Origin of the sequence: Altererythrobacter sp. B11 (assembly GCF_003569745.1) — a bacterium.
Classification (GTDB): Bacteria; Pseudomonadota; Alphaproteobacteria; order Sphingomonadales; family Sphingomonadaceae; genus Croceibacterium_C.
On the sequence record NZ_AP018498.1, the window covers coordinates 342,455 to 399,329 of the forward strand.

Consider the following 56,875-nt stretch of genomic DNA (forward strand, 5'->3'; position numbering starts at 1 on the left):
ATCGCGTCGGGCTGACGCCCGAGAGCGCAAAAGAGCTGGTGCGCCACGGCCATGGCGTGTGGATCGAAGCGGGTGCCGGGCTCGGCATAGGAGCGAGCGACGAGGAATATCGCGCGGCGGGCGCGGATATCGTCGAAGGGCCGGACGCGATCTTTGCCGAATGCGAGATGGTGGTGAAGGTGAAGGAGCCGCAGGCCGAGGAACGGGCGCGGCTGCGCGAGGGGCAGATCCTCTACACCTATCTCCACCTGGCCCCCGATCCGCAGCAGACCGCCGATCTGGTCAGTTCCGGGGTGACGGCGATTGCCTATGAAACCGTCACCGGGCCGGGCGGCAGCCTGCCGCTGCTCAAGCCGATGAGCCAGGTTGCCGGGCGCATGAGCATCCAGGCCGGGGCCACTGCGCTGCAGAAGGAGCATGGCGGGCGCGGCGTGCTGCTGGGCGGCGTACCGGGCGTCCTGCCGGGCAGAGTGGTGGTGATCGGCGGCGGCGTGGTGGGCTTCAATGCGGCGCAGATGGCCGCGGGGCTGGGCGCGGATGTCACGATCATGGACCGCAGCCCCGAAGTGCTCGAGCGCGTGGGCACCCATTTCGAAAGCCGGGCGAAGACGCGCTTTTCCAATCAGGCCAATCTCGAAGCCGCGGTGCGCGAGGCCGATCTGGTGATCGGCGCCGTGCTGATCCCCGGCGCGGCGGCGCCCAAGCTGGTCACCCGCGCGATGCTGCCAGCGATGAAGCCGGGCGCGGTGCTGGTGGATGTGGCGATCGATCAGGGCGGCTGCTTCGAAACCAGCCGACCGACCACGCATGACGAGCCGACCTATATCGTCGACGGCATCGTGCATTACTGCGTCGCCAACATGCCGGGCGCCGTGGCGCGGACGAGCACCTATGCGCTCAACAACGTGACCCTGCCGCATGCACTGCGCATCGCCGATCTCGGCTGGCGCGAGGCCATGCGCACCGACCCCCACCTCGCACAGGGCCTCAATGTCCACGCCGGACGCGTCACCTATCCCGCCGTCGCCAAGGAGCTGGGGTACGAGTTGCTCGATCCAGCCGAGGTGATCGGCTGAAACCGGCAGGAATGCGTGGTTTCGCCGTAAGGTATTAACGTCTTGGAAGGGTCGTCGGCCTAGGCCCGGCAGATGATGCCACGGCCAGTCCGACTGTTCCTGCTGGGCCTTTGCGCCCTGCTGCTCGGCGCCGTGCCCGCTGCTGCCGCGACCGCGGCCGTAGCACCGATCTGCCACGCCTATTCCGGGCGTGACATTACCGCCGAAAGCGCCGGCACGCTGGACTGGACCTGCACGGACGACCACTGGCGCGATGGACAGCCGATCACCTGGCTGCGCTTCTCCGGATGGAACGACAGGGCCCCGCCCCGCGCTTTCAGCAGCCGGATCACCGTGTTCGATTCGGTCACCATCACGGCGGTGAGCGAGGACGGCACGCTGCGCAAGCGGCGCTATCTGATGGACGAGGCACGGCCGATCGTCGCGGGCGCCGTGTTCACGCTGCCCCTGCCCACCGCGCGCAGCGACACCGTTGCCTATCTGGTACGCATCGAGGGGCCGCACAGCGTGACCGTGGCCAGCGAGGCACGGATCGCGGCCGATCCGCAGGCCTATGGCACGCAGCTCGGCCCCATCATGCTGCTCTCTCTGGTAGCAGGCATGATGCTGATGCCGCTGCTGTTCGATGCCAGCTTCTACATCGCCAACCGCGAACGCTTCGTGCTGTTGCACGGTTCAGTGATCGTTTGCATGCTGCTCTACCTCCTGTTCTCCGGCGGGCTGGTAAGCGCCTTCGCCACGATTCCCGTGCAGGTGCTGGCCATAGGCGGGCCGCTTTCCTGGTGCGTCGGATCAGGCCTTGCCGGATTTTTCATGGCAGCGTTTCTCGAGCCGATGGCCCTGCCCCGGCGACTGCGCCAGGCCCTGGTCGTCAGCGCCTGGTGGTGCATCGCCGTGCCGGGCTTCTGCTCGCTGCAATTGCCGGCGACCCAGCCCTTCGACAACCAGCTCTATTTTCTCGGCTTCCTGCCTGTGATTGCGATGTACGGGCTGGTGATCGTCGTGGCACTCCTGCGCGGCAGCCTGCCCGCGCGCTTTCTGCTGATGGCATGGGTGCCGGTGATCCTGACCGCAACTGAGCGCCTCCTGCGCGGCATGGGCTTCTATTCCGCGGACAGTTCCGTGGACGACCTGCTGTTCCTGGCGATCGGCGCGGAAGCGGTGATCTTCACACTTGGCGTGGTGCATCGCTTCATCGCCCTGCACCGCGAACGCGATCAGGCGATCGGCGAAGCGCGCACGCTGGAGGAACTGTCCGAACGCGATCCGCTGACCGGGTTGCTCAACCGGCGCGCTCTTTCCGACCGCTTCGCCACCCTGCGGCGCGAGGGCTTCGTCAGTCTGGCCCTGATCGATCTCGACGGGTTCAAGGGTGTGAACGACCACTACGGCCACCAGATGGGCGACCGCGTGCTGCGCGCCGTGGCCCGCACGCTGGTGGGGGATAGCGAGATCCGCGCCTTTCGATTCGGGGGCGAGGAATTCCTGCTCCTCCTGCGCGGCCAGGATGCCGCCAAGCGCGCAGAATGGACGCGGCAGGCGATTCCGCTGCGCGTTGCCAAGGAAGTGCCCGGGCTCGACCGCGTGGTGACCGCAAGCGTGGGAATGCTGGAGATGTCGGCCGACGCCCTGCCGGACGATGCGGATTTCGAAGAGCTATACGTCCGGGCCGACCAATTGCTCTATGAGGCGAAGTTTAGCGGCCGCAATCGCATCATCTCGGAGAAGCTGCGCGCCGAGCGGCGGCGGCGGGGCGTGCGGCGCAAGGAGGCCGCCTGAGTCAGGCGCTCCCCGGCAAGAAGGGGCGGGCGACCTCTGGCGGCACGCGCATGATCCGCCCGCTTTCGCGCTCGATCATGGCCCAGGTGGTTTTCGCGCGGACCAGCTCTTTGCCATCCGCATCGGTGAAGACGAAATAGCGATCGAACCGCGCGCCCTTGGGCGCTTCGCGGATTTCCGTCTGTCCTTCCACGCTGCGGCCGAGCGCGATGTTGCCGCGATAGTCGATCTCGTGCCGGGTCACGACCCAGGCATAGCGCCGCTGGTGCTCCGGCTCGGCCAGAGCTTCCCAATGCGCGGTGGCGAGCCGTTCCATCCACTGGACCCACACCGCATTGTTCACATGGCCGTTCTCGTCGATGTCGCCGGGCCCGGCGGTGAAGGAGAGCGTGAAGCGGTTGCTCACCGCTCCACGCCAAGCTGCCACAGGATGAAGGCGAATTCCTCCGCCGTCTCGTGCAGGCTCTGGAAGCGACCGGACTTGCCGCCATGGCCCGCGCCCATATTGGTCTTGAGCAGCAGCTCGTTCCGATCCGTCTTCAATTCGCGCAGCTTGGCGACCCATTTCGCCGGCTCCCAATAGGTCACGCGCGGATCGTTAAGGCCTGCTGTCACCAGCATCGGCGGATAGTCCTGCGCCCGCACATTGTCATAGGGGCTGTAGGAGCGGATCAGTTCGAACGCCTCCCGGTCCTCGATCGGATTGCCCCATTCGGGCCATTCGCCCGGCGTCAGCGGCAGTGTCGCATCAAGCATGGTGGCGAGCACATCCACGAAGGGCACATGCGCCACCACGGCGCCGAACAGGTGCGGATCGGAATTGACCACCGCACCCATCAACTCGCCCCCCGCCGAGCCCCCGGCGATGGCGATCCGGCCGGGAACGGTCAGGCCCCGATCCACCAGCCCCTTCGCCACATCGACGAAATCGTTGAAGGCATTGGTTCGCTGGGCCAGCTTGCCCGCCTTGTACCAGGCGCGGCCCAGATCATCGCCGCCGCGGATATGCGCGATGGCATAGACGAAACCGCGATCGACCAGGCTCAAACGCGTGGTTGAAAACCCCGGCGGAATGGCAATGCCGTAAGCGCCATAACCATAAAGGTACAGCGGCCCCGGAGAGACACGGTCTTTCCGGTACATGATGCTCACCGGAATCGCCGTACCGTCGCGCGCGGCAATCTCGAGCCTTTCCGTGACATAGAGGCCCTGATCATATCCCGACGGAATTTCCTGCACCTTCAGCAGTTCGAGCGAGCGCGCATCGACATCGTAGTCATAGGTGCTGGCCGGGCTGACCATACTTTCATAGGACAGGCGCAGCGTATGGGTATCCCATTCGGGATTGCTGCCGAGGCCCGCGGTGTAGCTTTCTTCCGGGAACAGGATCGGCTCGATCCGCGTGGGATCGTCGTAATAGCGGATTTCGATGCGATCGAGCCCGCCCAGCCGACCTTCCACCACGTAGAAATCACGGAACAGCTCGAAGCCGGTGAGATAGAAGGCGTCCGTGCCTTCGATCAGCGTAGTCCAGTTTGCCGGATCGGCCAGCGGCGCAGTGGCGAGGCGGAAGTTCTCATGCGTATCGTTGGCGTGGATGAACAGCGTGCCCTCCCGCTCGTCCACGTCATATTCCACGCCCTTCTCCCGGGCGCGCACGAGCAGCGGCTGCGCCAGCGGATCGGCAGCGGGCACCAGCCAGGCTTCGCTAGTCTCGTGGTCCCCTGTGCCGATGACGACCCAGTTCTCGTTCGCGGAAAGGGAGGCGGAGACGCGGAAGCCCTCGTCATCCTCGTGGAACAGCTCCACATCCTTGCGCGCGGGCTGGCCCAGCCAATGGAGCCGCGCATTGTCCGTCCGCCATTGCTCGTTGGCGAGCGAGTAAATGAGCCCTTGATCCTCCGCCACCCAGACGAGCGAGGACAGCGTGCCCTTGATCGTGTCCTTCAGCAGCTTGCCGGTGGTGAGATCCTTGATCTTCACCGTGTAGCGTTCGGACCCGTTGTCATCGACGGAATAGGCCAGCAGCTTGCCATTGCGGCTGATGGAGATCGCACCCAGGCGGAAATACTCCTTGCCCTTCGCCAGCGCCGTCTCGTCGAGGATCAGTTCGTCCGCGCTCCCGTCGGCCGCAGCATCCACGGCGCGGCGCCACCATTTCTTGTATTCGGCGCCTTCCTCGAACTCGATCCAGTAAAGCCAGCCGCCATCCTTGTAGGGCACGGATTTGTCCGCTTCCTTGATCCGGGCCCGCATCTCGGTGAACAGCGCGTCCACCCGGTCCTTGTGCGGCGCCATGCGCGCTTCGAACCACGCATTCTCCGATTCCAGATGCGTCAGGATCGCCTTGTCGCTCACCTTCGGATAGCCGGGATCGCGCAGCCAGGCGTAATCGTCTGACACCGTAATGCCGTGATGGGTGACGCTGGAAGGATGCTTCTTCGCGACGGGCGGGAGCGCGGATTGCGACGCTGTGGTGGTATCGGCCATGCGCTGCATCTATGTAAGCGCTGAAAGGACCGCAACATGCTGATGCAAACCCATGAAGCCCGGCTGGATGCCCTGCGCAAGGAACTGGCGCGCCGCGGGCTGGACGGCTTCGTCGTGCCGATCTCCGACGAGCACGTTTCGGAATATGTCGGCGCCTATGCTCAGCGCATGGCCTGGCTGAGCGGCTTCGGCGGATCGGCCGGCACGGTCGCGGTGCTGAAGGACAGGGCGGCGATCTTCGTGGATGGCCGCTACACCATCCAGGTGCGCGAGCAGGTGGACGGGCGGCTGTTCGAATATAAGTCGGTGCCGCAGGATTCGATCGGCGGCTGGCTGGCGGAGAATGCCGGCGAGGGCGCGCGGATCGGCTATGACCCCTGGCTGCACACTTCGGGCTGGGTGCGCACCGTGAGTGCGGCGCTGGAAGCCGAAGGCGCGACGCTGGTGCCGGTGGACAGCAATCCCGTGGACGCGGTGTGGGACGATCAGCCCGCTCCGTCCGCCGCCGCGGCCTTCGTGCAGGAAGACAGGCTGACCGGGCGCTCCAGTGCGGAAAAGCGCGCCGAGCTGGCCGAGTGGCTGAAGGCTGGGAAGCTCGACGCGGCGGTGGTTTCCGCCCTCGATTCCATCGCCTGGCTGCTCAACATCCGCGGCAGCGACGTCGACCGGACGCCGGTGGCGCTCTCCTTCGTGATAGCCCATGCCGATGGCACGGCCGAGCTGTTCATTGCGCCGGAGAAGGTCACGCCGGAACTGGTCCAGCATCTGGGCAATGCCGTGCGCATCCGCCCGCGCCTGGAGTTTGAGGCGGCGCTGGCGCAGCTGGGCGGGAAGCGCGTCGCCGTGGACCCGAATTTCGGCGTGGCGGCGATTTTCCAGGCGCTGGAAGCAGCCGGTGCGCATCCGGTGGCGCGGCAGGATCCGACCATTCTCGCCAAGGCAGTAAAGAACCCGGTGGAGCAGCAGGGCCAGCGCGATTCGCAGGCGCGCGACGGCGCGGCGGTGGCGCGCTTCCTGCGCTGGCTGGAGGAAACGGCACCGCAGGGTGGCGAGACCGAGCTTTCCGCCGCCGCACGCCTGCGGGCGTTCCGCGAAGAGACGGGGCTGCTCAGGGATCTCTCGTTCGACACGATCTCCGCCGCCGGCCCCCATGCCGCGATTCCCCATTATCGCGTGGACGAGGAGAGCAATCTGCCGATTGCGCCCGGCAGCATCTATCTGGTCGATTCGGGCGGCCAGTATCCTGACGGCACGACCGACATCACCCGCACGGTGTGGGTCGGCCCGGGCCAACCCTCCGCCGAGCAGAAGGACCGCTTCACCCGCGTGCTGAAGGGCCATATCGCGCTGGCCCTGCAGACCTTCCCACAGGGCACCAGCGGCGCCCAGCTGGACACGCTGGCCCGGCAGTTCCTGTGGCAGGCGGGCGTGGATTATGCCCATGGCACCGGGCACGGCGTGGGCAGCTTCCTGGCCGTGCACGAAGGCCCCCAGCGCATCGCCAAGCCGCGCGGCGGGCAGGCGGGCACCGATCAGGAGCTGATGGCGGGCATGATCCTGTCCAACGAGCCCGGCTATTACAAGCAGGGCGAATACGGCATCCGGATCGAGAACCTTGTGCTGGTGGAATCGCGCAAGATCGCCGGGCAGGAGGGCGAATGGCTGGGCTTCGAGACGCTAACCCTCGTCCCGATCGATGCGACGCTCGTGGACCGCAGCCTGCTGAGCGAGGCGGAAATCGCCTGGTGGAACGCCTACCACGCGCGCGTGCTGGAGGTGCTCGGCCCGCAGCTGCAAGGCGACGATTTGGCCTGGGTGGAATCTGCCTGCAAGCCACTGTGATACGCCGCCGGGAGGAAGGGGTAAGGGCATGAGTGACGAGGCGCGGCCGCTGGCCGATTTTCCGATCCACCTGGGTCTTGGCGCCCGGGCCATCCCGCAACCCGCCTTCCCGCGAGACGAGCGGGCCATGCAATGGTACGCGGATTATACGAGCCGCCATGCCGCCGACGGGGCCGAGGGCCGGCTGGTTTCCTACTATCGCTTCACGGAAAGCTGGTCTGCGTGGGAAATGCATCCCGCCGGCGACGAAGTGGTGTTCTGCACCGAAGGGCGCATGGTGCTGGTGCAGCAGGTCGAAGGGACGGAAATCCGCCTTCCGCTCGAGGCGGGGCATTATGCGATCAACCCGTCCGGCGTGTGGCATACGGCCGACATCGACGGCGAGGCGGCAGCCTTGTTCATCACCGCCGGGGTCGGAACCGAACACCGCTCGCGATAGCCGCGCGCGTTGCGGAACGATGAACGGCGCCTCCGCCGGGTGACAAATTGCGACACTTTCCCCGCGAACGGGCAAACCGGTGCGACATAGCGCCGGTAGAAAGGGCTTCATGAGTGACGGAGCGCCGGTTCTCCTCCTACCCCTTCTGCCCGGCGCTCCGTTGCTCTAACAGCCCTTCGGAGAGACAGTATAATGCGCAAGACTATCACCCTTTCACTCGCCGCGGCGGCCCTGCTCGCCAGCGGCGCGACCTATGCAGCCACGGGCGGCCCAGGCCTCCGCGGACCCGGCAAGGACATCACCCGCGACCAGGTACAGCAGATGGCCACCAAGGCCTTCGCCCGCATGGACGCGAATGGCGATGGCAAGCTGGATCAGGCCGATCGCACGGAGCGCCAGCAAGCCCGCTTCGATAAGCTGGATGGCGACGGCAACGGCGCCGTGACCTTCGCGGAATATTCCGCCGCCCAACAGAAAATGCGTGACGCCGTGAGCCAGCGCGGCGGCAAGGATGGCGCTGACCGTCCCGATCGCAAGCGTCGCTTCGGCCACCGCGGCGCCGGCATGATGCGCGGGCAGGCTGACGCCAATGGCGACGGCACGATCACCGCAGCGGAATTCCAGACCGCGGCGCTCACCCGCTTCGACGCGATGGACACGGACCGGAACGGCACCGTGACAAGCCAGGAGCGCCGCGCCGCGTTCCCGCGCAAGGACGGCACGGGCCAGCGGACCTCGACCCGCTGACAATGGTGCGGCACCGGAGAGACAAATGAGCGAAGCGGTGCCGACTAAGCTGCTGCTGGTCGATGACGAGCCCAGCCTGCGCGAGCCCCTGGCGGACTATCTGTCCCGCCAGGGGTTCGCCGTTTCGCAAGCGGAAGATGCGGCCAAGGCCCGCGCCCGACTGATCGAAGACACGCCCGACCTCGTGCTGCTGGACATCATGATGCCGGGGGAAGACGGGCTTTCGCTGTGCCGCCACCTGACCGAGGCGAAGGACATTCCGGTCATCTTCCTCACGGCCCGCGGCGAGGCGACCGACCGCATCGTGGGGCTGGAAATCGGCGCCGACGATTACGTGGTGAAGCCGTTCGAACCGCGCGAGCTGGTGGCGCGCATCCGCTCCGTGCTTCGCCGCTCGCAACGCGCAGCCCCCACGCCCGAGGAAGATGCCCTCTATTTGTTCGAAAGCTGGAAGCTCGATCCGCTCAAGCGCCGGCTGACCGACCCGGAAGGTACGGTGGTGCCGATCTCCTCGGCCGAATTCCGCCTGCTTGTCGCCTTCCTCACCCATCCGCGGCAGGTGCTTGATCGCGACCGGCTGCTCGACATGGTGCAGGGGCGCGAGGCGCATCTGTTCGATCGCGCGGTGGACAATCAGGTGAGCCGCCTGCGCCGCAAGATTGAGGCGGACAGCCGCGACCCGCGCCTGATCCAGACCGTATGGGGCGGCGGCTATCGCTTCGCCGCCGATGTGCGCCGGCTCGCGCAGGACCGGAGCTGATGCGCCGCCTGCTTCCCCGCAGCCTGCTGGGGCAGATGCTGCTGTCCGTGGCGCTGGCGCTGCTCGTGGCGCAGACCCTGTCCGCGGTGCTCCAGTATCGCGCCGCGGAGCAGCGGCGAGAGCTGAGCGCGGCCAACCAGCTGGCCTTCCAGCTCGTATCCGATCCGCGCTTTGACTATCGGCTTTCCGGCAACGGGCTCGACGACAGGAAGCGGCGCTGGCTGCGCCTGCGGGTGGAGCGGACCGAGCAGAACCCGCTGCGACCGGGCGAGCCCCGCAATCCGCAGCGCGAGGAGCTGCTGGGCAATATCCTGGGCGACCAGGGCATCCAGCCGGCGGAACTGATCGTCACCCAGCGCCGCGTTTCGGATGATCCCTATGTCATGCAGCGGGTACGCAGCCACGCCAGTGGCGAGCCCCCCGGCTGGACCCAGAGAATGGAACTCGTGGCCGCACTCCGGCGCCCGGGTGACAGCGAATATCACGTGGCGCGCATCCCGCTGTCAGAGCGTGAGAACCGGCAGATCGGCGCGCTGGTGGCGCAGACCATGGTGCTCTACGTCGTGCTGGTGGGCGGCCTCGCGCTCCTGCTGCGGCGGATCACACGGCCGCTTGCCGCGCTGACCCGCCGGGTGGAAAGCTTCGCCCGGACGCGGGAAACCGACGGCCAGATGGCGCTCTCCGGCCCGGAAGACATGCGGCGGCTGATCGCCGCGCACAATGCCATGGAACGCAGCATTGCCGCCCTGCTCGACGAGAAGGACGTGATGCTCGGCGCGATCGGGCACGACCTGAAGACGCCGCTGGCAGCACTGCGGGTGCGCATCGAATCGGTGGAGGACAAGACGGAGCGCGAGCGCATGGCCGCCACGATCGAAGACATCACTCGATCGCTGGACGATATCCTCTCCCTCGCCCGGGTTGGGCGGCCGAGCGATGCGCTGGAGCGCACCGAGCTGTCCGCCCTCGTCGCCGCCGTGGTTGAGGAATATGAGGATATGGGGCAACCGGTGATCCTGGGCGAGACCACTCGCATCGCTATGCCGCTGCGCGCAACCTGGCTCCGTCGCGCCCTGCGCAACCTCATCGGAAACGCACTGCGATACGGTAGCAAGGCCCACGTAACGGTGGCGCGAGAAGGCGGACAGGCCGTCATCCGCATTGAGGACGAAGGGCCGGGCATCCCGGCGGGCGAGATCGCGGCGATGATGGAGCCCTTCGCGCGCGGCGAAACCTCGCGCAATCGCGAAACGGGGGGCGCGGGCCTGGGCCTCACCCTTGCGCGCGCCATTGCGGACCAGCACGGCGGCTCGCTGACGCTGCGCAATCGCGCCGGGCAGGCGGGTGCCGCAAGCGGCCTGATCGCCGAACTGCGCCTGCCGCTCGATTGACGGCTTCGCATTTGCCGCCCCGCGCTCTAGGGCAGTTGCTTCGGAAACTACCGGAGTCGCAATCTTGCCGCGAATCGCACAGTCCGCCCTGTCTGCCTTCCTCCTCGCCACCGCCGCCACCCCCGCCCTCGCCGCCGAGCCGGCGCCGCTGGCGGAATCGGTGCCGAGCGACCTGCCGCGCACCGCGGCGCCGGTGCATTATGCGATCAGCTTCCGCCCCGATCTGGAGAAGCTGACCTTCACCGGAAGCGAACGGATCACGCTGGAGGTCTTCTCCGCCAGCGACAGCCTGACGCTGAATGCGAACAACCTGCGCATCTCCTCCGCGCAACTCACGCCGGCGAGCGGCGGAGCCGCAGTGGCACTGACGCCGGCTTTCGACGAGAATGCGCAGCGGGTGACGCTGTCCTCCGGCAAATCCATCGCGCCGGGCCGCTATGATCTGGAAATCGCCTATTCCGGCGCGATCAACACGCAGGCCTCCGGCCTCTTCGCCCTCGACTATCCGGACAAGCGCACCGGCAAGGAAGTGCGCGCGCTGTTCACGCAGTTCGAAGCGCCGGATGCGCGGCGCTTCGCGCCCATGTTCGACGAACCGAGCTACAAGGCCACCTTCGATCTCACTGCCACCGTGCCCGACCAGCTCATGCCGGTCAGCAATATGCCGGTGGCGCAGGTGGACAAGCTGGGTGACGGCACCAAGCGCGTCACCTTCGCCACCACCCCCCGGATGTCCAGCTATCTGCTGTTCTTCGGCCTGGGCGATTTCGAGCGGCTGAGCATGACCGCGCCCGACGGCACCGATGTGGGCATCGTCGGCCCGGCCGGCAGCGGCGACCAGTCGCGCTATGCGCTGGAATCGCTAGCGCCGCTGATGACCTATTACGGCGACTATTTCGGCGTCCCCTTCCCGCTGCCCAAGCTCGACAACATTGCCGGGCCCGGACAGTCGCAATTCTTCGGCGCGATGGAGAACTGGGGGGCGATCTTCACCTTCGAGCGCATCCTGCTGGAAGATCCGGCGATCGCCAGCCCCGCAACGCGGCAGAGCATCTTCACCGTGCAGGCGCATGAAACCGCGCACCAGTGGTTCGGCGATATCGTGACCATGGCGTGGTGGGACGATCTGTGGCTGAACGAGGGCTTCGCCAGCTGGATGGAGACCAAAGCCACCGATCATTTCAACCCGAAATGGCATGCGCTGCTGGGCCGTGTCGGCGGGCGGGAACAGGCGATGGGGCTTGATGCCTTCGCCACCACTCATCCCGTGGTGCAGAAGATTTCTACCGCCGCGGAAGCGGAAGAGGGCTTCGATGCCATCGCCTATCAGAAGGGCGAGGCGGTGATTTCGATGCTGGAAGCCTATGCCGGGGAAGACGTGTGGCGCGACGGCATTCGCAAATATATCAAGGCGCACACCTACGGGAACACGGTGAGTGCCGACCTGTGGCGCGCGGTGGAGGATGCCGGGGCCGCCGGCATCACCGATATCGCCCATGATTTTACCTATCAGCCCGGCGTGCCGCTGGTGACCGTGCAAGCCCGCTGCACCGGGGGCAAAACCACGCTGAATCTGGCGCAGAGCGAGTTCAGCCTGGATCGCAAGGCCGATGCAGCGGCCTCTCCGCAAAGCTGGCGCGTCCCGCTGCTGATCGAAAGCGGCGATGCGGCGCCGATCCGCAAGGTGCTGCAGGGCAAGGCGCAGGTGAGCGTGCCCGGCTGCGGCCCGGTGATCGTGAATGGCGGCCAGCTGGGCTATTTCCGCACGCTCTACGAGCCCGAGATGCTCGCCCGATTTGCCAAGGCGATGCCGGGGCTCAAGCCGATTGACCAGCTGGGCCTGACGGCGGACAATCTGGCGCTGGCGCGGGGCGGCTACCAGAAGGAAGGGGCGGCGCTCGATCTGCTCGCGGCGATCCCCACCGATGCCAATCCGGTGGTGGCGGAAGGCACCGTGGAGCGCTGGGGCGACGTTTACGGCACACTGTCCGACGATGCCGCGAAGGCGAAGCTCGCCGGCCTCGTGGAGCAGATGTGGCAGCCGCGCCTGCGCGCGCTGGGCTTCGAGCCGATTGAAGGCGAGCCGGTGGCGGACAGCAACCTGCGTGCCCGGCTGATCTCCACCCTCGGCGCGATGGGCGACAAGGAGGTGCTGGATCAGGCGACGCGCCGCTTCGCCGCGCTGGCGAGCGATCCGCGCGCTCTCGACGGGCCGCTCAAGACAACCTGGCTCGCGATCGCCTCGCGCAATGCCGATGCCGACAGCTGGAACCTGCTCGCCCGCCTTGCCGCGGACTCGACCAGTTCGTCGGAAAAGCAATCCTATTATACCCGCCTTGGCGCCGCGCGTGACGAGGCGCTGGCGCGCAAGGCCCTCGGACTCGCGCTTACCGGCGAGGCAGGCACGACCAGCGCAGCGATCATCACCTCGGTGGCGGAGGAGCATCCCGCCCTCGCCTTCGACTTCGTGCTGGAGAACCGGGCGGCGGTGGAGAAGATGCTCGACAGTTCGGGTCGGGCGCGGTTCTTCTCACGTATCGCCTCCGCCACGGATGATCCCGCCCTGCTGCCCCGGCTCGCGAGCTTGCAGGCCACCCTGCCGGCGGACGAGCAGCGCCCGATCGAACGCGCGCTGGTGGCCCTGAAGGAACGCTTCGCCAGCGAGCCGCGGCTGCGCGGCGAAATCGCCGAGTGGCTCGCCGGGAAATAACGCCTTCGGCCGCCTGCTCTCCATAGCTGCGGAGGCAGGCGGCCGAACGGCGCTCAGCGCATCAGTCCGCCGATCAGATTGCGGACGAAGCGCCCTGCCAGCGGCCCCGCCAGATCGGTGGCGAGCGAGCCGAGCCCGGAAGACAGCGCGGTTTGCGCGGGATTGGCGCGCGACTTGCGCCCGGTGATCGCCGCCGCCGCGATGGAGGCGCCGGAACCCGCCGCCGCGCCCGTCGCCCGCTTCAGCGCCTTGCCCCAGATTCCGGGGCTGCGCCGCTCGCGCTTGCGAACCTCAGCTTCCCCCTGCTCAGCCACTTCTTCCGCAGTGGCGGCCGCATCCTCTGCCTTGCGGGCCAGCACTTCGGACGCGCTTTCGCGGTCTACCGGCGTATCGTATTTGCCTTCCACCGGGCTGGCCGATCGGATGATCGCCCGCTCCTTCTCCGTCACCGGACCCAGCCGCGAGCGCGGCGGCTTGATCAGCGTGCGCTGCACCACACTGGGCGCGCCGTCTTCCAGCAGCGTGGATACGAGCGCCTCCCCCACGCGCAGTTCGGTGATCGCCTGCTCGACATCGAGATCGGGATTGATGCGGAAGGTTTCCGCCGCGGCGCGGATCGCCTTCTTGTCGCGCGGCGTGAAGGCGCGCAGCGCATGCTGTACCCGATTACCCAGCTGGCCGGCCACCTCCTCCGGCACGTCGATCGGATTCTGCGTCACAAAATAGACGCCCACCCCCTTGGAGCGAATCAGCCGAACGACTTGTTCGATCGTGTCCTGCAGCGCCTTGGGCGCATCGTCGAACAGCAGGTGCGCCTCGTCGAAGAAGAACACCAGCTTCGGCTTCTCCGGATCGCCGGCCTCGGGCAGCACTTCGAACAGCTCGGCCAGCAGCCAGAGGAGGAAGGTGGCATAGAGCTTGGGGCTGCGCATCAGCCGGTCGGCGGCCAATATGTTGATATAGCCGCGCCCCTGATCGTCGCAGGCGATGAAGTCCTCGATCTCCAGCGCCGGCTCGCCAAAAAAGCGGCCGCCGCCCTGACTGTCGAGGCTGAGAAGCTGGCGCTGGATCGCCCCCACGCTGGCCCGCGTGACATTGCCATATCTCGCGCTGAGCTGCGCCGCATTTTCCGAAGCATGGGCCAGCATCGCCTGCAGATCGCCGAGATCGAGCAGCAGCAGCCCTTCCTCGTCCGCCAGGCGGAAGACGATATTGAGCACGCCTTCCTGCGTGTCGTTGAGATCAAGCAGGCGGGCGAGCAACAGCGGCCCCATCTCCGAAACGGTGGTGCGGATCGGGTGACCCTGTTCGCCGAAGAGATCCCAGAAGATCGCCGGGTTATCGCCATAGGCGTAATCCGCCATGCCGAGCTCGACGGCGCGCGCTTCAAGCTTCCCGGCATTGGCGGCCGTTGGCGATCCGGCCATGGCAATGCCCGAAAGATCGCCTTTCACATCGGCCAGGAACACCGGCACCCCGGCGGCGGAGAAGCTCTCGGCCATGCCTTGCAGCGTCACCGTCTTGCCCGTTCCGGTGGCGCCCGCGACGATGCCGTGCCGATTGGCCCGCGACAGTTCCAGAACCTGCCGTTCGCCATTGGCGCCCAGCCCCAGGAAGATTTCCGCCATCGCCACCCCTTTGCGCTTCACTGTCCGTCTGGCGCAGCCCTCGCCGCGTGGTCAAGCAATAGACAAGGAAGGATTTGCGGCTAGAGCGGCGAAATGGCCGGATACGAACCCTTTGTCCTGCTCGACGACGCGCGCGAGGATGGCGCCAGCGATGCGCAATTGTTCGAGGCGCCGCGCGAGATCTTCGTGGCGCGGCGGCCGCAGGATGTCGCCCGCGTGCTACAGGAAGCGGATGAGGCGCGCCGGCGCACCGGGGGTACGCTGGCCGGCTATCTCGCCTATGAGGCGGGGCTCGCGCTCGAGCCCCGGCTGGAACCGCTCGCGGCCGAGCGCAGCGGGGCGGACGGACCGCTGATATGGTTTGGCCTGTTCGATACCATGCGCAGCATTCCGGCGGGCGAGGTGCCGCAGTGGCTGGCCGGGCGCGCGGCGCAAGGCCCTGCCTCGATCGGCCCCCTGGATCCGCAGCTGTCCACCGGCGGCTATCTGGAGGGGTTCGACGCGCTGCAGGAAGCGATCCGGGCGGGCGACATCTACCAGGCCAATCTGACCATGCCGCTGGCCGGCCCGGCGCGCGGCGATCCGCTGGCGATCTATGCCGCGATCCGCCCCGCCGCCCGCGCCGGCTATGGCGGGGTGATTTTCGACGGATCGCACTGGCTGCTGAGCTTCAGCCCGGAACTGTTCTTCAGCCTGCGCGGCCGCTCCGCCAAGTGCAAGCCGATGAAGGGCACGCGCCCCCGCGGGCGCACGGCGGAGGCCGACGCGGCGCTGGCCGCGGAACTCGCCGCCTCGGTCAAGGACAAGGCCGAGAACCTGATGATCGTGGACCTGATGCGCAACGATCTGAGCCGCGTGGCAGAACCGGGCACGGTGCGGGTGGAACAGCCGTTCCATGTCGAAAGCTATCCCACCGTGCACACCATGGTCACCACCGTGCGCGCCGAACTGGTGGACGGCATGGGCGCCATGGACATGATGCGCGCCCTGTTCCCCTGCGGATCGATCACCGGCGCGCCGAAGATCCGCGCCATGGAGCTGATCCAGGAAATCGAGCGCGAGGCGCGTGGCCCCTATTGCGGATCGATCGGCCGCATCGCACCGAATGGAGACGCCGCCTTCAACGTCGCCATCCGCACAATTCGCCTGACACCGGGCGAGAACCAGCGCCATCAGGCCGTGCTGGGGGTAGGCGGTGCCATCGTGGCCGACAGCGAAGGCATGGACGAGTGGCGCGAATGCCTGGTGAAGGGCGGCTTCGTGCGCGGGGAAGCCGGCGGGCACGATTTGATCGAGAGCATGCGCGTGGACCCGCTGGAGGGCATCCCCTTGCTCGAACAGCATCTGGAGAGACTGAAGGCGAGCGCGAGCGAACTCGGCTTCGCTTTCGATCGGCACGAGGCGCGCAATCGCATCCAGGCGCTGTGCTTCGAGCTGGAACAGCCGGCCAAGCTGCGCCTGCTGCTGTCACGCAGCGGCGCGCTCGCTCTGGAAACGCAGCCGCTTCCGCCTACGCCGCAGGAGCCGGTGCGCTGCATCGCCCTGCCTCTGCCGGTTCACCCCGGCGACTGGCGCCTGCGCCACAAGAGCACCGATCGCTTCTTCTACAAAGCGGCGCATGACATCGCCCGCCGGGAAGGGGCCGGCGAAGCCCTGTTCGTGCGGGATGATGGGAAGCTGACCGAAGGCAGTTTCACCAGCATCTTCGTAGAGCGCGGCGGCGTGCTGCTCACCCCGCCGGCCAGCCTGGGCCTGCTGCCCGGCGTCCTGCGCCGGCAGTTGCTGGAAGATGGGCGAGCGCAGGAGGCGGAGCTGACGCTGGACGATCTCGACGGCGGCTTCTTCATCGGCAATGCCGTTCGCGGCCTCATGCCTGCTATGTGGCTGCCATGAGCCAGCACCACCTCAGCCCCGCGCTGCGCCGCATCGCCGCATCCCCTACCACCGCGATGACCGACCGCGCGACGGCACTGCGCGAAGCCGGGCGCGACATCATCTCGCTTTCCGTGGGGGAGCCCGATTTCCCCACCCCGCCGCATGTGATCGAAGCGGCCAAGGCCGCGCTGGATGCGGGGCTCACCCGCTACACCCCCGTGACCGGCATGGCCCGGCTGAAGGAAGCGGCGGCGCTGCATTTCGCGCGCGACCTGGGCATCGCCGCTGACCCCGCACGTATCGTTGTGACCGCCGGGGGCAAGCAGGCGATCTTCGAAGCGCTGGCCGCCACCGTTGGGGAGGGGGACGAGGCGATCGTTCCTTCCCCATGGTGGGTCAGCTATCCGCAGATGGTGCGTTTCGCCGGCGGCCGCGTGGTGCCGCTGATCACGCATCCGCGCGAGGGCTTCCGCTTCGACCCCGCCGATCTGGAAGCCCTTATAACGCCGCGCACGCGCTGGCTGCTGCTGAACAGCCCCGGCAACCCCACAGGCGCGGTCTATCCCGCGGAAATGCTGCAGGGTATCGGGGCGGTGCTGCGGCGCCATCCGCAGGTGATGGTGCTGTCCGACGACATCTACGCGCCGCTGAACTACACCGGCGCCCCCCACGCGACCCTCGCCAATCTGTGCCCCGATCTGGCGGACCGCATCTGCACCGTTTCGGGCGTGTCCAAGAGCCATGCGATGACGGGCTTCCGCATCGGCGTGGTGACCGGGCCGGACTGGCTGATCGAGGCGATCGGGCGGCTGCAGAGCAACAGCAGCGGCAACCCCGCGGCCGTCAGCCAGGGCGCAGCCATCGCCGCTTTCGAAGGGCCGCAGGATTTCCTGAGCGACTGGCGCGAGCGGTTTCGGGCTCGGCGCGACATGGTCGTTGGCGCAATCAACAGTGTGCCTGGGCTGTTCACGCCCGTGCCCGATGGCGCCTTCTACTGCCTTGTCGATGCGGCCCCCTTGATGGAGCGCTTCGGCGGGGATGACGGCGAGCTGGCGCTGCATCTGCTGGAACACGGCGTGGCGGTGGTGGCGGCGAGCGCCTTCGGCGGCCGCGACGGCTTCCGCATCAGCTTCGCCGCCGACGAGGCCGTGCTGGAAGAGGCGATGCAGCGGATCGCCACGGCGCTCTCGTGAAGATCCCGATCCTGTTCGAGGATGCGGAGGCGCTCGTGATCGACAAGCCGGGCGGCCTGCCGATCGACCGGCCCCGCGCCGGGGGGCCTTCGCTCGCGGATCACCTCAACGATCTGCGATTGGGCTTCCAGCGCGTGCCGGGCCCCGCGCATCGAATCGACACCGACACCTCCGGCTGCCTGCTGCTGGCGCGCAATCCGCGCGCCCTGCGCCGCTTCGCCGCGGCGTTCGAGGAGCGGCGCGTGCTCAAGCGCTATCTCGGTATTCTGTCCGAAGTGCCCGGCACGCAGGAGGGCACGATCACCCTCTCGCTCACCAAGATCAGCAGCGAGAAGGGCGGCTGGCGAATGATCGCCGCCCGCGCGGGCAAGCCGGCCGTCACCCATTGGCGGCTGGTGGCGGAGATCGGCCCCCATGCGCTGGTCGAGTTCCGGCCGGAGACGGGGCGGACCCATCAGATTCGCGTCCATGCCGCCAGCGGCCTGGGCATCCCGCTGCTGGGCGATCCGGTCTATGGCAAGGCGGGCAGCGCGCCGCGCACCATGCTGCACGCCTCGGGCATCGAAGTGCCGCGCTATGGCCGCGAACCCGTGGCCGCCTACGCCCCGCTGCCGGCGGATTTTCTGGATCAGGGCTTTCACGATGAATGACGTGGTCGCCCGCGCCCATTCGCTGGCGGAGGAGAGCTTCATCGCCGCCTCTGGCCCCGGCGGGCAAAACGTCAACAAGGTGGCCACCGCAGTGCAGCTGCGGGTCAACATCTACCGCCTGGGGCTGGAGCCGGCCGTCTTCCATCGGCTGAAGGCGCTGGCGGGCAAGCGAATCAATGCCCGGGGAGAGATCGTGCTGGATGCGCGCCGCTTCCGCACGCAGGAGGCCAATCGCGAAGATGCCCGGGCCCGGCTGGCCGAACTGATCGAGAAGGCGTTGGTGGAGCCCAGAAAGCGGGCGAACAGCCGCGTAAACCGCGTGGGGAAGGTGCAGCGGCTCAAGGCGAAGAAGGTGCGTGGGGAAGTGAAGGCGAACCGCGGCAAGGTGGACTGGTAGCGCCCGCGGCGCTTGACTTTCCGACCCCTTTCGCGCAGAGGCGCGCCCGATGGGCGGCGCCGGCGCGTCGCCCGTATTGTTTCGGGCACCGGCCAGATCGGCTGCCCCGGTTTAGAGATTTTGGGAATCAGACCATGGCGAAGCCCGCAACCATAAAGATCCGGCTGAACTCCTCTGCTGGCACCGGTTTCTTCTATGTAACGAAGAAGAATCCGCGCAATCAGACGGAGAAGCTCTCCTTCCGCAAGTACGACCCGGTTGCGAAGAAGCACGTCGAGTTCAAGGAAGGCAAGATCAAGTAAGCTGCACCCGGTGGAACTGCCGGGTTCACGCATCGTTCAATGCGCCCGAGATAGCGAGGGAGCATGAACATCTTGACTACCATTTCTGTCCGCAAGCCGCTGCGCGGGGCCATGGCCGCCGCGCTGGCGCTCGCCGTGCCGGCAGCGCTAACGATTCCCGCTGCGCCCGTGGCTGCCGCGGCGGACCCGCTCGACCAGGCCGTGGCGGCGCTGCGCGGCATTTCCACGATGCGCGCGGATTTCACCCAGACCGACCGCACCGGCAGCACGGTGAGCGGCGAGTTGACGCTTAAGCGCCCCGGCAAGATCCGCTTCGAATATGCCAAGGGCGTCAACATGCTCGTGGTGTCGAACGGCAAATCGCTGACGCTGATCGATTACGATGTGCAGCAGGTGCAGCGCTGGCCGATCAGCAATTCGCCGCTTGGCGCTCTCCTCGACCCCAATCGCGACGTAAAGCGCTATGGCAAGCTGATGCCGACGGGCAATCCCGACGTGGTGAGCGTCGAGGTACGCGACCCCAAGAAGCCCGAATACGGCACGATCACGATGATCTTCGTGAAGGATGCCGGCGCGCCCGGCGGGCTGGAACTGGTCAGCTGGGTGGCGCTGGATGCGCAGAACCAGCGCACCACCGTCCGGCTCTCGAACCAGCGCTATGGCATCTCCGTGCCGGACAGCACATTCACCTATCGCGACCCGCGTCGGACCACCCGTCGCCCGACCTGAACGGCTGGCGGACGAACGGTTTTCCGCCTGCGACCAATTGCACGGCGCCATTCATTCGCCAGCAAGCCTGTTTCTCATATTCTCTCCTCACAAGGCGGTGACGAGGCGGGTTTCCCCCCTGTTGCCCTTCCTCGACGAAGAGCCGCCTTGTTTGCGTGACGAACGCTCGAACGAACCCTCGTCCCACTGCCCCCGGGACGAGGGTTTTTCCTTGCCCCTTCCCGGGCTTTCCGTGGGTAACCAGGCGAAACTTTCCCCGTCTTGCTTGCCGCAATGCAGCAGCCTTCCTAAGCGCAACAAATGGTCTCCATCGCTTCTTGGAACATCAATTCCGTTCGCCTGCGCATGCCCATCGTGGAGCGCTTCCTGCGCGAGCAGGCGCCCGATGTGCTGTGCCTGCAGGAGATCAAGTGCCAGGAGCCGCAGTTCCCCTACCGCGCGTTCGAGGAGCTGGGTTACACCCATTTTGCGGTGCACGGGCAGAAGGGATACCACGGCGTCGCCACGATCAGCCGCATCCCGCTGCGCGACTTCTCCCGGCACGACTGGCAGGACAATGGCGAAGCGCGCCATGTGGGCGTGGAACTGCTCGGCCCCGGTGAGGGCATGGTGCTGGAGAATGTCTATGTCCCCGCCGGCGGGGACGAGCCCGACCGGGAGATCAATCCCAAGTTCGGCCAGAAGCTCGACTTCCTCGAGCGGATGACCCGCTGGGCCGACGCGGTGGACCGGCCGACGCTGATCGTGGGCGATTTCAACATTGCGCCGCTGGAATGCGACGTGTGGAACCACCGCCAGCTGCTGAAGGTTGTCAGCCATACCCCGATCGAGGTGGAGACACTCCAACGGTTCAAGGATGCCCACGGCTGGAGCGATATCGGGCGCGAGCACATCCGCGCACCCGACCGCTATTACTCCTGGTGGAGCTATCGCTCCAAGGACTGGAAGGCGAATGATCGTGGCCGGCGGCTGGACCATATGTGGGCCAGCCCAGAGCTGGCAGCGCAGGCCACAAACCATCGTGTGGTGGAAGGCGCCCGCGATTGGGAAAGGCCGTCGGACCATGTTCCCCTGGTCACCGAATTCGCCCTCTGAAGCGAATATCTCATGAGCATTTGCACGGTCCGGCAAGAGCAACCGGGGGACGAAACGGCAATCGCAGCGCTGACGCAGGCCGCCTTTCGCGGCGCGCCCTATAGCCGCGGCGACGAGGCCGCCGTCGTCAGCCGGCTACGGGCTGCCGGCGATCTCACGCTCTCGCTGGTCGCGCTCAACATGGACCTTGCGGTGATCGGCCACGCGGCCTTTTCCCCCGTCTCCATTTCCGATGGCACATCCGGCTGGCTCGGGATTGGCCCCGTATCGGTGATGCCGCTCCGCCAGCGCGCCGGCATCGGATCGCGGCTGGTTGAAACGGGCCTGGAACGGCTGAGCGAGATGGGAGCAAAAGGCTGCGTCGTGCTCGGCGAGCCGGAATATTACCATCGCTTCGGCTTCGTCACCGATCCCCACCTGACCTTGCCGGGTGCCCCCGCGGCCTATTTCCAGCGGCTGGTCCTGTCAGGCTGGGCCCCCCGCGGTACGGTGAGCTACGCCCCCGCGTTCGCGTGATCAGCGCCGCTCGAACCGCTTGAGGCCAGGCCCGAGCACGTTCCCCCCCAGCGCGAGCGAATCGCCGGACCAGTCCGCCACGAACACCGTGTTGCGATCGACACCCGGCGCCAGCCGCGCATCATTGCCCTGAATGACGAGACCCGCGCTGCTGTGATTGCGCCCCTCCGCCGCCAGGGCAATGAAGGCGGAGTAATTCTCCTTGTCGCGGCCCTGCACGAACCAGTTGTTGCTGATCTGCCCCGTCGCCCCGCCGGGGAGGTCGATCATGTAATTGGTCGCCTTGCCCCGAGAATCATCGAAGCTGGAGCCGGCGATTTCCACGCGGGCGGCTCGCGATTTCACGTAATGGCCGCCACGCCCTTCCTCGAACCGGCTGCGGGTGACGCGAAGCTGCCCATAGTCGCCGACGTAGATCGAATGCGCGCAGCCGCCCGCGCCTTCGCAGGTGCCGAGCCGGCTGAAGGTGGAGCGATCCACCACGATGGTGCCGTTGGGATCGGCCGCGGTGAGGATGCCCTGCTGGCTGTCGCGGAACCAGCTCTGCGCCACGGTGAGGTCGCCCTGCTCCAGCCGAATGCCTGCGCCGTTGAAATCGGGCACCCGCATGTTCTCGAACACCAACCCAGAAACCTCCGCCCCCTGCCCGCGCAGCACGAGCGCCGCCTTGCCTTCGCATGTCACCCCATCGAGGATCGCCGCGCCCGGTTCGGTGGAGAGATAGGAGACGCGCCCCTCCGTCTGCACCGCGCAATCGGCATGCCGCCCGGGGGCGATGGCGATTGCACCGCGCCCGCCGCCGATCGCATCCACGGCCTGCTGCAGCCGGGCATAGCCGCGCCCCGTCTCCACCACCGTATAGGGTGCTGCGCGATCCTGCGCCGGCACGGCGGCAAACGGCAGCGCCAGCGCGGCGACACTGGCGAGAACGAGGGCGAAGCGCGCGCCACGGCGCGTGGGGGCAAAGCTGTCCATGCCGCCGGTTTAGCGGCGATCGGTTAACCAGCAGTCAACCACGCGGCGGGCGGCCGCGGCGCGGCGGCTTGGCCGGGTCCAAGGTCACGCCGCGCCGCGCCAGCGCCTCGCGCAGCAGCACTTCATATTCGGCGTTGACCGAGCGAAGCTCCTGCGCCGCCAGCCGCTCGACCGCCGCGTGCAGCGCGGGGTCGAGCCGCAGGGCGAAGGCCTTCCTGCCTGATTGCGCCATCCGCCCGCGCCGACCCTATTGGTAGAGCGAGCCGGCGTTGACCACCGGGTTCACTTCCCGCTCCCCGCACAGCACCACCATCAGGTTGGAGACCATCGCGGCGCGCCGTTCGTCATCCAATTCGATGATCTGGTCCTCGCTCAGCTTCGCCAGCGCCATTTCCACCATGCTCACCGCCCCCATCACCAGCTTGGCACGGGCGGCGATCACCGCCTCGGCCTGCTGGCGGCGCAGCATCGCCCCGGCGATTTCCGGCGCATAGGCGAGATGCGTCAGGCCTGCTTCGTCCACCACGATCCCTGCCACGGCGAGCCGCTCGTTCAGTTCGGTCTGCAACTCGCTGTTGATCACATCCGCGCTGCCACGCAGCGTCGTCACATCGTCCTCGCTCATGTCGTCATAGGGATGCCGCGCGCCCACGGTGCGCAGACCGGCTTCGATCTGGATGTTCACGAAGGCACGATAGTCATCGACGTCGAAACTGGCCTGCGCCGTATCGCGAACGCGCCACACGACGTTGCAGGCGATCTCTATCGGGTTACCGCGCAGATCGTTGATCTTCACTCGCTCGGAATGGATGTTGTGCGCCCGCACCGTTACCTTGGCGCGCATCATCCACGGCCAGATCCAGCGCAGGCCCTGCCGTCGATCCGTTCCGCGATATGCGCCGAACAGGGTGATCACCGCGCCCTGGTTGGGCTGGATCATGTAGAATCCCGACAGCAGGAAGATAAAAGCAAACACCGCAAGGCCCAGCACCGCGCCGCCCGCACCCGCGCCCCCTCGCAACATGCCGAGGCCCCAGAGCCCCACCGGCAGGGTGGCAACCCACAGCAGCAACAGCAGATAGCCGTTGAAGGTGGTGGCCCGGCTTTCCCGGCTGCGAGTGATTGCGCCGTCATTCCCCTCGATCACGACCGGTCTCCTGATGATATAATTGTGATATCGTTTTTATATCACATGCCGCCCCCGTCAAGCGAAACCGGATGGTGCGCCCGGGGGGACTCAGTGGGCGCGGATCGCGGCCAGAAAGGCCTCGCCGTAAGCTTCCAGCTTGCGCGCCCCGACGCCGCTGATCGCGCCGAGTTCGACGAGGCTCGTCGGACGCGCGGCAGCCATTTCGCGCAAAGTGGCATCGTGGAACACCACATAGGGCGGCACCTGCGCTTCTTCCGCCAGTTCGCGCCGCAGGTTGCGCAGGGCCTCGAACAGCGGATCGCCCACGGGATTGGGCGCCGCATCGCGCCCGCGCCGCCGCTTTCCAGCCGCCGGGGGGCTGACGATTACCACAGGCATGCCGCCAGTCAGGATGTCCCGCGCGTCGCCCGCCAGGCACAGGCCGCCGTGTTCGTTCGCAACAAGGCTGCCACGCGCCTGCAAGGCACGGCTGACCGGCTGCAACAGCCGCGCTTCCGCCTGTCCGACAATGCCGAACACGGATAGCTTGTCGTGCCCCTTCTGGCGCACCCGCTCGTCCTCCGCACCGGTAAGCACCTTCTGCAGATGGCCGAAGCCATAGCTCTGGCCCGTACGATAGACGGCGCTCAGCAGCTTGCGCGCCAGCTCCGTGGTGTCGATCACGTCGGGCGCATCCAGGCAATTGTCGCAATTGCCGCAGCGTTCGGGCGGCTCTTCTCCGAAATGGCGCAGCAGCACCGCGCGGCGGCAGGTGGGCGTTTCCACCAGCACGGCCAGCGCATCCAGCCGCTGGCGTTCGCCGGCCTGCCGCCCCTCATCCAGTTCTGTCAGCCTTTGCCGCGCCTGGGCAAAATCGCCCGCCGCCCACAGCATCACCGCGCGCGCGGGATCGCCGTCGCGCCCGGCACGGCCCGTCTCCTGGTAATAGGCTTCGATCGACTTAGGGATACCCGCATGGGCGACGAAGCGGACATCGGGCTTGTCGATCCCCATGCCGAAAGCGATCGTCGCCACGATCACCATGTCTTCGCTGGCCACGAATTCGGCCTGATTGGCGGCGCGCTGCTCCGGCGGCAGGCCGGCGTGGTAAGGCAGCACCCGCCGCCCGGAGACACTGGCGAGCCGCTCCGCCAGATCCTCCACCTTCCGCCGCGTGGGGGCATAGATGATGCCCGGCCCGCGTTCCTCCGCCAGCAAGGTCACCAGTTGGCGCAGCCCGTTCTCGCGATGGCGGATGGCATAGCGGATGTTCGGCCGGTCGAAGCCGGCGACGATCAGCCCATCCTCCCCGATGCCCAGCTGCGCCAGGATATCCGCCCTGGTATGCGCATCCGCCGTGGCGGTCAGCGCCAGCCGCGGCACGGCGGGGAAGGCGTCCATCAGCGGGCGCAGCTGCCGATAGTCGGGGCGGAAGTCATGCCCCCATTCGGACACGCAATGCGCTTCGTCCACCGCGAACAGTGCCAGCCGGGCACTGCCCAGCAGATCGCGGAAGTGCGGCTGGCTGGCACGCTCAGGCGCGACATACAGCAGGTCCAGCTCGCCCGCGCGGAAGGCGTCCATCGTCGCCATCCGATCGTCGTCCACGCTGGTCAGCGCGGCTGCACGGATGCCGTTGGCCCGGGCCGAACGCAGCTGGTCGTGCATCAGCGCAATGAGCGGGGAGACGACCACGCAGGTGCCGTCCAGCATGCAGGCGGGCAATTGATAGGTCAGAGACTTGCCTGCACCGGTGGGCATCACCGCCAGCGTCGATTGCCCGGCCAGAACGCGCGCCACCACGTCGCGCTGCACGCCGCGGAACTGCTCGAATCCGAAGATCCGCCGCAGCGCCGCTTCCGCTTCGCCCTGCATCTGCCCTGCATCCGCCATGGGCGGGCTGTGGCAGACGACGGGGGATGCGGGAACCGGCCAGGGCGGTTTTTTGGCGGTTTTTTTGCGCGCTTCAGTGGTCTAGCGTGCGCGCTCCGCAGGGGCGCCCCTGCCGGTTCGTTTCAGAGAGGTATCGAAAATGAAGAAGTTTGCACTTGCGGCCTTTGCCGCTGCTTCGGCCATGACGCTGGCCGCTTGCGGCAGCGCCGACGATGCGAGCACCGATGCGGAAGCCGATACGGTGGAAATGCCTGCCGACGAGGCAATGGCCGATGTGCCGGACCCAGCCGTCGATCCCGATGCCACCTCGGAGGCGGTGGACGATGCGGTGGACAATGCCGAAGAGACGACCGACGCCTATCAGGCGGCCGGGGATGCCGCGGCCGCAGCCGCTTCCGACGTGGAAGCAGCCGCCAGCCCCACCACCGCTCCCACCGAGTGACGGAGATCGCCAACAGGGCGGGCGGGGCCAGCGCCCTGCCCGCCTTGCGCGGCCTATGCCCGGCCGCGCTCCTTCCGGCCGTGCTGCTCCTCTCCGCCTGCGGAGCGAGCGATAATGATCCGGGACCGGGCGGAGTGACGGTGGGGGAGGCGCGCGCGCTCGATCGCGCGGCCGCAATGCTCGATTCCCGGCCGCTTCCCGCCGAGGCGCTGCAGCCCGGCAGCGCCGCGCCGGCGGCCGTATCGCCGGAGCCGAGTGGAACGCCGGCGGCCAGCCCACGTTAGTTTACTACCATGCCGGAAAGCGCACTCAGCGAAATCGACTTCGCGGCCTTGCCGGAGCCTTCGGACACGGTGTTCACCGCTCCGCTCCGCCGCCCACCGCATGTGGACGAGGACTGGCTAGAGCCGGCGCAGCGGGACTATTCGGCAGGGGATGATGCGATCTGGGATGCGCTGTTCGCGCGGCAGATGGACGTTCTTCCCGGCCGCGCCTGCAGCGCCTTCCTCCAGGGCCTCGAGCAGCTCGATCTGGGCGCCGGCGGCGTGCCCGATTTTGGCCGCCTGTCAAAAGAGCTGGGGCGGCTCACCGGGTGGAGCGTGGTGCCCGTCCCCATGCTGATCCCCGACCATGTGTTCTTCTGGCATCTGGCCAATCGCCGCTTCCCCGCCGGCAATTTCATCCGCACCCGCGAAACCTTCGACTACATCCAGGAGCCGGACGTGTTCCACGATGTGTTCGGCCATGTGCCGATGCTCGCCGACCCCGTATTCGCCGATTACATGCAGGAATATGGCCGGGCCGGCTGGAAGGCGATGCGCCACAACCGGCTGAAGGCGCTGGGGGCGCTCTATTGGTACACCGTGGAGTTCGGCCTGATCCGCGAAGCGGGCGAACTGCGCATCTATGGTGCGGGTATCCTGTCCGGGCCGCAGGAAGCGGTGTTCGCGCTGGAGGGGCATTCGCCCAACCGGATCACGCTCGATGTCGACCGGGTGATGCGGACGGATTACGTGATCGACGATCTGCAGCCGACCTACTTCGTGATCGAGAGCCTGGCGGACCTCTACCGCCTGACGGTGGAGCGCGATTTCGATCAGCTCTATCGCAACCTCGATCCCGGCTTCACCTATGCCAACGCCGCGGTGCTGGATAGCGACAATGTGCTGCATCCCGGCACGCAGGAATATCATCTGCGCGGCGGCCGCGGCTCTTCCGCCAAGCCGGTCTGAGACCCGCCGAAAGCGGGCACAGAAAAGCCGGCCGCGGGTAATCCCGGGCCGGCTTCCTGAACTCGTGGTGCGAGAACTTACTCGGCAGCCGGAGCTTCCGTGGTCTCTTCAGCCATCGGCGTTTCGGTCGACATGGCGTCGGTCGCAGCCGCGGTGTCTTCAGCCATCGGGGTTTCGGTGGCCATGGCGGTGTCTTCAGCCATCGGGGTTTCGGTGGCGGTGGCGTCGGCGGCAGGCTCTTCCGAAGCGCTGCAAGCGGCGAGACCCAGACCCAGAGCGGCAGCCGAAGCGACGGCGATAAGCTTCTTCATTGTAATTCCCCTTCACATGGTGGGGCGCCAGCCTATGACCAGACCACCCCCGATTTGAACGCTCGATAGCGACCAAGCCCCCGGCGACGCAGTCCGCTGCGGCGCAACAGGTCGGCCGCAAATAGCAGCACTTGCGGGCGGGGCAAATAGAACAAGCAGGGTTGGCACCGGCGCAACGCAAAAAAACCGCGATCTCCTTGTGGAAAGCGGCAAGATTTATCGCCAGCGAAGCAGGCGATCCGGCGGGATCGGCCCCGAATCGCAGCCCTGCGTCACCGAAAAGCGAGCCAGAGCACGGCAGCGGCGCCGATAATGATTCGGTACCACGCAAAAGGGGCGAATCCATGGCGGCTGACATAGGCAACGAAAGCCCGGATCACGAACAGCGCCACAATGAAGGAGACGACGAAGCCGATCGCGATCTCGGCCCAGCCCACCGGCGATGCGCCGCCCTTCGCGCCCGAGAGATTGTCGAACAGTTCCAGCGTGGAGGCGCCGATCATCGTGGGAATGGCGAGGAAGAAGGAAAACTCGGCCGCCGTCTTGCGGCCGACACCCATCGCCAGCGCGCCCATGATCGTGGCGCCGGAGCGGCTGACGCCCGGCACCATGGCGAGGCATTGCGCAAGCCCCACCCCAGCAACCTGACGCAGCGGCAGGTTGGCGACGCCGACGTCGGCGCCCGGCTTGGCCGTGCGCTCCACCCCCAGGATAGCGATGCCGCCCACGATCAGTGCCCAGGCCACCACCGACGGGCTGCCCAGAAGGATGTCGATATAGTCCTTGAGCATCAGGCCGAGCACGGCCGACGGCAGGAAGCCGACGAGGATGTTGCGCGCGAAGCGCAGCCCTTCCGCCTGCAGCCGCAGCACGCCCATTCCGGCGTCCCAGAAGGTCTTCCAGTATTGCACGACGACGGCGAGGATCGCCCCGAGCTGGATCACGACATTGAACATCGCCCAATGGGCGGAATCATAGCCGAACAGTTCGGAGGCGAGAATCAGGTGCCCGGTCGAGGAGACCGGAACGAACTCGGTCAAACCCTCGACGATACCGAGAAGTATGGCGGTGAGGGTCAATCCCATTGCGGGCGATCAATGGCAAAGCAGGCGGCGAAGTCAAGCGCCGCCTGCTGCACCTGCGAAATCACCAGATATGCACGCGCTTTTCCGGCGGCAGATAGAGCTTGTCGCCCGGCTGCACGTTGAAGGCCTTGTACCATGCATCCTGGTTGCGCACCGCGCCGTTGGCGCGGAATTCCTCAGGGCTGTGCGGATCGGTGAGCAGCCGCTGGCGGCCCGCAGCCTCGCGCTGCGCCGAACGCCACACCTGCGCCCAGGCGAGGAAGAAGCGCTGGTCCCCGGTGAGGCCATCGATCACCGGCGGCTCCTTGCCGTCCAGCGACATGCGATAGGCGCGATAGGCGACGCTGAGCCCGCCATTGTCGCCGATGTTCTCGCCCAGGGTGAAGCGGCCGTTCACGCAGGTCTTGCCATCGTCATAGGGGCAATAGCTGTCATACTGCGCCGCCAGCTGGTCGCCCAGTTCGTTGAAGCGGGCGAGGTCGGCAGGCTGCCACCAGTCGCGCAGCGCGCCGGTGCCGTCGCTCTTGGCGCCCTGATCGTCGAAGCCGTGTCCCATCTCGTGGCCGATCACCGCGCCGATGCCGCCATAGTTCACCGCCGGATCGGCATCGGGATTGAAGAAGGGCGGCTGCAGGATCGCAGCGGGGAACACGATCTCGTTGAAGGTCGGGTTGTAATAGGCGTTCACCGTCTGCGGCAGCATGCCCCATTCGGTGCGATCCACCGGCTGGCCCAGCTTGGAGCGGTTGTCCTCGATCGTCCATTCGATGGCGCGAACCATATTGCCCAGCGCATCGCCGGGCTTGATCTCCAGCCCGTCATAGGTTTCGAACTCGTCGGGATAGCCGATCTTCGGAGTGAAGGCGTCGAGCTTGGCTGTCGCCTCCTTCTTCGTCTCCGGCGTCATCCAGCTGTTCTCGCGGATGCTGACCCCCAGCGACTTGCGCAGGTTCTTCACCAGATCATCCATCGCCGCCTTGCTCTCGGGCGGGAAATACCGCTCGACATAGAGCGCGCCGAGCTGCTCGCCCAGTTCGCCTTCGGTCGCGGCGATCGCGCGCTTCCAGCGCGGGCGCTGCTCTTCCTGCCCGTTGAGGAACTTGCCGTAGAAATCGAACTGCGCCTGATCCACGTCGCTGGGCAGCACCGAGGACATGCTGTTGAGGAACTGGGCCGCCATGAAGGCCTTGAGCGTGGCCAGCGGGGTCTTGGCCACCAGTTCCATCATCGCGGGCGTTCCGCCGCCGATGGCCTTGAGGTCTTCCGCCGTAAGGCCCAGTTGCTTCGCCTCTTCCGCACTCGGCGGCACCTGCGGCGTGTCGAACTCGTCCTGATCGGCGAATTGCGACGCCTCCAGCAGCTCGGCCATCGGGAAGTCGGGCGCCAGCGCCAGCAGTTCAGCGCGGCTCAGCTTGTTATAGGTAATGTCCCGGTTGCGCAGGGCGGTGCGGTCCCACTCCAGCTGCGCCACCTGATGTTCGAAGGCATAGACCGATTCCGCCGCCGCGGCCGGATCGGCGTAGCCCGCCTTCCCCAGCAGGAAGGCGAGATACTTCTTGTAGCGATCGCGGATCTCGAGGTTCCGCTCGCTGTCCACGAGGTAATAATCGCGGTCAGGCAGGCCCATGCCGTCGAAGCCGACGCTGACGATATATTTATCGGGATCCTTGGAATCCACATCCACGCTGGCCGCAATGAGTGACGGCAGGCCCGCTTTCGGAAACAGCTTCACCAAAGAGGTGAGATCGGAGGCGGAGAATATCTCGTCGAGATAGGGGCGCGCCGGCGCCATGCCGGCCGCGTCGATCGCCTTGGTATCAAGATAGGACTGATAGGCATCGACGATGCGCCGCGCCTGCGTGCCCTGTGCGGGGTTTTCCTTCACCAGATCGGCCACCAGCTTCTCGACGTCCGACGTCGATTTCTCGCGCAGGATGTTGAAAGCGCCGAAGCGGGTGTATTCCGCCGGGATCGGGTTGGCGGCGATCCACTTGCCATTCACATAAGTGAAGAAGTCATCGCCGGGCTTCACCGCCGTATCCAGCAGCGCCGGATCCACGCCCCAGGTGCCGAATTCCATGGTGGGCGCGTCACGCGTTTCATCCTGCGCGACGGCGGGAACAGTGATTGCGAGAGCTGCGGCAGATGCGCCGGCAAGCAGTTTACGAAACATCAGCGACCTTTCTTCGAGAGATGCACTGCCCGGCGAAAGGCGCGGGCGCGCCGGATCGGAATGGCTTACAGCCCCGCGGCGGACGCCGGAGGCCGTTCGTCGGTTACATTTGTGACTTTATCGATTAACCGACGCTTGATGCACGGCGCAAGCACCCTTGCGCGCCGGGGGCTGGCTCAGGCAGCCTTGTAATCGTGAAACTGCAGGGCGGCGAGATGGGCATAGAGCCCGCCATTGGCGATCAGCTGCCCATGACTGCCCTGTTCCACGATCCGTCCGTCATCCATCACCACGATCCGGTCTGCCGCGCGAACCGTCGCCAGGCGATGGGCGATCACCAGCGTGGTGCGCCCTTGCATCAGCCGCTCCAGCGCCTGCTGCACCAGCCGTTCGCTTTCCGCATCCAGCGCGCTCGTCGCTTCGTCCAGCAGCAGGATCGGCGCATCGCGCAGCAGCGCGCGGGCGATCGCCACCCGCTGGCGCTGCCCGCCGGACAGCCGTGCACCGCCCTCGCCCAGGAACGTGTCGAGACCATCGGGCAGAGCCTTCAGGAACTCTTCCGCATTGGCGGCGCGGGCGGCTTCCCAGATCAGCTCTTCCGGCGCGTCCCACGCGCCATAGCGCAGATTGTCCCGCGCGCTGGCGGCAAACAGCGTGCCTTCCTGCGGCACCAGCGCCATGCGGCGGCGGATTTCGGCTGGGTCTGCCTGCACCAGCGGCACCCCGTCCAGCCGCACCGTGCCCATCTGCGGATCGTAGAACCGCTCCGCCAGCTGGAAGATCGTGGACTTGCCCGCGCCCGAAGGGCCGACGATCGCCACCGTCTCGCCGGGCTCCACCGTCAGGTCGAACTCGCTGATCGCGGCCGACTGCGGGCGCGTGGGATAGCGGAAGGTTACGTTCTGGAACGAGAGGGCCCCGCGGGCCGGCTGCGGCAGGGTCAGCGGGCGCGCGGGCGGCGCGATATCCGGCTGTTCCTGCAGCAGCTCCCCCAGCCGGCTGGCGGCACCCGCGCCGCGCAGCAGATCGCCATAGACTTCCGCCAACGCGCCGAAGGCACCCGCCACCAGCACGCCGGTGAGCACGAACGCCGCGATCGTGCCGCCGCTCAGCGTGCCTTCGGCAACCTGGATCGCCCCGCGCCACATCAGCGCGGTAATCGCGCCGAAGATGAAGCTGATGACCACGCCGGTCATGATCGCGCGCAGGGTGATGCGCCGCTTGGCCGTGGTGAAGCTGCGTTCCACCGCGCCGGCAAAGCGCGCCCTTTCGCGCTGTTCCTGATTGAAGCCCTGCACCACCTTCATGGCGCCCAGCACTTCCGTCACCTGCGCGCCGATATCGGCCACCCGATCCTGACTCTCGCGCGAAACGTTGCGTACGCGCCGGCCGATGATCACGATCGGCAGCAGCACCAGCGGCACCGCCACCACCAGCAGCAGGGTGAGATGCGGCGCGAGATAAAGCAGATAGGCCGTGCCCCCCAGCGCCATCAGCGCATTGCGCAGCGCGATGGAAATGGTGCTGCCCACCACGGTTTCGATCTGCGCCGTATCCGCCGTCATCCGCGAGGAGATTTCCTTGGGGCTGTTCTCCTCGAAGAAGCCGGGGGAAAGGCGCAGCAAATTGGTCTGCACCGCCAGCCGAATGTCCGCCACCACGCGCTCGCCCAGCAGGCTGACGAAATAGTAACGGCAGGCCGTGCCCAGTGCGAGCACCACCACGATACCGAAGAGATAGCGAAACCACCGGCCGATCGCCGCCGGATCGGCGCCTTCGGCAAAACCGCGGTCGATGATGAGGCGGAAGCCGGCCGGGATCGCCAGAGTGGCCGCAGCAGTAACGATCAGCGCGAGCAGCGCCAGCGAGACCATCAGCGGATAGGCGCCGGCGGCGCGGAAGATCATCGCCAGCGGGCCAAGGTTGCGGGCGGGTTCTACGGGTTGCGAAGCGGGAGAGCGGGCCATTGCGGCCGCGTTAGCCGATCTGCCCACAGGATTGAAGCGGCAGCGGCACCAGGATTGCTTCCGCTTCTTTGCCGCATTGCAACAAAATGCCTATATGAAGCGTATGCAGTATCGGCAGACCCGCGGAAATGCCGCGGCTCGCCGGGAAAGATCGAGGGAAACACAGTGCTTTACCATGCCTATGAGATGCAGCGTGCGCTTCTGTCCAGCGCCAGCCGCTGGGCGGAAATCGGCGCCGAACTGCTCGACAATCCCAGCCTGCCGATGGGATATTTCGGCATGGGGCCGACCATGGCCAGCGCGCTCAAGGTGTTCGCCCACATCTACGAGGATCGCGGCAAGCCCGCCTTCAACATCGACAGCGTGACCGTGGAGGGCAAGGAATGGCCCGTGGCGGAAGCGGTGGTGTTCGAGAAGCCGTTCGGTTCGCTGCGCCATTTCCGGCGCGAAGGCCTGCCCAAAGGCGCCCCGCGCTTGATGATCGTTGCGCCCATGAGCGGCCATTACGCCACGCTGCTGCGCGGCACGGTGGCGCGGATGGTGGAAAACCAGGAAGTGTGGATCACCGACTGGGCGGATGCCAAGATGGTGCCGCTGAGCGAAGGGGATTTCGATCTCGACGATTACATCGACTATCTGATCGAGTTCCTCCACTTCACCGGTGAAGGCACGCATATGCTGGCGGTGTGCCAGCCCTCCGTGCCGGCCTTTGCGGCGGCAGCGGTGATGGGGGCGGAGAAGGATCCGTTCCGCCCCGCCACGCTCACCATGATGGGTGGCCCGGTGGATACCCGCGCCAGCCCCACTTCCGTGAACGACGTCGCGATGGAACGGCCGCTGTCGTGGTTCCGCAACAATGTGGTCGCCACGGTGCCGATGAACTATCCGGGCGCGGGGCGGCAAGTCTATCCCGGCTTCCTGCAGCTGGCCGGCTTCATCTCCATGAACCTGCAGAACCACATGATGAGCCATTTCGAGATGTTCAAACATCTCACCATGGGCGATCAGGAAAGCGCAGACGCGACCAAGAAGTTCTACGACGAATATCTCTCCGTCTGCGACATGACGGCGGAGTTCTATCTGGAAACGATCGACCAGGTGTTCCAGCGCCACACCCTGCCGCGCGGGGAGTTCAACCACCGTGGCAAGCTGATCGACCCCGGCGCGATCCGCGACACCGCGCTGCTGGCGATCGAGGGGGAGCGGGACGACATTTCCGGCATCGGCCAGACCCGCGCCGCGCTCGATCTCGCCCGGAGCCTGCCGGAGGCGCAGAAGAAATATCACTTCGCCCGCGAGGTCGGCCATTACGGCATCTTCAACGGCAGCAAGTGGCGCCAGCGCATCGCCCCGGTGGTGGAGGAATGGATGCGCACCCACGCCCGCTGAGCGGCGAGCGGCTCAGGCGGAGACGGGCAGCCGCTCCGCCTCGTCCGCTTCCGATTCTGCTTCCGGGCGCCGGAATCGTGCCCGGCGCGGCGCCCCATCCACGCGCTTCACATAGCTCCACAGCGCACACTGCAGACCGATGAGCATGAAGATGAACGGCTGGTAGGCAATGCCCACGAAGGCGGCGCCCACCAGATAGGTGAGTTGAGACTGTTGCAGTGCCGTCGCAAGGCCGCGCTGCCAGCTTGCAGGGCCGTTGTTGTCTTCGGCATCGGCGGGCTTGCGCCCGTATCGCCAGCGGATCCGCTCCATCTGCCACAGGCCCAGCCCCTGCAGCCACAGCCACAGCAGCAGCCCGGGATAGCCCTGTTCGCCCAGCATTTCGAAATAGGATGAGTGATAGGCCCGCGCCTTGTCGGTAACCGTTTCATATTGCACCGAAACATTGGGCGGAGTGCCCACCAGCTTGCGCGTGCGATAGGTGAAGCTGTTGCCCAGATAGGCATCGAATCCCCCGCCCATGGGATTGGCGGCAGCATAGTCCATGGTCCATTTCCACACCTGTATCCGGGTGGAGGCGGACTCGTCGCTCTGGTAATTGCCGATCGTGTCCATCCGCTGGACATAGCTTTGCGGCAGAAACGGCAGCGCGACCGCCAGCAACGCCACTGCCAGCCCGGCATAAAGGAAGCGATAGCGCACCGAACGCAGCATCAGCACACCCAGCACGGCGGCACAGACCAGCCCCGTGCGCGCCGCGGTGCCGATGGGGATCAGCAGGCAGGCGAACACCATCCCCGCAGCATAGAGCCGCACCCGCCAATCGGGCGGAAAGATCGTGCCGTACCGCGCCAGCCACAGCACCAGCGGGATGGTTGCAATGGCGGCGGTGGAGAGAATCGAGCTTTCGTAGAGCCCGGAATCCTCGGTCACCAGCAGGCGCAATTCGCCATAGCCGCCGCCGCCCAGCACCGTCTTGATGCCGCCATTGATGATGATCGTGCCGATCGCCAGCACCATGAACAGCGCCACCGCTTCCAGCCGCAGCCGGGTGCGCACGGCAAGGGGCAGGAACATGGCGAAGACCAGCGCCTTCCACACCCAGTCCCACTTTTCCAGCGCCGCCTCCGGATAGGCCGCGCTGAGAGTGGTGAGGCCGCAATAGGCGAGCAGCGCGGCGATGAGTCCCTGGCGAAAGGTGAACCGGCTGCCGTGCTTGGAATCGAGCAGCAGCCATCCGCCGAAGGCCGCGGCAAAGGCGATCAGCGAGACGGGAATGGCCTGGATCGGCCCCCAGCCCATCTTCTGCGGCGCAACCACGTCGATATAGATATAGGCAAGCACCCACAGGAAGGGCCGCTTCAATCCCGCGAGGAGGAACAGCGCGATGAAGCCGAGCAGGGCGATATCAAGCATCGCCGCCCTCCTCGCCAGCACTCAGCGGGGTCGCCCGGCTGCGCCGCCTTGGCTTTTCCGCGGCACCATCCTCATCCAGGTCGGGGCGGGCGAGCAGGCGCCACAGGGCGACCGCCATCAGGCCATGGGTCAGCGCAAGGGTGAAATAGTCGATCAAGCCCGCAGTCCCGCCAATGCGGCCGTCCGCGCGCAGGCGGCCGCCAGTAAGGGCGCTCTATCGGTGCGGGGTTGACGCGCCGTTAAGTTTGTCGTGGCAGGGATGCCGACGATGACCCGGGTGCTCCATATACTCGACCATTCTTTGCCGCTGCACAGCGGCTACGCCTTCCGCACGCGTGCGATCATGAAGGCGCAGGAGGCCATGGGAATGGAGGTGCGCGGCGTCACAGGCTTGCGCCATACGGCGGAAGCGCCGGCCGAACCCGATCCGCAGACAGCCGAGGGCCTGCTGTTCCATCGCACGGCGGGCAGCGTCTCCGGCCCGACCGGCATGCGCGAATGGCGCGAGGTTGCGGCGCTGACCGATCGGATAGAGCGGCTGATCGCCGAATGGCGGCCCGATGTGCTGCACGCCCATTCGCCGGCGCTGGGCGGCCTCGCCGGCCTGCGCGTCGCGCGCCGCCACAGGCTGCCGCTGGTCTACGAGATTCGCGCCTTCTGGGAGGATGCCGCGGTCGGCAATCGTACCGGACGCGAAGGCTCTATCCGGTATCACCTCACCCGCGGGCTGGAAAACCACGTGGTGGCGGGCGCCGACGCGGTGATGACGATTTGCCACGGCCTGCGCGACGATCTGGTGGCGCGCGGCTTCCCCGCAGGCAAGATCGGCATCGTGCCCAATGGCGTGGACCTGTCGCTGTTCGGTGATCCGCCACCACGCGACGCAGCACTGGCAGAGCAACTCGATCTCGGCACCGGCCCCGTCATCGGCTTCATCGGCAGTTTCTATGATTACGAAGGGCTGGACGATCTGATCGCGGCGATGCCGGCGCTGATGGCCGAACATCCCGATGCCCGGCTGCTGCTGGTGGGCGGTGGCCCCATGCAAAGCGATCTGGCACGCCGCGCGGCCGAATCGCCCGCGGCGCAGGCCATCCGCTTCGTCGGCCGCGTGCCGCATGCCGAAGTGGAACGCTATTACTCGCTGTGTTCGGTGATGGCCTATCCGCGCAAGGCAAGCCGCCTCACCGATCTCGTTACTCCGCTCAAGCCTCTCGAAGCCATGGCGCAGGGTCGCCTGGTCGCGGCCTCCGCAGTCGGCGGGCATCGCGAGCTGATCGAGGACGGCGTGACGGGCACTCTGTTCGCGCCGGATGATCCGGCGGACTGCGCTCGCGCGCTCTCCGCCCTGCTCGGCCGACGGGGTGAGTGGGAGGCGATGCGCGAGGCCGCCCGCCGGCATGTCGCCGCGCGGCATGATTGGGCGCAGAATATTCGCCGTTATCAGGGCGTTTACCAAACCCTGCTAGCGGCTGCCGATGGACGCTTGCGCGCCGCCGCCTGAGCGGGGCCGGCCGCGCGGCCGCAGCGGGTTTGGAGGGATCGAGCGTGGCAGGATTTTCGCAGGACAGCGATGAAACGGACGGCCGCGGCGCAGCTGCACCGTTGAGCCAGCACCCCGCCTTCACCCTTATCATTGCCCTGTGGTTTGCAGCCCTGCTGGGCCTCGGCTGCATGGTGATCCCGGGCGTGGTGCTGGAACGCATCGTTATCGCCAGTCGGCTGCCCGAACTGTTCCCGATGGCCGCACCGCCGCTCGGCACGACCGCGCGCTTGCTCCTCGCCATCACCGCCGCCATCGGCGGCGCACTGCTCGGAATGATGATCGCGGGCCGCCTCGCCAGCGCCCAATCCATCCAGCGCCGGCACCGTCGCATCGCCACCCGTCCGATCAATTCGCGAGAGGAACTGGGCGAAGAGGGACTGGGGCCGAATCTTGAAGAGTCCCCCACCCTCCCGATGGCTCCGGCAGCCAGTTGGCTCTCGCTGCGTCATCCCCGGCCGCAGGACGCCCCAGAGCCGGAAGCGGACGAACCGACGGCCCCAGCAATCACGGCAGACATTACCGCCAGCGCCGCAGCAGCGTCGGGCTCCGAATGGCCGGTGAAGGACGACGAAGATGAGCGACCGGACGTCGCCCTTCCGCTCGCCTTCGCTGAAGCGGACGAGCCGATCTCTCCCTCGCTGGCGTCTCCACCAGAGACCCCGTCGGCGGGCGAAGGTCAGGCTGCGACGTGGCAGAACGCGCCGCTTGCAGAACTGGGGCTGGTTCAGCTCGTGCAACGGCTAGGGCATTCGCTCGACCGGCGGCGCGAGTGGCTCGCCCGCTGCGAAGCGGAAGAAGCCGAATCGCGTGCCATCGCCCAAGCGCTGGCCGAAGCTGCCGCGCGGGCCGAGGCCGCAGGAGAGCCGGTTTATGAACTGGCTTACCAATCAGCAGAGGACGCGCCCGCCCCGCCGGCCAATCCCTTCCTCGATCTGGCCGCACGGCTGCAGGCAGAGCCGGATGCCGTGCGGCGGCAGCCCGTTTCGACTGCGGAGCCGTCACCCGATCCGAAGCCCATCCCGCCCCGCGTGCCGGAGGATCCCGAAGCCGCGCTGCGTACTGCACTAGCTACTCTGCAGCGGATGAGCGGGGCCAGCTGACCGGCCTGAACAGCCCTTGCGAACGGTCTGAAATTTGGCGGAACGGATTCGCCCCACCTTGCCAAAACAGCTTCGTGTCTTCATGGGGAACTTTCGCGACATTTTCGAAAGTAACCCAAGCCGGGTGAGTCGCGCTTCGTTGCCACCGGGCAGGGAAGCGGCCTTCCTGCCCGGCCTGAGACAGGAAAATAGAATTGACCGAGTTCCCGGCGCCCCAGGGCCTTTACGATTCGCGTAACGAGCATGATTCCTGCGGTGTGGGCTTTGTGGCCCATATCAAGGGCGAGAAATCCCATGCCATCGTGAATCAGGCGCTGGAGATCCTGGCCAATATCGATCACCGCGGCGCCGTGGGTGCCGATCCGCTGCTGGGCGATGGCGCCGGGATTTTGATGCAGATCCCCGATCCGCTGTATCGCAAATGGGCCGAAGGCGAGGGGCTGACCCTGCCAGCACCGGGCGATTACGCCGTGGCGATGTGCTTCCTGCCGCAGCATGACGAAGCGCGCGAGTTCATCGTGGCGCAGTTCGAGAAGTTCGTGGCCAAGGAAGGCCAGCGGCTGATCGGCTGGCGCGACGTGCCGACCACCGATGACGGGCTGGGCAAGGCCGTGCTGGCGAGCATGCCGGTGATCCGCCAGTGCTTCATCGCACGGGGTGAGAATTGTGCCGATCAGGACGCTTTCGAGCGCAAGCTGATCGTGATCCGCAAGCAGACGCAGAACCCGCTGAACGAGCTGGCTGAAAAGCATTCCATGCCGCAGCTGCGCGAGCTGTACATGCCGAGCTTTTCCAGCCGCACCGTCGTGTACAAGGGTCTGCTGCTGGCGAACCAGGTGGGCAGTTTCTACAACGACCTGCGCGATCCGGCCTGCGTTTCCGCGATCGGTCTGGTCCACCAGCGCTTCTCCACCAACACCTTCCCCAGCTGGCGGCTGGCGCAGCCCTTCCGCCTGGTGGCGCACAATGGCGAGATCAACACGGTTCGCGGCAATGTGAACTGGATGAACGCACGCCGCCGCACGATGGAAAGTGCGCTGCTGGGGGCCGATCTCGACAAATTGTGGCCCATCGTGCCGCACGGGCAGTCCGACACCGCGTGCCTCGACAATGCGCTCGAGCTGCTGCTGCTCGGCGGCTATTCGTTGGCTCACGCGATGATGATGCTGATCCCGGAAGCGTGGTCGGGCAACGCGCTGATGGATCCGGCGCGCCGGGCATTCTACGAATATCACGCCGCGCTGATGGAGCCGTGGGACGGACCGGCGGCCGTAGCTTTCACCGATGGCCGCCAGATCGCCGCAACGCTGGACCGCAACGGCCTGCGCCCCGCGCGCTTCTGCGTGACCAAGGACGATATCGTGTGCCTCGCTTCCGAAAGCGGCGTGCTGCCGTTCAAGGAAGAGGACATCGTGCGCAAGTGGCGGCTGCAGCCGGGCCGCATGCTGCTGATCGACCTGGAACAGGGCCGCATCGTGGAGGATGAGGAGCTGAAGGCGGAACTCGCCAATGCCCATCCCTATGCCAAGTGGCTCGATCAGGCGCAGTACAAGCTCAAGGATCTCGAGTGGATCGAGACAGACAATGACGCGCTGCGCCAGCCGGATACGAGCCTGCTGCAGCGGCAGCAGGCCTTCGGCTACACGCAGGAGGACGTGACCAAGTTCCTCGAGCCTATGGCTGCGGCGGGTGAAGACCCGATCGGTTCCATGGGCACGGATACGCCGATCGCTGTGCTCTCCAGCAAGTCGCGCCTGCTGTATGATTATTTCAAGCAGAACTTCGCGCAGGTCACCAACCCGCCGATCGATCCGATCCGCGAAGAACTGGTGATGAGCCTGCTGTCGATGATCGGCCCGCGCCCGAACCTGCTGGGCCGCGATGCCGGCACGCACAAGCGGCTGGAAGTGGATCAGCCGATCCTGACCAACCACGATCTGGAAAAGATCCGCTCGGTGGAGGCTTCGCTCGACGGGGCGTTCCGCACCGAGACCATCGACATCACCTGGGATGCCACCAGCGGCGCCGAGGGGCTGGAGATGGCGATCAAGGAAATGTGCTGGGCGGCCACCGAAGCGGTGCTGCAGGACAAGAACATCCTCATCCTGTCGGACCGGGCGCAGGGGCCGGAGCGGATTCCGATGCCCGCCCTGCTTGCCACGGCAGCCGTGCATCATCACCTGGTTCGCCAGGGCCTGCGGATGCAGACGGGCCTCGTCGTGGAAACGGGCGAAGCACGGGAGGTACATCATTTCTGCGTGCTCGCCGGCTATGGCGCGGAAGCGGTGAACCCCTATCTCGCCTTCGAGACGCTGGAGCATATCCGCGCCGAGGAACTGCCGCAGCTGGCCCCGGCCGATGTGCGCAAGAACTACATCAAGGCCGTTGGTAAGGGCATCCAGAAGGTCATGTCCAAAATGGGCATTTCGACCTACCAGTCCTATTGCGGCGCGCAGATCTTCGACGCGGTGGGCCTTTCCAGCGCCTTCGTGGAGAAATATTTCACCGGCACGGCCACCACGATCGAGGGCATCGGCCTGCTCGAAGTGGCGCAGGAATCCGTGCGTCGGCACGCCGCCGCCTATGGCGACAACCCGATCTATCGCACCATGCTGGATGCCGGCGGCATCTATCAATACCGCATCCGCGGCGAGGACCACGCCTGGACCCCGTCCAACATCGCGAATCTCCAGCATGCCGTGCGCGGCAACCGCTGGGAGAATTACGAGGAGTTCGCCCGCTCCATCAACGAGCAGGCGGAGCGGCTGCTGACCATTCGCGGCCTGATGGAGTTCAAGCCGGCCGGTGAGCCGCTGGACATTTCCGAGGTCGAACCGGCGGAAGAGATCGTCAAGCGCTTCGCCACCGGCGCGATGAGCTATGGCTCGATCAGCTGGGAAGCGCACACCACTCTGGCGCTGGCGATGAACCGGATCGGCGGCAAGTCGAACACCGGGGAGGGCGGCGAGGATCCCAAGCGGTTCGTGCCGCTGCCCAATGGCGACACCATGCGTTCGGCGATCAAGCAGGTGGCATCGGGCCGGTTCGGCGTGACCACGGAATATCTGGTCAATGCCGACGACATCCAGATCAAGATGGCGCAGGGCGCGAAGCCCGGCGAGGGCGGGCAGCTGCCCGGCCACAAGGTCGACAAGACGATCGGCGCCACGCGGCATTCCACGCCGGGCGTGGGCCTGATCAGCCCGCCGCCGCATCACGACATCTATTCGATCGAGGATCTGGCGCAGCTGATCCACGACCTCAAGAACGTCAATCCGGCGGCGCGCGTCTCGGTGAAGCTGGTGTCCGAAGTGGGTGTCGGCACGGTGGCGGCGGGCGTTTCCAAGGCGCGGGCCGACCATGTCACGATTTCCGGCTATGAAGGCGGCACTGGCGCCAGCCCGCTGACCAGCCTGACCCATGCCGGTTCGCCATGGGAGATCGGCCTGGCCGAAACGCAGCAGACGCTGCTGCTGAACGACTTGCGCAGCCGCATCGCGGTGCAGGTGGACGGCGGCATCCGCACGGGGCGGGACGTGGCCATCGGCGCGCTGCTGGGCGCGGACGAGTTCGGCTTCGCCACGGCACCGCTGATCGCCGCGGGGTGCATCATGATGCGCAAGTGCCACCTCAACACCTGCCCGGTGGGCGTGGCGACACAGAACCCGGTGCTGCGCGCGCGCTTCACCGGCCAGCCCGAGCATGTGATCAACTATTTCTTCTTCGTCGCGGAAGAGCTGCGCCAGATCATGGCCCAGCTGGGCTTCCGCACGGTAGAGGAAATGGTCGGCCGCGTCGACCGGCTGGATATGAAGCGGGCCATCCGCCACTGGAAGGCGCAAGGGGTGGACCTCACCCGGCTGCTGCACCGCGTCGAACTGCCGGAAGGCAAGAGCCTGCGCCATGTCAGCCACCAGGATCACGGCCTCGCCGCTGCGCTCGACAACGAACTGATCGAAGCGGCGCTGCCGGCCATCACCCGCGGCGATGCGCTGGTGCTCGATCGGCCGATCCGCAACGTGAACCGTTCGGTAGGCGCGATGCTGTCGGGCGAGATCGCCAAGCGCCATGGCCATGCAGGGCTGCGGCCGGAACAGTTGCGGATCAACTTCCGCGGCGTGGCCGGGCAGAGCTTCGCCGCATGGCTGGCGCACGGGGTGACGCTGGATCTGGTGGGCGACGCCAATGACTATGTCGGCAAGGGCCTCTCCGGCGGACGGGTGATCGTGCGTCCGCCCGAGAACGTGGACCGCGACCCGGCAGAGAACATCATCGTCGGCAACACCGTGCTCTACGGTGCGATCGCGGGCGAAGCCTTCTTCAACGGCGTGGCCGGCGAACGCTTCGCCGTGCGCAATTCGGGCGCCATTGCGGTGGTCGAAGGCACGGGCGATCACGGCTGCGAATACATGACCGGCGGGGTCGTCTGCGTGCTGGGCAAGACTGGCCGCAACTTCGCCGCGGGTATGTCGGGCGGCATTGCCTATGTCTATGACGAGGACGGCAGCTTCAAGGATCGCTGCAATCTCGCGCAGGTCGATCTCGAAGCGATCGATCCGGCGCCCTCTGCCGACGAAGGCACCGGCCGGCCGCAGCAGCGCCCCGCCCATGTGGGGGATTTCGGCATGGGCGACATGCTGCGCCACGATTCCGAGCGGCTGAAGATTTTGGTCGAACGGCACAAGCTGCACACGGGCTCCGCCCGCGCGGCCGAACTGCTCGCCGATTGGGACGCTACGCTCAAGAAGTTCGTCAAGGTCATGCCGCGCGATTACGCCAAGGCGCTCCGTCAGCTCGAAGCCGAGCGCGAAGAAGCCGCCTCCGTCGCGGCCGAGTAAGGGTACAAAAGATGGGTAAGGAAACCGGCTTCCTGGAGCTTGACCGGCAGGATCGCACCTATGCCGATCCGGCCGAGCGCATCGGCCACTACAAGGAGTTCATCATCCCACACAGCGAGGAAGGGCTGCGTTCGCAGGCCTCGCGCTGCATGAACTGCGGGATTCCATACTGCCACAACGGCTGTCCGGTGAACAATTTGATCCCCGACTGGAACGATCTGGTCTATAAGGACGACTGGCGCGAGGCGCTGGACGCCTTGCATTCGACCAACAACTTCCCGGAATTCACCGGCCGCGTGTGCCCCGCCCCGTGCGAGGCGAGCTGCACGCTGAACATTATCGACCAGCCGGTAACCATCAAGAGCATCGAATGCGCGATCGTCGATCGCGGCTGGAAGGAAGGCTGGGTCGAACCGCAGGTTCCCGCCGAGAAGACCGGCAAGAGCGTGGCGGTCGTCGGCTCCGGCCCTGCCGGGCTCGCCTGCGCACAGCAGCTTGCCCGCGTCGGTCACTCGGTGACGGTGTTCGAAAAGAGCGACCGGATTGGCGGCCTGCTCCGCTACGGCATCCCCGACTTCAAGATGGAAAAGCATCTCATCAACCGGCGGGCGGTGCAGATGGAAGCCGAAGGGGTCACCTTCAAGACCTCCACCGAAGTCGGCGTGGACGTCTCCATCAAGTCGCTGAAGGAGAATTTCGACGCCATCGTGCTGGCCGGCGGCGCGGAGAATGCGCGCCCGCTGCAGATCCCGGGCGCCGAAATGCCCGGCGTGCGCCAGGCGATGGAATTCCTGACCCAGCAGAACAAGCGCAATGCCGGCGACAGCGAGGAACGCGCCGCGCCGCGCGGCACGTTGAGCGCCGCAGGCAAGGATGTGATCGTGATCGGCGGCGGCGACACCGGTTCCGACTGTGTCGGCACTTCCAATCGCCAGGGCGCGAAGTCGGTCACCCAGATCGAGATCATGCCCAAGCCGCCGGAGCGGGAAAACAAGCATCTGACCTGGCCGAACTGGCCGATGAAGCTGCGCACCTCGTCCAGCCATGAAGAAGGCGTGGAGCGGGACTGGGCCGTGCTCACCAAGGAAGTGGTGGGCGAAAACGGCGTGGTCACCGGCCTCAAATGCGCGCGGCTGGAATGGGAAGGCCGCGAGATGAAGGAAGTGCCCGGCAGCGAATTCGTGCTGCCGGCCGATCTCATCCTGCTCGCCATGGGCTTCCTCGGCCCGAAGAAGACCGGGATGCTGGAGCAGGCGGGCGTCAGCCTGACCGACCGCGGCAATGTCGATGCCGACACGCAGGATTACCGCACCAGCGAGGACATGGTCTTCGCCTGCGGCGACATGCGCCGGGGGCAGAGCCTTGTGGTGTGGGCCATCCGCGAGGGGCGGCAGGCGGCGCGTTCGGTGGACGAAGCGCTGATGGGCGTGAGCGAACTGCCGCGCTGAGCGGCCTCGGACACCGCTTGAACGCAGAAGGGGCGCGCCCATGCCGACGATCGCCACATTGACGATGAACCCGACGATCGACGTCGCCTACGAAGTCGATCAGGTTCGCCCCACGCACAAGATGCGCGGACATAAGGCGAATTATGATCCGGGCGGCGGCGGCATCAATGTGGCGCGGGTGTTCGGCCGGCTGGGGGGCAACGCCAATTGCCACTATCTCTCCGGCGGCGCGGCCGGCGCGATGCTGGACATCCTGCTGGACCAGCGCTGCTTCGCCCGCAAGCCGATCCGCATTGCGGGCAACACCCGCATCGCCACCAATATCTACGAGCGATCCACAGGGCAGGAATTCCGCTTCGTGCCTCCCGGGCCAGAAGTAACGGCTGCCGAATGCGCAGCCTGCCTCGCAGCGCTTGCGGAAACCGAAGGCGAATTTCTGGTGGCAAGCGGTTCCCTGCCGCCCGGCGTGCCGGCCGATTTCTATGCGCAGGTGGGCGCGGTCGCGCGGGCGCGGGGCGTCCGTCTGGTGCTCGACAGCTCCGGCGATGCGCTGCGCGGCGGGCTGGAGGCCGGCGGCGTCTATCTCGTCAAGCCGAGCGAAAGCGAACTGGCCGGGCTGGTCGGCCGCGATCTGAACAGCCACGCGGAGATCACTGCGGCGGCGAGCGAAATCATCGCCGCGGGACAGGCCGAACTCGTGGCGGTTACGCTGGGCGAAGAAGGCGGGCTGCTCGTCTCATCTTCCGGCGCGCTCTTCCTGCCGGCAATTCGAGTGGAGACGAAAAGCGCCACCGGCGCGGGTGACAGCTTCCTCTCTGCAATGCTCTACCGGCTTACCGTGGGCGATGCGCCGCAAGACGCCTTCCGCTATGGCATGGCGGCCGGGGCGGCGGCGGCGATGACCGCGGGAACAGACCTCTGCTTCCCAGAGGACATCGACCGGCTGTTCGCGCAATACACGGTCAGCGCGGGCTAATCCGCTGCACCGCGCGAATCCAGCGCGGCGATGGCGCGGTCCACCAGCTCGATCAGCTGAGCCATTTCCCTGGGATTGAGCGCCTCGCGAATCGGCGCCTCATTTTCGGTCACGACGCCGAACAATTTCTGCATCTGCTTTTCGCCCTCGGGCGTCACAGTGAGGCTGTTACGTCGCCGGTCTGCCGAGGACCTTCCGCGCCCCGCGAGGCCGCGCCGTTCCAGCTCGTCCACAATGCCCACCAGCGCGGACTTGTTGATGCCCGCCTGCCGGGCAAGCTCAATCTGCGAACTGCCGGGGTTCGCCGCGATCAGCGACAGCACCGTCAACGAACCGGTAGGAAGGCCATAGGGAGCTGATACGGTGATCGAGCGCTGGCTCAGTTCGTCACGCAGCAGGCGAATGCGAGGTCCTATCGAACCGGCGAGAATGCCCCAGTCAAGCTCGCCGTAACGCTTGTTATCTTTCCTGGCCATCGCGTCGCGATGCCCGTGGCCCGCCGTTTTTGCAACAGAAAGCGCCTTGCGCCCCCCGCAGAGCCGCTACCAGTCGATCGTTCCGCGTCCGTTTGCCTCCAGGAAGGAGTTGGCGCGGCTGAACGGGCGCGAGCCGAAAAATCCGCGATGGGCGGACAGCGGGCTCGGATGCGGGGATCGCAGGATCAGATGGCGGCCATTCTCCTCCAGACCGGCTATCCGCGCGGCCTTTCCCTGCGCATGGCTGCCCCAGAGGATGAACACGCTTGGCTCCTGCCGCGCCGCCACCGCCGCCACCGCCGCATCGGTGACTGCTTCCCAGCCGCGCCCCGCGTGGCTGCCCGCGCGCCCCGCCTCCACCGTGAGGGCGTTGTTGAGCAGCAGCACGCCTTGCTTCGCCCAGCGGTCCAGATTGCCATGGCCGCGCGGGGCGATGCCCAGGTCGGTATGCAGTTCCTTGTAGATGTTCATCAGCGACGGCGGCTGGCGCACACCTTCGGGTACGGAGAAGGACAGACCATGGGCCTGGCCGGGCCCGTGATAGGGATCCTGCCCCAGGATCACCACGCGCACCTGATCCAGCGGCGTCAGCTCGAGAGCGCGCAGCCGCTGCCCCCTTGGTGGGAAGATTTGCCGCCCGGCATCTTCTTCCGCCCGCAGCCAGCCGCCTAGCCGCCGCGCCTCGGGCGTCGCCAGCACGGGCTCCAGCGCTGCTCTCCAGCTTTCGGGCACCATCTCACTCATGCCCCCCGCCTTATTGCCACCGCACGGAATGGACCAGCGCCTCTTCCCCTCTTTCCCCGATGGCCCTAATGGCTTCGCCCCATGGCAGTGCATTTCCACGAAGAAGACCTCCCCGCCGGCGTGCTCGCCCCCGGGCCGGTCGCAGTCGATACGGAGACCATGGGTCTCATCACCCCGCGCGACAGGCTGTGCCTGGTCCAGATCTGTGACGGGCAGGGGGACGAGCATCTGGTGCGTTTCGCGCGCGGCAGTTCCTACGACGCGCCCAATCTGAAGGCGGTGCTGGCCGATCCCGCGCGCACCAAGCTCTATCATTTCGCGCGGTTCGATCTGGCAGCGATCGAGTATTATCTCGGCGTCACGGCGGGCCCCGTGTTCTGCACCAAGATCGCCAGCAAGCTGACGCGCACCTACACCGACCGCCACGGGCTGAAGAACATCGTCAGCGAGCTGCTGGGGGAGGATATCTCCAAGCAGCAGCAATCGAGCGACTGGGGCGCGCCCGTGATCAACGAGGCGCAGCGCGAATATGCGGCCTCGGACGTGCGCTATCTCCACCGGCTGGTGGCGGTGTTCGAGGAACGGCTGGCGCGCGAGGGGCGGCGCGAAATGGCGCAGGCCTGCTTCGATTTCCTGCCCACCCGCGCGCGGCTGGACCTTGCAGGCTGGGCGGATAAGGACATATTCAGCCACGAAGGCTGACGTTCGGCCTCCGCCACACCGGCACTCCCGAGGCTCATGACTGAAAAAGCCGACTATCTCCGCAATCGCCGACGCGCCTTCGCTGCGCCGGGCAGCACGCTCGACCGGGCGGTGCGGTGGCTGGCTGTCGTCCTGCCGGCACTGGTCGGCGCGGTGGCGGCGGCGATGGTGATTTCCCCGCTCTCCCCGCGTGGGGAAGTGAGCTTCCTGCTCGATCGCAACAAGGTGGCCATCGCGCAGGATCGGTTGCGCGTGGACCGTGCGATGTACCGGGGGGAGGACCGCAAGGGCCAGCCCTTCTCCATTTCCGCGGGCGAAGCGGTGCAGCGAAGCGCGCGGGTGCCGGTGGTGGAGATGGACGAACTCACCGCCCGGCTGCTGCTGCCCGATGGCCCGGCCGTGCTCAGCGCCGCCAATGGCGCCTATGACATCGACGAGGAAGAGGTGTCCGTGCCCGGCGTGGTGCAATTCACCGCCGCCGATGGCTACCGGATGCTGGCGCGCGATGTCTCGGTAAGCCTGCGCGACCACACCTTGCGTGGGGACGGCCGCGTGGAAGGCTCGGTGCCGGCGGGCACCTTCTCCGCCGATCGCATGCGCGCCGATCTGGCGGAGCGCACGATCACGCTGGAAGGCAATGCCCACATGCGCATGGTCCCATCGAAACTGCGCATGCCATGACTTCCCATTCCCCCACCCCTTCCGTAAGGGACAGCGTGATGGACAACCCGCCCGCCCCCCGCCCGGATTCGCGCCGTGCAGCGCTGACGCGGCGCATGGTGCGCTCGCTTGTAGGCGGGTTCGCCGCCGCTGCCATCGCCGGGCTGGGCTTCCAGACGCTCGCCGGCGCGCAGACGGGGGTCGGCGGCTTTAACGCGAACCAGCCGGTGGAATATGGCGCAGACCGGATCGAGCTGCAGGACCGGCAGAACCGGATCGTGCTGTCGGGCAATGTCGAATTCAACCAGGGCGATCTCCGGCTCACCGCCGATCGTACCACGGTGGCCTACAACCGCGCGGGCAGCGGGCTGCAGATCGAGCGGGTCAATGCTACCGGCGGCGTCACCGTCACGCGCGGGGGCGAGCGTGCGATGGGGAATGCCGGCATCTATGACGTTGGCAAGCGCGTGATCATTCTCACCGGCGGCGTGCAGCTGCGCCGCAATGGCGATACGCTGAACGGCGGCCGGCTGGTGATGGATCTCAACACCGGCGTTTCCAGCGTCGACGGGCGCGGCGGCACGGCATCGGGCGCTCAGACCGGCGGGCGGGTGACGGGCTCCTTCTCCGTCCCTGAAAACAGCGCATCGGGCAATTGATGGCCATGCAGCAGTTCCACCCCATATATAGCGGTATGCGCGACCTGTTCGTCACCACGCCCACTACTACCACCCCGGATTTCCGGGGGCACTCGGCCGCGCGCTAGGCGCAGCCGGTGCCGCCGGGATCGGGCGGCCCGGCGTCACCTCCCGCATCCCGTTTCCTCCCGACCGGCGCCAGGACTTTCGGCGCGCGCGGCTTTGTGCCATCGCGCCGCAAACGGAAAAGACGGTAAGCCATGAGCGAGATGTTGAAAATCAGCCTGCCCGACGGTTCGGTGCGCGAAGTGCCCCCCGGCTCCACGCCAGCCGACATCGCCGCGGCGATCGGCCCCGGTCTGGCCAAGGCGGCGCTGGCCGCGCGCGTGAACGGCGAACTGCGCGACATCACGCGCCCCTTCGAAGGCGATGCCGAGCTCGCGCTGGTTACCGGCCGGGACGAGGCGGACGCGCTCGAGCTTGCCCGGCACGATTATGCCCATGTGCTGGCAGAGGCGGTGCAAGCCCTGTGGCCCGATACGCAGATCACCTTCGGCCCGGCCACCGACGACGGCTTCTATTACGATTTCGCCCCCGGTGCGCGCGGCCCCTTCACGGAGGAGGATCTGCCCGCCATCGAGGAAAAGATGCGCGAGATCATCCGCGCCGACAAGCCGCTGCGGCGCGAGGAATGGAGCCGCGAACAGCTGATCGAACGGTTCCGGTCCCACGGCGAGAGCTTCAAGGCCGAATGGGCGGCCGAACTGCCCGAGGGCGAGCAGCTGACGGTCTATCATTCGGGCGAGGACTGGCTGGACCTGTGCCGCGGTCCGCATCTTGCCAGCACGGGCAAGCTCGACCCGCAGGCGTTCAAGCTCACCCGCGTGTCGGGCGCCTATTGGCGCGGCGACCAGAAGAACGCGATGCTCAGCCGCATCTACGGCACCGGCTGGCTCAACAAGAAGCAGCTGGCTGAGCATCTCCTGCGGCTGGAAGAGGCGGCGAAGCGCGACCATCGGAAGCTCGGCGCCGAGATGGACCTGTTCCATCTGCAGGCCGAAGCGCATGGCAGCGTGTTCTGGCATCCCAAGGGCTATATCGTCTGGCGCGAGCTGGAGGCCTATATGCGCCGCGCGATCGACGGCGCCGGCTATCGCGAGGTGAAGACGCCGCAGGTGATGGACGCGCGCCAATGGGAACAGTCCGGGCACTGGGGCAAGTATCGCGAGAATATGTTCGTGATCCCCGACGAGGTGCCGAACACGGAGGATGAAGGCCCACTGGTGCCGGAAGGCGCCGAATGGATGGCGCTGAAGCCAATGAACTGCCCGGCGCATGTGCTGATCTTCCGCCAGGGCATCAAGAGCTATCGCGACCTGCCGCTGCGCCTCTACGAAAACGGCTGCTGCCACCGCAACGAACCGCATGGGGCGCTGCACGGGCTGATGCGCGTGCGCCAGTTCACGCAGGACGACGCGCATATCTTCTGCCGCGAAGACCAGATCGTGGACGAAGTGCGCGATTTCTGCGCGCTGGCGGACCGGATCTACAAGGATTTCGGCTTCACCTATTCGATCAAGCTCGCCCTGCGCCCGGAAAAGCGCTTCGGCAGCGAGGAGATGTGGGACCGCGCCGAAGCCGAACTGCGCGATGCGGTGGAGAAGGCCGGCCTCGCCACCGAGGCCTATGGCTGGGAAGAGCTGCCCGGCGAAGGCGCCTTCTACGCCCCCAAGCTCGAATGGCATCTGACCGATGCGATCGGCCGCACCTGGCAGGTTGGCACGATCCAGTCAGACCGCGTGCTGCCCGAACGGCTCGACGCCGCCTATGTGGGTGAAGACGGCGAGAAGCACCGGCCGGTAATGCTTCACCGCGCGATCTTCGGCTCCTACGAACGGTTCATCGGCATCCTGATCGAACACTATGCCGGCAAGCTGCCGCTGTGGCTGGCCCCCGTGCAGGCCGTGGTGGCGACGATTGTCTCGGACGCGGATGACTATGCCGGGGTGGTGGCGGAAAAGCTCGCCGCGGCTGGAATCCGGGCTGAGAGCGATCTTCGCAACGAGAAGATCAACTACAAGGTGCGCGAACATTCGGTGAAGAAGGTTCCGCACATGCTGGTGGTCGGCAAGCGCGAAGCGGAAGAAGGCACGGTGGCGCTGCGCACGCTGGGCGAGCAGCAGCAGAAGATCCTGCCGCTGGACGAGGCGATTGCCTTGCTGAAGGCAGAGGCCGCACCCCCGGATTTGCGCTGACAGGGAGCGATCGCCCGGTGGCTGCCGCTTCGGCGGAGTAACCGGGCGGGCCGCTGCCGACGCCCGGGGCGGCGTGTCAGAAGGGCAGCGCGTCCCCGGCAACGATCAGCGCGCAGGCGCAGGCGATCACGATCAGCGAGCGGATCAGTGCCGCGCCGCGTATCGCATAAGTGCCGGAGAATGCCGCGATTGTGCTCATCCCGGCATTCTCGCGCGCAAATCCTAACGAAGCGTTACGTCACCGAAGGCACATGCTGGCTGGCGCAGTGGAAGCTGCCCCCGCCGGCCAGCACCGCGTCGGCCGGAAGGCCGATTACGGCGCGATGGGGGAACAGGGCGCGCACCGCCGCCACGCCATCCTCGTCATGCACCGAGCCATAGGTGGGCACCACCACGATGTCGCTGCAGATGGCGAAGTTCATGTAGCTGGCCGGCTCCACATCGCCGCCATCCTCCATCAGGCCGGGGGACGGCACGTCCACCACCTCCAGCCCGAAGTCGCGCGCGCGCGCACGCGCATCGGCATAGATGGCGGCATTGGGATCATCCGGTCCGCTCGGCAACGGCAGCGCGAGCCTGCCGGGGGCGACGAAGCGGGCGAGATTGTCCACATGGCCATCGGTGTGGTCGCCCAGCAGGCCTTCGCCCAGCCACAGGATCCGATCAAAACCGAGGTCCGACCGCAGCCGGGCGGCGATCTCCTCCCGCGTCAACTGGGGGTTGCGGTTGCGGTTGAGCAGGCACTGCTCGGTGGTGACGAGCAGGCCGGTGCCGTCCGTATCAATTGCCCCGCCTTCCAGGATCCACTCGCGCGCGTCGCAGGGCAGGCCGGCATCGGCCGCCAGCGCCGCGCCCACCGCCTGGTCGCCCTCCATCTCGAACTTGCCGCCCCAGCCGTTGAAGCCGAAGCGACGGCCGATGCGCCCGCCATGCCCATCCAGCAGGACAAGCGGCCCGGTGTCGCGCAGCCAGATGTCGCCATAGGCCTGCCGCTCCAGCACCACCGATCCGCTCACCAGATCGCGCGCGCGCATCTCATTGGCGGCATCGCGCACCACCAGCCGCACTTCCTGCCCCGTCTCGGCAACGGCGTTGGCGAAGGCGGCAATCTGCTCCTGCGCGCGCGGCAAAGACTCGGGCCATTCGGCCGGATCATGCGGGAAGCCGATCCAGATCCAATCCTGCGGGGCGAATTCGGCGGGCATGCGGAAGCTCATGGCCGGCACCATGCGGATTGCGCGCCCGCAGGGGCGGAAACTGTGCGAAACATCGGGAAAGAACCTCTCGGGAGATCGTGCGCAGCGGACTCTGGCAAAGCCCGCGGTGCTCCGCAAGCGTGCTGCGCCGCCCTTGCCCTCGCGCCCGCTCCCATGCAGGGCGGCCTTATGGCTGACTGGAACGGAGCAATCGCGCGGGCCCAGGCCCATTCGCCTTTCCTGGCGCTGGCGCTGCAGCGGCGCCCAGATCTTGCCGAGCTGCTGCAGGCGGGCAAGGGGGACGCGGCGCTGGCTCTGGCGCGCGAAGCCGGTGAAGAGGGCGACGTGCCTGCCGCCCTCCGGCGCGAAAAGCTGGCCCTGTCGCTGTCGCTGGCCGTCGGCGATCTGGCCGGGGCCTTCCCGCTCAGCCAGGTGATGGGGGAACTCAGCCATTTTGCCGACCGCGCGCTGAGCGAGGCCATTGCCGAGGCGATCCGCCGCCGCGTACCCGATGCGGAGCCGGCCGGCTTCTTCGCCCTCGCTCTCGGCAAGCATGGCTCCGAAGAGCTGAACTACAGCTCCGACATAGACCCGATCCTGCTGTTCGATCCCGAAACGCTGCCCCGGCGCGAGCGGGACGAGCCGGGGGATGCGGCGCAGCGCTATGCCCGCGCGATCATGGAGATCATGACCCAGCCGACGGCAGAAGGATACGTCTTTCGCGTGGACCTGCGGCTGCGACCGGCGAGCGAAGTGACGCCGCTGGCGGTTTCGGTCAATGCGGCCCTCTCGCACTATGAAAGCTCCGCCCTTGCGTGGGAACGTGCCGCCTTCCTGCGGGCACGGGCCTGCTCGGGCGATATTGCCAAGGGCGAGGCCTTTCTTGCGGCGATCCGCCCCTTCATCTGGCGCCGCAGCCTGGATTTCGCCGCCATCGAGGAAATCCGCCGGCTCACCGCGCGCATCCGGCAGGCCTATGACGGGCCGCGCGAGCCCGGCCCCGGCTTCGACATCAAGCGCGGGCGCGGCGGCATCCGCGAGGTGGAGTTCTTCGCCCAGACGCATCAGCTGGTGCATGGCGGGCGCCGCCCGGCCCTGCGCCAGCGCGGCACGCGCGCGGCGCTGGATGCGCTCGCCGCCGAAGGCATCATTTCCGCCGGCGATGCGGAACTGCTGGGCGCCTCCTACGATCGCCTGCGCGTGATCGAGCACCGTTTGCAGATGGTGGAGGACCGGCAGACGCACAGCCTGCCCGAAAATCCCGCCGCGCTCGACAATGTCGCCCGCCTCGACGGCCTGCCCGATGGCGCGGCGCTGCTGGAGGAACTGCGGGCGCTCTGCAGCCAGGTGGCGGATCGCTATTCCGCGCTGCTCGGGGACGACGAGGCCGAAGTTACAGCCGTCCCGGTGGCCGGCGCGCAATTTGCCGAGCGGGTGGACAAATGGCGGCAGGCGATCCGCGACCGGCGGGGGGTGGAAGCGCGCGCTGCCTATGATGCGATCGTCCCCATCCTGCTCGAGGGCCTCGCCAAGGCACCCGAGCCGGAGCGGGCGACGGCACGGTGGGAGACATTCCTGGGCCGCCTGCCCAGCGTGGTGAACCTGTTCCGCCTGTTCGAGCAGCGCCCCGGCCTGCTCGAACAGGTGCTGCGCGTGCTGAGCCTGGCCGAGCCGCTGGCGGACGAGCTTGCCCGGCGGCCCGAACTGCTCGACCGGATGATCGACCAGAGCGCGCTCGATCTGCCGCGCCCGGTCGCAGCGCTCGCCGCGCGCATGGCGGCGCGGGAGACCGATGACGATTACGAGCGCAAGCTCGACCGCGTGCGTCAGGTGGTGGGGGAGGAACGCTTTGCGCTGGGGGTGCAGCTGATCGATGCGCGGCACGACCCGCTGGAGATTGCCTCGGGCCTCGCGCGCGTGGCCGAAGCCGCTCTGCAGGTGGCGGCGGCGGCAGCATGCCGCGAGTTCGAATCGGCGCACGGGCGGGTGCCGCGGGGCGAGCTTATCATCCTCGGCCTCGGGCGGCTGGGGGGCGGTGCGCTCACCCACGCGTCCGACCTCGATCTGGTCTATCTGTTCACTGGGGAGATCGGCGTGGAATCGGACGGGCGCCGTCCGCTCACCGCCTCGCTCTATTTCAACCGGCTGGCGCAGCGGGTGACCGCCGCGCTCAGCGTGCCCACCGCCGAGGGCGCCCTGTACGAAGTCGACACGCGGCTGCGCCCGCAGGGCACCCAGGGGCCGCTCGCCGTGAGCCTGGAGAGCTTTGCGCGCTACCAGAAGGAGGACGCCTGGACCTGGGAGCATATGGCGCTGTGCCGCGCCCGCCCGGTCTATGGCCCGCGGCTGGGGCGAGAGTCGCTGTCGGGCATCCTTGGCGAGGTGCTGCAGGCGCCACGCGATCCAGACGCGCTGCGCGCCGACGTGCTCAAGATGCGCACCGACATGGCCGCGCACAAACCGCCGCGCGGGCCGCTGGACGCCAAGCTGCTGCGCGGCGGGCTGGTCGATTGCGAATTCATCATCCACTATCTGCAGCTGCGCGAGCGCACGGCCTTCCACCCGGCGCTGGAGCAGGCGATCGCGGCGCTGATCGCTGCCGGGCTGCTGCCGGAGAGCTTTGCCGGCCATTTCGAGATACTCGCCCGGCTGCTGGTCTCTGCGCGGCTGCTGGCGCCGGATGGGCAGGAGCCGCCGCCGGCTGCACGCGGGGCGCTTGCGCGCGCCTGCCGATGCGAGGATTACGCGATGCTGATCGAAGAGCTGAACGGCGCACGGCGCGGCGTTGCGCAATGCTGGGCTGCGCTGTTTGGCGAGGAACTGGAGATCGAATGATGCAGGAACGCCCCGACACTGGTGACATGATGCCCGATGTGGCGCTGGAACGGCCCGAGGGCGGCACGGTGCGGCCCGCGGATTTTCGCGGGCAGAAGCTGGTGCTATTCTTCTATCCAAAGGACGATACGCCCGGTTGCACCACCGAAAACAAGGATTTCACCGCGCTCAAGGCGGAGTTCGACGCTGCGGGTGTTGCCCTGCTGGGCATCAGCAAGGATCCGCCGGCCAAGCACGGCAAGTTCATCGCCAAGCACGATCTCGCCGCTCCGCTCGCCTCCGATGCGGAGGAGGACGGGCTGGCCGATGCGCTGGGCATCTGGGTGGAAAAGAGCATGTATGGCCGCACCTACATGGGCATGGAGCGGACCACCTATCTGGTGGACGCCGAAGGCCGCATCGCGCGCGTGTGGCGCAAGGTGAAGGTCAAGGGCCACCCGGCGGAGGTGCTGGAGGCGGCGCGGGCGCTGTGAGCGGGCGATGACCGACCTGTCGCAGGCGATCGCCGCCGCGCTGCTCACCGGCGATCCGCAGCGCAAGGTGATGGCGACGCGGGCTCTGGTGCGCGCCTGGCGCAAGGGGGATCTGGCCAGCGGCTTCTCCGCGACCATGCCCGATCGCCCGGTGTGGCCGCCCACGCTGGAGCTGCTGCCGCCCAATCGCATGCCCAAGCGCGGCCGCGGCGGATCGCTGCGCAACCAGATCGCCCTGTGGCATTCGCTGGCGCATATCGAATTTGTCGCCATCGACCTGGCGCTCGACATGGCGGGCCGATTCGGCGGGGGGATGGACCGCGGCTTCGTGGACGATTTCCTCTCCGTCGCGGCGGACGAGGCGATGCATTTCGCGCTGATCGAGCGGAAGCTGCGCAGCCTCGGCTCGGCCTATGGCGCGCTACCGGCGCATGACGGCTTGTGGGAAGCGGCGCAGGAGACGCGGCACGATGTAGCTGCGCGCCTCGCGGTGGTGCCGATGGTGCTCGAAGCGCGGGGGCTCGACGTCACCCCGGCGACGCTGGAGCGCGTGCGCGCGCAGGGCGATGAAAGCGGGGCGCGCATCCTCAAGCGAATCCTTGACGACGAAATCCGCCATGTCCGGATCGGCGCAAATCACTTTAACGCATGGTGTGAAATGGCGGGAATCCGCCCTCAGGAGCACTGGCAGATGCTGGTGAAGCGCCACTTTCGCGGCGCCCTTAAGCCGCCGTTCAACGACTCAGCGCGCCTCGCAGCCGGTCTGCCGCGAGATTATTACGCGGGTGTTGCCTGATTAACCTTTGCCCGGTTAGCCCATCAACCAACGAGACGGCGGGGGGTTCCGACCATCTCACGCACAAGGCCCTTGCCAGGGCTCCGGGCCGTTTGTGCCCGGCGGACCGGCAGGGGCGAACCAGCTGGGCGTAAGGGTCGCCGGGCCAAGACGGGAACAAGAAGTCGCATGATCGCAAGACACGCACTGAGTGCTTTCGCCGGTTTAGCCATGGCACTCGCCGCGAATCCGGCGCTCGCCGGTGAAACGACCACCGCCACCCAGATCACCAGTGCGCTGAAGACCGATGGCGTCGCGAGCGAACGCGGCGATGCCGAGTTCCAGCAGCTGTTCGCCAGCTGGAAGGATCTCGACACGAAGGGCCAGCTGGCCTCCACCCCGCAGCTGGGCATCATGATCCCCAACGGCATGCCGGTGGAAGGCGTCACGCTCACCAGCGATTACGGCATGCGCAACCACCCCGTGCTGGGCGGTCGCCGCAAGCATGACGGCGTCGATCTTGCCGCCCCCACCGGCACGCCGGTCTATGCCACGGCCGATGGCATGGTTTCCAAGGCCTCG

At 66.9% G+C, this 56,875-nt stretch carries 50 protein-coding genes (2 of these 50 cut by a window edge); 33 read left to right on the forward strand and 17 right to left on the reverse strand.

Going from position 1 to position 56,875, the window contains the following annotated elements; translation table 11 throughout:
* A protein-coding gene (gene ald / locus AEB_RS01540; protein WP_119081556.1) for an alanine dehydrogenase crosses the window boundary here: on the forward strand, positions 1–1,076 show its 3' portion. It extends 40 nt beyond the left edge of the window; the window shows 1,076 of its 1,116 coding nt (coding positions 41–1,116); the start codon falls outside the window, past its left edge; the stop codon is at positions 1,074–1,076.
* A 75-nt stretch (positions 1,077–1,151) separates the two neighbouring features.
* Positions 1,152–2,855 carry a sensor domain-containing diguanylate cyclase gene (locus AEB_RS01545; RefSeq protein ID WP_231958851.1) on the forward strand — a complete coding sequence of 568 codons (1,704 nt, stop codon included), beginning with the start codon at positions 1,152–1,154 and terminating at the stop codon, positions 2,853–2,855.
* 1 nt (position 2,856) lies between these two features.
* On the opposite strand, the gene AEB_RS01550 is transcribed toward AEB_RS01545, so the two are convergent.
* Both AEB_RS01550 and AEB_RS01555 read right to left on the reverse strand, forming a co-directional pair.
* The gene (locus AEB_RS01550; RefSeq protein WP_119081560.1) at positions 2,857–3,261 is read right to left on the reverse strand and encodes an acyl-CoA thioesterase; all 405 of its coding nucleotides are present in this window, start codon (positions 3,259–3,261) and stop codon (positions 2,857–2,859) included.
* Positions 3,258–5,345, reverse strand: coding sequence for a S9 family peptidase (locus tag AEB_RS01555; protein WP_442858046.1), 2,088 nt, complete (start codon positions 5,343–5,345; stop codon positions 3,258–3,260). The genes AEB_RS01550 and AEB_RS01555 overlap by 4 nt, the downstream gene beginning before the upstream one ends.
* A 36-nt stretch (positions 5,346–5,381) precedes the next feature.
* On the opposite strand from AEB_RS01555, the gene AEB_RS01560 reads away from it, so the two are divergent.
* From AEB_RS01560 to AEB_RS01585, 6 genes are all read left to right on the forward strand, one after another.
* A complete protein-coding gene (locus AEB_RS01560; protein ID WP_119081563.1) occupies positions 5,382–7,187 on the forward strand; it encodes an aminopeptidase P family protein in 1,806 nt (601 codons plus the stop codon).
* Between the two features lie 28 nt (positions 7,188–7,215).
* Complete coding sequence (locus tag AEB_RS01565) at positions 7,216–7,626, forward strand: cupin domain-containing protein (RefSeq protein WP_119081565.1); 411 nt, start codon at positions 7,216–7,218, stop codon at positions 7,624–7,626.
* A gap of 192 nt (positions 7,627–7,818) precedes the next feature.
* On the forward strand, positions 7,819–8,373 hold the full coding sequence (locus tag AEB_RS01570) for an EF-hand domain-containing protein (RefSeq protein ID WP_119081567.1): 555 nt from the start codon (positions 7,819–7,821) through the stop codon (positions 8,371–8,373).
* A gap of 25 nt (positions 8,374–8,398) precedes the next feature.
* Positions 8,399–9,133 (forward strand): response regulator, encoded by a 735-nt coding sequence (locus AEB_RS01575; RefSeq protein WP_119081568.1) that lies wholly within the window; start codon positions 8,399–8,401, stop codon positions 9,131–9,133.
* Positions 9,133–10,524 (forward strand): sensor histidine kinase, encoded by a 1,392-nt coding sequence (locus AEB_RS01580; protein WP_119081570.1) that lies wholly within the window; start codon positions 9,133–9,135, stop codon positions 10,522–10,524. Before AEB_RS01575 ends, AEB_RS01580 begins: the two co-directional genes overlap by 1 nt.
* A gap of 64 nt (positions 10,525–10,588) precedes the next feature.
* Positions 10,589–13,234, forward strand: coding sequence for a M1 family metallopeptidase (locus AEB_RS01585; protein ID WP_231958852.1), 2,646 nt, complete (start codon positions 10,589–10,591; stop codon positions 13,232–13,234).
* Between the two features lie 53 nt (positions 13,235–13,287).
* On the opposite strand, the gene AEB_RS01590 is transcribed toward AEB_RS01585, so the two are convergent.
* Complete coding sequence (locus AEB_RS01590) at positions 13,288–14,862, reverse strand: helicase HerA-like domain-containing protein (protein WP_119081574.1); 1,575 nt, start codon at positions 14,860–14,862, stop codon at positions 13,288–13,290.
* Between the two features lie 93 nt (positions 14,863–14,955).
* Here AEB_RS01590 and pabB point away from each other — a divergent pair, with 93 nt between their 5' ends.
* The 8 genes from pabB to AEB_RS01630 all read left to right on the forward strand — a co-directional run bounded on the left by pabB (position 14,956) and on the right by AEB_RS01630 (position 21,619).
* Entirely contained in the window at positions 14,956–16,755 is a 1,800-nt protein-coding gene (gene pabB, locus AEB_RS01595; RefSeq protein WP_119081576.1) for an aminodeoxychorismate synthase component I, read from the forward strand.
* Positions 16,752–17,930 (forward strand): pyridoxal phosphate-dependent aminotransferase, encoded by a 1,179-nt coding sequence (locus AEB_RS01600; protein ID WP_231958853.1) that lies wholly within the window; start codon positions 16,752–16,754, stop codon positions 17,928–17,930. The genes pabB and AEB_RS01600 overlap by 4 nt, the downstream gene beginning before the upstream one ends.
* Positions 17,927–18,580, forward strand: a complete 654-nt coding sequence (locus AEB_RS01605) for an RluA family pseudouridine synthase (protein WP_119081577.1) — start codon at positions 17,927–17,929, stop codon at positions 18,578–18,580. The genes AEB_RS01600 and AEB_RS01605 overlap by 4 nt, the downstream gene beginning before the upstream one ends.
* Complete coding sequence (gene arfB / locus AEB_RS01610; RefSeq protein ID WP_119081579.1) at positions 18,573–18,977, forward strand: alternative ribosome rescue aminoacyl-tRNA hydrolase ArfB; 405 nt, start codon at positions 18,573–18,575, stop codon at positions 18,975–18,977. Before AEB_RS01605 ends, arfB begins: the two co-directional genes overlap by 8 nt.
* Positions 18,978–19,111: 134 nt before the next feature.
* A complete protein-coding gene (rpmG, locus tag AEB_RS01615; RefSeq protein WP_119081581.1) occupies positions 19,112–19,279 on the forward strand; it encodes a 50S ribosomal protein L33 in 168 nt (55 codons plus the stop codon).
* Between the two features lie 63 nt (positions 19,280–19,342).
* Positions 19,343–20,008, forward strand: coding sequence for a LolA family protein (locus tag AEB_RS01620; protein WP_119081583.1), 666 nt, complete (start codon positions 19,343–19,345; stop codon positions 20,006–20,008).
* 300 nt (positions 20,009–20,308) lie between these two features.
* Complete coding sequence (locus tag AEB_RS01625) at positions 20,309–21,103, forward strand: exodeoxyribonuclease III (RefSeq protein WP_119081584.1); 795 nt, start codon at positions 20,309–20,311, stop codon at positions 21,101–21,103.
* 12 nt (positions 21,104–21,115) lie between these two features.
* A complete protein-coding gene (locus AEB_RS01630) occupies positions 21,116–21,619 on the forward strand; it encodes a GNAT family N-acetyltransferase (protein ID WP_119081586.1) in 504 nt (167 codons plus the stop codon).
* Here the strand turns inward: AEB_RS01630 and AEB_RS01635 are convergent, their stop codons facing one another.
* The 4 genes from AEB_RS01635 to recQ all read right to left on the reverse strand — a co-directional run bounded on the left by AEB_RS01635 (position 21,620) and on the right by recQ (position 25,616).
* On the reverse strand, positions 21,620–22,594 hold the full coding sequence (locus AEB_RS01635; protein ID WP_119081587.1) for a right-handed parallel beta-helix repeat-containing protein: 975 nt from the start codon (positions 22,592–22,594) through the stop codon (positions 21,620–21,622).
* A gap of 34 nt (positions 22,595–22,628) precedes the next feature.
* The gene (locus AEB_RS01640) at positions 22,629–22,826 is read right to left on the reverse strand and encodes a toxin-antitoxin system HicB family antitoxin (RefSeq protein ID WP_119081589.1); all 198 of its coding nucleotides are present in this window, start codon (positions 22,824–22,826) and stop codon (positions 22,629–22,631) included.
* 15 nt (positions 22,827–22,841) lie between these two features.
* A complete protein-coding gene (locus AEB_RS01645) occupies positions 22,842–23,741 on the reverse strand; it encodes an SPFH domain-containing protein (RefSeq protein WP_119081591.1) in 900 nt (299 codons plus the stop codon).
* A 90-nt stretch (positions 23,742–23,831) separates the two neighbouring features.
* Positions 23,832–25,616, reverse strand: coding sequence for a DNA helicase RecQ (gene recQ / locus AEB_RS01650; RefSeq protein ID WP_119081593.1), 1,785 nt, complete (start codon positions 25,614–25,616; stop codon positions 23,832–23,834).
* Positions 25,617–25,755: 139 nt separating this feature from the next.
* Here recQ and AEB_RS01655 point away from each other — a divergent pair, with 139 nt between their 5' ends.
* Genes AEB_RS01655 through phhA form a run of 3 tightly spaced genes read left to right on the forward strand, consistent with a single transcriptional unit; the run spans position 25,756 to position 27,290 of the window.
* On the forward strand, positions 25,756–26,058 hold the full coding sequence (locus tag AEB_RS01655) for a hypothetical protein (protein ID WP_119081594.1): 303 nt from the start codon (positions 25,756–25,758) through the stop codon (positions 26,056–26,058).
* A complete protein-coding gene (locus AEB_RS01660; protein WP_231958854.1) occupies positions 26,055–26,342 on the forward strand; it encodes a hypothetical protein in 288 nt (95 codons plus the stop codon). Before AEB_RS01655 ends, AEB_RS01660 begins: the two co-directional genes overlap by 4 nt.
* Before the next feature lie 9 nt (positions 26,343–26,351).
* Positions 26,352–27,290, forward strand: a complete 939-nt coding sequence (gene phhA / locus AEB_RS01665; protein WP_119081596.1) for a phenylalanine 4-monooxygenase — start codon at positions 26,352–26,354, stop codon at positions 27,288–27,290.
* Positions 27,291–27,367: 77 nt separating this feature from the next.
* Here phhA and AEB_RS01670 read toward each other — a convergent pair whose 3' ends face one another.
* From AEB_RS01670 to AEB_RS01685, 4 genes are all read right to left on the reverse strand, one after another.
* Positions 27,368–27,601: a hypothetical protein gene (locus AEB_RS01670; RefSeq protein WP_119081598.1), complete on the reverse strand. Its 234-nt coding sequence runs from the start codon at positions 27,599–27,601 to the stop codon at positions 27,368–27,370.
* Between the two features lie 272 nt (positions 27,602–27,873).
* Entirely contained in the window at positions 27,874–28,686 is an 813-nt protein-coding gene (locus AEB_RS01675; protein WP_119081599.1) for an undecaprenyl-diphosphate phosphatase, read from the reverse strand.
* Positions 28,687–28,747: 61 nt separating this feature from the next.
* Positions 28,748–30,859 carry a M13 family metallopeptidase gene (locus tag AEB_RS01680; protein ID WP_119081601.1) on the reverse strand — a complete coding sequence of 704 codons (2,112 nt, stop codon included), beginning with the start codon at positions 30,857–30,859 and terminating at the stop codon, positions 28,748–28,750.
* 176 nt (positions 30,860–31,035) lie between these two features.
* Positions 31,036–32,826: an ABC transporter transmembrane domain-containing protein gene (locus AEB_RS01685; RefSeq protein ID WP_119081602.1), complete on the reverse strand. Its 1,791-nt coding sequence runs from the start codon at positions 32,824–32,826 to the stop codon at positions 31,036–31,038.
* Positions 32,827–32,991: 165 nt separating this feature from the next.
* Between AEB_RS01685 and AEB_RS01690 the strand changes: the two genes are divergently transcribed.
* Positions 32,992–34,215 carry a polyhydroxyalkanoate depolymerase gene (locus AEB_RS01690; RefSeq protein WP_119081604.1) on the forward strand — a complete coding sequence of 408 codons (1,224 nt, stop codon included), beginning with the start codon at positions 32,992–32,994 and terminating at the stop codon, positions 34,213–34,215.
* Positions 34,216–34,227: 12 nt separating this feature from the next.
* Here AEB_RS01690 and AEB_RS01695 read toward each other — a convergent pair whose 3' ends face one another.
* Together AEB_RS01695 and AEB_RS18110 are read right to left on the reverse strand one after the other, a co-directional pair.
* Positions 34,228–35,631, reverse strand: a complete 1,404-nt coding sequence (locus AEB_RS01695; protein WP_119081605.1) for a putative O-glycosylation ligase, exosortase A system-associated — start codon at positions 35,629–35,631, stop codon at positions 34,228–34,230.
* Entirely contained in the window at positions 35,624–35,788 is a 165-nt protein-coding gene (locus tag AEB_RS18110; RefSeq protein WP_172592975.1) for a hypothetical protein, read from the reverse strand. Before AEB_RS18110 ends, AEB_RS01695 begins: the two co-directional genes overlap by 8 nt.
* 111 nt (positions 35,789–35,899) lie before the next feature.
* Here AEB_RS18110 and AEB_RS01700 point away from each other — a divergent pair, with 111 nt between their 5' ends.
* The 5 genes from AEB_RS01700 (at position 35,900) to AEB_RS01720 (ending at position 45,539) form a co-directional block, all read left to right on the forward strand.
* A complete protein-coding gene (locus tag AEB_RS01700; protein ID WP_119084390.1) occupies positions 35,900–37,135 on the forward strand; it encodes a TIGR04063 family PEP-CTERM/XrtA system glycosyltransferase in 1,236 nt (411 codons plus the stop codon).
* Positions 37,136–37,179: 44 nt separating this feature from the next.
* On the forward strand, positions 37,180–38,277 hold the full coding sequence (locus tag AEB_RS01705) for a hypothetical protein (RefSeq protein ID WP_145985253.1): 1,098 nt from the start codon (positions 37,180–37,182) through the stop codon (positions 38,275–38,277).
* 194 nt (positions 38,278–38,471) lie between these two features.
* Positions 38,472–43,115, forward strand: coding sequence for a glutamate synthase large subunit (gene gltB / locus AEB_RS01710; RefSeq protein ID WP_119081609.1), 4,644 nt, complete (start codon positions 38,472–38,474; stop codon positions 43,113–43,115).
* An 11-nt stretch (positions 43,116–43,126) separates the two neighbouring features.
* Complete coding sequence (locus tag AEB_RS01715; RefSeq protein ID WP_119081610.1) at positions 43,127–44,563, forward strand: glutamate synthase subunit beta; 1,437 nt, start codon at positions 43,127–43,129, stop codon at positions 44,561–44,563.
* Between the two features lie 40 nt (positions 44,564–44,603).
* Positions 44,604–45,539 carry a 1-phosphofructokinase family hexose kinase gene (locus AEB_RS01720; RefSeq protein ID WP_119081613.1) on the forward strand — a complete coding sequence of 312 codons (936 nt, stop codon included), beginning with the start codon at positions 44,604–44,606 and terminating at the stop codon, positions 45,537–45,539.
* Here the strand turns inward: AEB_RS01720 and AEB_RS01725 are convergent.
* Together AEB_RS01725 and AEB_RS01730 are read right to left on the reverse strand one after the other, a co-directional pair.
* Entirely contained in the window at positions 45,536–46,015 is a 480-nt protein-coding gene (locus tag AEB_RS01725) for a MarR family winged helix-turn-helix transcriptional regulator (protein ID WP_119081614.1), read from the reverse strand. The genes AEB_RS01720 and AEB_RS01725 overlap by 4 nt on opposite strands.
* A 66-nt stretch (positions 46,016–46,081) precedes the next feature.
* Positions 46,082–46,759, reverse strand: coding sequence for a uracil-DNA glycosylase (locus tag AEB_RS01730; RefSeq protein ID WP_119081616.1), 678 nt, complete (start codon positions 46,757–46,759; stop codon positions 46,082–46,084).
* Between the two features lie 81 nt (positions 46,760–46,840).
* Between AEB_RS01730 and AEB_RS01735 the strand changes: the two genes are divergently transcribed.
* From AEB_RS01735 to thrS, 4 genes are all read left to right on the forward strand, one after another.
* Positions 46,841–47,461, forward strand: coding sequence for a ribonuclease D (locus AEB_RS01735; RefSeq protein ID WP_119081618.1), 621 nt, complete (start codon positions 46,841–46,843; stop codon positions 47,459–47,461).
* A gap of 36 nt (positions 47,462–47,497) precedes the next feature.
* Positions 47,498–48,142 (forward strand): LPS export ABC transporter periplasmic protein LptC, encoded by a 645-nt coding sequence (locus tag AEB_RS01740; protein WP_119081619.1) that lies wholly within the window; start codon positions 47,498–47,500, stop codon positions 48,140–48,142.
* 38 nt (positions 48,143–48,180) lie between these two features.
* Positions 48,181–48,780, forward strand: a complete 600-nt coding sequence (locus tag AEB_RS01745; RefSeq protein ID WP_231958855.1) for an LptA/OstA family protein — start codon at positions 48,181–48,183, stop codon at positions 48,778–48,780.
* A gap of 239 nt (positions 48,781–49,019) precedes the next feature.
* On the forward strand, positions 49,020–51,014 hold the full coding sequence (thrS, locus tag AEB_RS01750; protein ID WP_119081621.1) for a threonine--tRNA ligase: 1,995 nt from the start codon (positions 49,020–49,022) through the stop codon (positions 51,012–51,014).
* 76 nt (positions 51,015–51,090) lie between these two features.
* Here the strand turns inward: thrS and AEB_RS18500 are convergent, their stop codons facing one another.
* Positions 51,091–51,213: a hypothetical protein gene (locus tag AEB_RS18500; RefSeq protein WP_269461553.1), complete on the reverse strand. Its 123-nt coding sequence runs from the start codon at positions 51,211–51,213 to the stop codon at positions 51,091–51,093.
* A 34-nt stretch (positions 51,214–51,247) separates the two neighbouring features.
* The gene (locus tag AEB_RS01755; protein ID WP_119084392.1) at positions 51,248–52,231 is read right to left on the reverse strand and encodes an agmatine deiminase family protein; all 984 of its coding nucleotides are present in this window, start codon (positions 52,229–52,231) and stop codon (positions 51,248–51,250) included.
* Positions 52,232–52,399: 168 nt separating this feature from the next.
* Here AEB_RS01755 and AEB_RS01760 point away from each other — a divergent pair, with 168 nt between their 5' ends.
* The 4 genes from AEB_RS01760 to AEB_RS01775 all read left to right on the forward strand — a co-directional run.
* Positions 52,400–55,045, forward strand: a complete 2,646-nt coding sequence (locus tag AEB_RS01760) for a glutamine-synthetase adenylyltransferase (protein ID WP_231958856.1) — start codon at positions 52,400–52,402, stop codon at positions 55,043–55,045.
* Positions 55,045–55,518 carry a peroxiredoxin gene (locus AEB_RS01765; protein WP_119084393.1) on the forward strand — a complete coding sequence of 158 codons (474 nt, stop codon included), beginning with the start codon at positions 55,045–55,047 and terminating at the stop codon, positions 55,516–55,518. Before AEB_RS01760 ends, AEB_RS01765 begins: the two co-directional genes overlap by 1 nt.
* A gap of 7 nt (positions 55,519–55,525) precedes the next feature.
* Entirely contained in the window at positions 55,526–56,314 is a 789-nt protein-coding gene (locus tag AEB_RS01770; protein ID WP_119081624.1) for a ferritin-like domain-containing protein, read from the forward strand.
* 210 nt (positions 56,315–56,524) lie between these two features.
* Positions 56,525–56,875 carry the 5' portion of a M23 family metallopeptidase gene (locus tag AEB_RS01775; RefSeq protein ID WP_231958857.1) on the forward strand. It continues 267 nt past the right edge of the window, so only the first 351 of its 618 coding nucleotides appear in the window; it begins with the start codon at positions 56,525–56,527; the stop codon falls past the right edge of the window.

What these genes read in the sequence shown, in the direction of transcription:
- AEB_RS01730 (WP_119081616.1), bottom strand. Translation starts at nt 46,759, where the DNA reads ATGAGTGAGATGGTGCCCGAAAGCTGGAGAGCAGCGCTGGAGCCCGTG.
- AEB_RS01590 (WP_119081574.1), bottom strand. Translation starts at nt 14,862, where the DNA reads ATGGCGGAAATCTTCCTGGGGCTGGGCGCCAATGGCGAACGGCAGGTT.
- AEB_RS01675 (WP_119081599.1), bottom strand. Translation starts at nt 28,686, where the DNA reads ATGGGATTGACCCTCACCGCCATACTTCTCGGTATCGTCGAGGGTTTG.
- AEB_RS01620 (WP_119081583.1), top strand. Translation starts at nt 19,343, where the DNA reads ATGAACATCTTGACTACCATTTCTGTCCGCAAGCCGCTGCGCGGGGCC.
- AEB_RS01580 (WP_119081570.1), top strand. Translation starts at nt 9,133, where the DNA reads ATGCGCCGCCTGCTTCCCCGCAGCCTGCTGGGGCAGATGCTGCTGTCC.
- AEB_RS01575 (WP_119081568.1), top strand. Translation starts at nt 8,399, where the DNA reads ATGAGCGAAGCGGTGCCGACTAAGCTGCTGCTGGTCGATGACGAGCCC.
- AEB_RS01545 (WP_231958851.1), top strand. Translation starts at nt 1,152, where the DNA reads ATGCCACGGCCAGTCCGACTGTTCCTGCTGGGCCTTTGCGCCCTGCTG.
- arfB (WP_119081579.1), top strand. Translation starts at nt 18,573, where the DNA reads ATGAATGACGTGGTCGCCCGCGCCCATTCGCTGGCGGAGGAGAGCTTC.
- AEB_RS01735 (WP_119081618.1), top strand. Translation starts at nt 46,841, where the DNA reads ATGGCAGTGCATTTCCACGAAGAAGACCTCCCCGCCGGCGTGCTCGCC.
- AEB_RS01770 (WP_119081624.1), top strand. Translation starts at nt 55,526, where the DNA reads ATGACCGACCTGTCGCAGGCGATCGCCGCCGCGCTGCTCACCGGCGAT.
- AEB_RS01740 (WP_119081619.1), top strand. Translation starts at nt 47,498, where the DNA reads ATGACTGAAAAAGCCGACTATCTCCGCAATCGCCGACGCGCCTTCGCT.
- AEB_RS01725 (WP_119081614.1), bottom strand. Translation starts at nt 46,015, where the DNA reads ATGGCCAGGAAAGATAACAAGCGTTACGGCGAGCTTGACTGGGGCATT.
- recQ (WP_119081593.1), bottom strand. Translation starts at nt 25,616, where the DNA reads ATGGCGGATGCAGGGCAGATGCAGGGCGAAGCGGAAGCGGCGCTGCGG.
- AEB_RS01655 (WP_119081594.1), top strand. Translation starts at nt 25,756, where the DNA reads ATGAAGAAGTTTGCACTTGCGGCCTTTGCCGCTGCTTCGGCCATGACG.
- AEB_RS01765 (WP_119084393.1), top strand. Translation starts at nt 55,045, where the DNA reads ATGCAGGAACGCCCCGACACTGGTGACATGATGCCCGATGTGGCGCTG.
- AEB_RS01700 (WP_119084390.1), top strand. Translation starts at nt 35,900, where the DNA reads ATGACCCGGGTGCTCCATATACTCGACCATTCTTTGCCGCTGCACAGC.
- phhA (WP_119081596.1), top strand. Translation starts at nt 26,352, where the DNA reads ATGCCGGAAAGCGCACTCAGCGAAATCGACTTCGCGGCCTTGCCGGAG.
- AEB_RS01695 (WP_119081605.1), bottom strand. Translation starts at nt 35,631, where the DNA reads ATGCTTGATATCGCCCTGCTCGGCTTCATCGCGCTGTTCCTCCTCGCG.
- AEB_RS18500 (WP_269461553.1), bottom strand. Translation starts at nt 51,213, where the DNA reads ATGAGCACAATCGCGGCATTCTCCGGCACTTATGCGATACGCGGCGCG.
- AEB_RS01560 (WP_119081563.1), top strand. Translation starts at nt 5,382, where the DNA reads ATGCTGATGCAAACCCATGAAGCCCGGCTGGATGCCCTGCGCAAGGAA.
- AEB_RS01670 (WP_119081598.1), bottom strand. Translation starts at nt 27,601, where the DNA reads ATGAAGAAGCTTATCGCCGTCGCTTCGGCTGCCGCTCTGGGTCTGGGT.
- pabB (WP_119081576.1), top strand. Translation starts at nt 14,956, where the DNA reads ATGGCCGGATACGAACCCTTTGTCCTGCTCGACGACGCGCGCGAGGAT.
- AEB_RS01685 (WP_119081602.1), bottom strand. Translation starts at nt 32,826, where the DNA reads ATGGCCCGCTCTCCCGCTTCGCAACCCGTAGAACCCGCCCGCAACCTT.
- AEB_RS01640 (WP_119081589.1), bottom strand. Translation starts at nt 22,826, where the DNA reads ATGGCGCAATCAGGCAGGAAGGCCTTCGCCCTGCGGCTCGACCCCGCG.
- AEB_RS01625 (WP_119081584.1), top strand. Translation starts at nt 20,309, where the DNA reads ATGGTCTCCATCGCTTCTTGGAACATCAATTCCGTTCGCCTGCGCATG.
- AEB_RS01630 (WP_119081586.1), top strand. Translation starts at nt 21,116, where the DNA reads ATGAGCATTTGCACGGTCCGGCAAGAGCAACCGGGGGACGAAACGGCA.
- AEB_RS01565 (WP_119081565.1), top strand. Translation starts at nt 7,216, where the DNA reads ATGAGTGACGAGGCGCGGCCGCTGGCCGATTTTCCGATCCACCTGGGT.
- AEB_RS01720 (WP_119081613.1), top strand. Translation starts at nt 44,604, where the DNA reads ATGCCGACGATCGCCACATTGACGATGAACCCGACGATCGACGTCGCC.
- AEB_RS01745 (WP_231958855.1), top strand. Translation starts at nt 48,181, where the DNA reads ATGGACAACCCGCCCGCCCCCCGCCCGGATTCGCGCCGTGCAGCGCTG.
- AEB_RS01635 (WP_119081587.1), bottom strand. Translation starts at nt 22,594, where the DNA reads ATGGACAGCTTTGCCCCCACGCGCCGTGGCGCGCGCTTCGCCCTCGTT.
- AEB_RS01755 (WP_119084392.1), bottom strand. Translation starts at nt 52,231, where the DNA reads ATGAGCTTCCGCATGCCCGCCGAATTCGCCCCGCAGGATTGGATCTGG.
- AEB_RS01680 (WP_119081601.1), bottom strand. Translation starts at nt 30,859, where the DNA reads ATGTTTCGTAAACTGCTTGCCGGCGCATCTGCCGCAGCTCTCGCAATC.
- AEB_RS01760 (WP_231958856.1), top strand. Translation starts at nt 52,400, where the DNA reads ATGGCTGACTGGAACGGAGCAATCGCGCGGGCCCAGGCCCATTCGCCT.
- rpmG (WP_119081581.1), top strand. Translation starts at nt 19,112, where the DNA reads ATGGCGAAGCCCGCAACCATAAAGATCCGGCTGAACTCCTCTGCTGGC.
- AEB_RS01555 (WP_442858046.1), bottom strand. Translation starts at nt 5,345, where the DNA reads ATGGCCGATACCACCACAGCGTCGCAATCCGCGCTCCCGCCCGTCGCG.
- AEB_RS01715 (WP_119081610.1), top strand. Translation starts at nt 43,127, where the DNA reads ATGGGTAAGGAAACCGGCTTCCTGGAGCTTGACCGGCAGGATCGCACC.
- thrS (WP_119081621.1), top strand. Translation starts at nt 49,020, where the DNA reads ATGAGCGAGATGTTGAAAATCAGCCTGCCCGACGGTTCGGTGCGCGAA.
- AEB_RS01600 (WP_231958853.1), top strand. Translation starts at nt 16,752, where the DNA reads ATGAGCCAGCACCACCTCAGCCCCGCGCTGCGCCGCATCGCCGCATCC.
- AEB_RS01570 (WP_119081567.1), top strand. Translation starts at nt 7,819, where the DNA reads ATGCGCAAGACTATCACCCTTTCACTCGCCGCGGCGGCCCTGCTCGCC.